The sequence below is a fragment of the Rhizobium sp. 01L419 genome, from assembly GCF_056400025.1.
Genome location: NZ_JBFTSM010000022.1, coordinates 55,998 through 111,344, shown reverse-complemented (window position 1 = coordinate 111,344; position 55,347 = coordinate 55,998). Strand labels below are relative to the sequence as shown.

Below are 55,347 nucleotides of genomic sequence, written 5' to 3'. Positions count from 1 at the left end.
GCATCCTCGGCACGACCAGCGGTACGATCGGCTCGGTCTACTCGCTCGACATCACGTCCTTCGGTCAGGCCGAACTCGGTCTCGCTCTGACCAACGTCGAAAACGCTCTGAAGGCGATGACCTCTGCCGGTGCAAAGCTCGGTTCGATCACCACCCGCATCACCATGCAGGACGACTTCGTCAACGCGCTCAGCGACTCGATCGACTCCGGTGTCGGTCGCCTGGTCGACGCCAACATGGAAGAAGAGTCCTCCAAGCTCTCTGCCCTGCAGACGCAGCAGCAGCTCGCGATCCAGTCGCTCTCGATCGCCAACTCCTCTTCGCAGAACATCCTGTCGCTCTTCCGCGGCTAATAGGATCCCCAAACATAACCCGCCGGGTAACCGGCGGGTTCTATCAAAATCGAGCCGCGCTTCCATGGAGCGCGGCTTTTTTAATTTCCGTTAACGATTGATTAACCATATTGCTGTCATCTGCGTCTCAACGAGACGGCGAGTTAACCAAATTTAAGAACGGGTTAACAGGCATGAAGGCTGATCGTCGTTCCCGGTCGCTATTCCGGAATGTCCCTTTTTTTAATGTCTGCCAGCAAGGGGCAATCATTTCATGACAAGCATTTTGACGAACGTCGCGGCTATGGCCGCTCTCCAGACCCTCCGGGGTATCAGCAACAATCTTCAGGATACTCAAGGTCGCGTATCTTCCGGCTATCGCGTTGAAAAGGCAGCAGATAACGCAGCCTATTGGTCCATCGCGACGACCATGCGTTCGGACAACAAGGCCCTCTCGGCCGTTTCCGACGCCCTAGGCCTCGGCGCTGCCAAGGTCGATACGGCCTACACCGCCATGGACAACGCCATCGACGTCGTCAGCGAGATCAAATCCAAGATCGTCGCAGCAACTGAAAAGGGTGTCGACAAGACCAAGGTCCAGGAAGAAATCGCCCAGCTCCAGGCTCAGCTCATGAGCATCTCCCAGTCGGCTTCCTTCTCCGGTGAGAACTGGGTTGCAGGCAACTCGACCAAGAGCGTCGTTTCCACCTTCGTCCGCGACGGCAACGGCAATGTCTCGGTCAAGACGACCGATTATGTCCTGAACGCGGCTTCCAACGGTAACGTGCTGTTCGGCATGACCACGACCGGAACCATCGATTCGAGCACCGGCGTTATCGGCAGCGCCAACGGCACGATCGGGTCGATCTACACCATGAACATCACCTCCTTTGGTCAGACGGAAATCGCTATGGCACTGACAGCAATCGAATCGGGCCTGGAGGCGATGACGAAGGCAGCTTCTCAGCTCGGCTCCATCTCCAACCGCATCGAGCTGCAGGAAACCTTCGTCGCCGCCCTCGGTGACTCGATCGACTCGGGTGTCGGCCGCCTCGTGGACGCCGACATGGAAGAGGAATCGAGCAGGCTCACGGCACTACAGACGCAACAGCAACTCGCGATCCAGTCGCTCTCGATTGCTAACTCCAGCGCTCAGAACGTCCTCACGCTCTTCCGCAGCTAAGCCAGCGGTTGAAGCTGGATCAAACCTTGTGTCGCCAATTTGTGGCAACCTGGAAACCGCGCCGAAACGGCGCGGTTTTTCTTTTATTTCAATTACTTCCAAGGACAGCGATGTTGCTGTTTTAATCCTGTTTGCGCTCTTGCGAAAATCGTTGATATCGGGTTAACCTTACCGGGAGTTGATTTGTTTGCGACGCACCGGTGTGGGGGACCTGCCGGCGGCATGAAGCCAGTTCAGTCGCTGCCGGCAAAACCGGCCTGATCCCATCACCTTTCCGAGACCATGTCGATGACCGTCAAGATTACCAACGCGGCCGCGGTGAGTGCGCTTGCAGTGCTGCGCAGCATCACTAAAGAATCAACCGACGTACAGCAGCAGATTTCTACGGCAAAGCGGGTCGCCACTGCCGCAGACGATGCGACCTATTGGTCGATCGCGAGCGTCATGCGCGCTGACAGTACCAATCTAGGCACCATTGGCGATGCCCTTGGCCTCGGCGCCGCAAAGGTTGATGCGACCTATACGGCGATGAATTCTGCCATCGATCTCCTCGGCGATCTCAGAGCCAAGCTGGTTGCTGCGCGTGAGCCCGGCGCCGACAAGGACAAGATCAATGCGGAAATCACCGAATACAAGAACCAGCTCCAGACGATGGTCGAGGGAACGTCGTTCGCTGGCGAAAACTGGCTGTTGAACGGCGAGCCTGCGGCACCCCCGCAGTGGAAGATCATCGGCAGCTTCGTGCGCGCCCCGACAGGCGAATATCAGGCGCAGACCATCGACTTTCCGTCGTCCCAGACCATCCTGATCGACAGGAATAATGCCAATGGCGGCCTGTTTACCAAGGCGGTCAATGGCAATGCTGACGGCACGCCGGTCCGCAATTATTATCTGCTGAACGTTAACTCCGCGACGCCCGCGACCGGCACGGAAATCTCCATCGGTAAGTCGACCACCGACTCGCAGCTCACGGATATGCTGACGGCCACGGACTCCATGCTCAAGCAGCTTACCAATTCGGCAGCAGGGATCGGTATCATGAAAGCCCGCATCGACGATCAGATCGACTATACCGCAGACCTGTCTGACGCTGTCGATAAGAGCGTTGGCGCCCTGGTCGACACCGATATGGACGAGGCCTCGACCCGCCAGAAGGCTATCGAAACCCAGAAACAGATGGCCGTTGAAGCGATCTCCATTCTGAACGCATCCGCCAGCAAGATTCTTATCCTGCTCGAATAATGATCGGTGCGAGGGCGGCGCCATTCATCCTCGCGCAAGTTTGGGTTTCTAGTTTCCGGCATGAAGGCAACGTCCGAATCCATGCCGGCGACAGGCTCTGGGCCTCTCCCGAATCGGAACGGCATGCCGACAAGGACGATGGTCATTTTTCAAGCGGGGGCATGCCGCGTGCCTCCCGAATACTGGACGGTTTTTTATGAGCATTATGCTTTCCCGGTATTTGAAGGATTTCGGTGAGCCGGGTCCCTCGGCACCGATCATCGATGTTGATGATTTCGCCGCAGAAACCACCTCCACATTTGCGGAACTGCCGCCGGAACCCGAAATCGACGTCGAGGCGGAGCGGCGCGAGGCTTATTCCGAAGGCTTTGCGGCTGCGACCGTGGAACTGACCGAAAAATACGAAGGCGAAGCCCAAACGGCGGCCGAAGCTCATGTCCGTGAGATCGAGGAGCTGAAACTTCGCTACGAGATCGAAGCGGCTGCGGTAATTGCTTCCCGTATCCGTGACATGGCCGAAGAGATTGCCACGCTCGTCAGCGAAATGACCGCTTCAGCCATCACACCGATCATGACTGAAGCGCTCTCGAAAAAAGCAACGGAAAATCTCGCCGTCCTGCTGCGCGAGGCGATCCTCGACGGCGCGGCCGCCCCAATCATCGTGCGCGGTCCGGCCAAGCTTTTCGATATCCTCAAGGATGAACTCGCAGAGCATGCGGCATTGGTCCGCCATCATGAGGCTGATGACATCGACCTTGCTGCCGAGATTGGCGAAACTGTGCTCGTTACCCGCATCTCCGCCTGGGCGGCCAGCTTGAAGAAAGTGTCCGAATGAGCGACGGCGAAAACCATCACCACGGTAAGAACGAGATCATCATCGTCAAGAAACATGGCGGTGGAGATCACGATGGCGCCCATGGCGGTGCATGGAAAATTGCCTATGCCGACTTTATGACGGCAATGATGGCCTTCTTCCTCGTCATGTGGCTCGTCAACGCCGCCAACGAAGAAACCAAGGCCTCGATCGCGACCTATTTCAATCCGATCAAACTGTCAGATGAAAAGCCGACCGAAAAAGGCTTGAAGAAGCCCGTCGACCAAGCCGAGGGCGAGCAGAACCAGGAAAAGTCGAAGAATAAGGAAGAGAATCCGAACCAGGGCAAGTCGGCCGCTGACGGTGAGGACCAGACCTCGACCTCCGGTGACAAGACCAATTATTCGGAAGCCGATTTCTTCGAGAACCCCTATTCGGTTCTCGCCGAGATCGCCCAGGAAGTTGGCCAGCAGGCAAATGTCAGCGCCAAGGGTGACGGCGGTGCGGCGGATTCAGGCCCGGCTACTGGTGCCGATGGCGGCGAAGCCTACCGCGACCCCTTCGATCCGGATTTCTGGACCAAGCAGGTCGAAGTTACCACCGCCGGCAAGCCGCAGCAGCCTTCGCCGCTCGAATCGCAGGCCAAACCGGATGAGATCGCCAAGGCCGAAAATACCCAGCCCTCCACTCTGCTGAGCAAGGACCCCAACAGTGCTGCCGTCGCCGCGTCGGCAGAGAAGCAGGCGGACAAGAAGGCGGATAAGACCAAAGACAAGCAGGCGGACAAGACCAAGGACGCCGACAAAAAGGAAGAGGCTAAGCAAGCCGAAGAGAAGCAACAGGCCGAGGAACTGCAGCAAGAGATTGCCCAGCAGATCGCGGGCGTTGCCGGCAAGCTCGCTGAGGGCCTGACGGTTACGGCGTCCGAGGGCGGTCTGCTGGTGAGCATTTCCGACCAGAACGATGACTCCATGTTCAACATCGGCTCTGCGGTGCCGCGTCAGGAAATGGTCCTCGCGATGCAGAAGATCGGTGCGATCCTGAAACAGAGGGGCGGAGCAGTCGCCATCCGCGGCCATACGGACGGCCGGCAGTTCAAGGGCGATCTCAACGAGAACTGGCGTCTCTCGATGGACCGTGCCCAGAGCGCTTACTACATGCTCGTTCACGGCGGTCTTGATGAGAAGCGTATTTCCCAGGTTTCCGGCTTCGCCGACCGTCGCCTGAAGCTGCCCGAGGAGCCCTTCAACGCGTCAAACCGCCGGATCGAGATTCTCGTACAGGCAGATCAAGGATAGTCGTATGACGCGCAGGCAGCATCGCTATTTCAGATATGCGATCTTCGGTCTGGCGCTGATGTCGCCCGCCGTCGGTCATGCCGCAGATGCGGACGATCTCGCGCCGTACAAAATGCTGCGCTCTCTGCAGTTCGTTCAGGACTCGGTTGTAGCAGGCGATCATTCCGCCGGTGAAATGCAGCGGTTCATGCTTGGAAAGATCGATCAGCGCCTGCGCAACGTCGATCCGTCGATCTACGATGACGACCGCAATGTCGATGCCGCGCTGATCTATGTGATGAGCGGCGGCAATCCTCAGACACTCGAATATCTCGTCGCCCATGACGTCAATGGCTATTTCGATAATCGCGTTACCGACGTGTTGCGGAAATATCTAAGCGGCAAGGGCCTGCTTGTCTCCAAGACGCTGGAAGAAACGGCCAAGGAATATGAAGGCAAGAAGATCGGCCCCTATCTGGCGCTGATCGGCGGCAATGTACTGATCGCCACGAAACCAGTGGATGCCCTTACGCTGTATGACAGGGCGCGGCTCAATGCACCCGGCACCATCGTGGAGGAGGCGGCGTTGCGCCGCTCGGTCGCCATTTGCGTCGAAACCGGGCAGGTCGACAAGGGGCTTGCCTATTCGCAGCGCTATGTCCGCCGTTTTCTTCATTCGCCCTATGCCAGCCAGTTTGCCGATCTCTTCGTGAAGCTGATCGTCAGCCATGATCATGATGTCAATCCGCAGACGGTGGTCGATATCCTGTCCTTCATGGATGCGCCGCGGCAGCGAGAGGTCTATCTGCGCGTCGCGCGCGCCGCCGCGATTGCCGGAAAGCCCGATCTCGCGCGCATGGCCGCCCAGCGCGTCCAATCGTTGGGCGAGGGGACGGAAAATCCCTTCGGACCGCTCGCCGATTTTTACAACGGCATGGCGAACGTCCCCACCGACAATATCGACCAGGCTGCCAAATACATCGCCAATATATCCGGCGCGTCGCTCTCGCCGCAGGACCAGGCGCTGCAAGCCGCCGCAAGATCCGTCGCCGAGCAGATATTGCGGGCTCCGGATCCGGCAAGCCTGACACAAGGCTCCACCCCTAATAATACTAATCAAGAAATCACTTCTGAACAGGCTGCAGCCGCCACGGCTGCGCAACCGGAAGGAGCGCTGGCCGCTGCTCCGGAACCTGTTATCGAAGGCGCGGCTGCTGGCAAGGGAAGCCAGGATGTCGACCCTTCATTCACCTCGTTCGTGACGACCAATCGATCCAAGCTCGACGAAATCGACGGTCTCCTGGCCCAGGAAGGCAAGTAAGATGATGATGGATATCAGCGTCTCGGGCGGAGCGCCCGGCACGGATGCGTCTGCGTCCGTAAAGACCGGTCGGGGGGCCGGCAAGGGCGAGGCTGCGGATCAGAAGGGCGGCTTTTCAGATGCCCTCTCCAAGGCAGCCAATGCAGATCAGGATACGGATGCCGTCGATACGTCCGACGAGCATGCCGCGGGTGGCAGCGCGGAAACCGCGGCACGCAACCTGCGCAACCGCAATTCGAAGCCGCTGATCGATTTGAACGACGCATCGCTCAAAGGACAGACGGACGTGCAGCCCGAGACGATCGCAGACGCCGGCAAGATGCCTGCGAAGTCCGAAAAAGGCCAGGGCAAGAACACGGCTGTCTTCGGGCTTGGCAAGCCGGACGCCAAGGATCTGGCGGCCGAAACCGCAGCGCAAGCAGTGGGCAAGCCGGGCAAGCACACCAAGACCAGCGCGCTTGATGGCGATATCGATGCGGGCACCGATGCTGAAGCCGGCGACGGCGATATCACCGATGTCCTCGGCCTTCTGAAGAAGGAGCCAGGGGACGCCGCGGCTATGCTCCAGGCATCCGCGCATCACGCAGCGGCGAAGGCTGATGATGCGACGGCTGGAAAAAAGGACGCGAAAACTGAAGGCGTAAATGGCGCCAAGGGCGATGCGCATGTATCGGATGCGCTGGCAGCCGTTGCCACGCATCACGATGACACGCGCGTGCCGGGAACGGAGAATGCCGAAGGCGTCGAGGGCAAGACCTTCAGGATCAGCCGGGCCGATGGCCGCGGTCAGTCGATGGACATGCATATCGGCACTGAACAGCCTGGCTCGGAGAAGTCGGCAAAGTCGAACGTTGAAAATGTTTCCGTCCTGGACTCCCGCCGCTATCTCGGCCTCGTGCAGAATCCGAATTCCGCAAACGTGACAGCGGCACTTTCGGGCGACAGCGAATGGGCGCGTGCCATGCAGCCGAGTTCCGCTTTGTCGAACGCCGCCGAATGGACGAGTACCGGCAAGGTGGTGAACACCCTCAAGATCCAGATGAGCCCGATCGATCTTGGCCCCGTCACCGCCACGATGCGCCTGTCAGGTGATGCGCTGAGCGTCGACCTCAAGGTCGAGACCGGTGCGGCCTATCGCCAGCTCAAGGAAGATCACGGCAAGATTCTCGAGGCGCTGCGCAGCCAGGGCTATGCGGTCGATAACGTGACCATCAGCATGGCGCCTGTGGAGCGAGCCGATACCGGTAGCCAGGCAAACGGCCAGGGACAGGCTTCCCAGCAGCAATCGCTTGCCCAGCAGGGACAAGGCCAGGGCGGCGAGGCGCGCGAGCGCCAGAACCAGACAGCGCAGCAGACGGATGGAGGCTTCAATGGTGCGGGCGGCAACGGTGTTGAGAACGCTTCTGCTGTCGACGCTGGCGGCAGCCGCTCTGGCAGCGTTTACCTCTAGCGCATCGGCCTCTACCGGCGCCTGTGAGCGTGAAATCCAGTCAGCAGCGGCCAAATACGGCATTCCGGAAGGAATTCTCTATTCAGTCGGGCTGACGGAAACCGGCCGCAAGGGATCGCTCTATCCATATGCGATGAACGTCGAAGGGAAGGCCCTGTTTCCATCCTCCGAGCAGGCCGCATTGCGGCAATTCGACACCTCCAGCAGAGGCGGCGCGAAGCTCATCGATATCGGATGTATGCAGATCAATCACTATTTCCACGGCGAGAACTTCAGCTCCGTAGAGGAAATGTTCGATCCCCATCGCAACGTGGAATATGCTGCGAAGTTCCTGCGCAACCTTCACGACCGTCACGAGACGTGGACCATGGCGGTAGCCAGATACCACGCGGGGCCGAACAACAACCCCGCTCAGAAGCAGTATGTCTGCCGCGTCATCGCAAATCTCGTTGCCACCGGCTACGGCAAGTGGACTCCCAATGCGAGCAATTTCTGCGCAAATTAATTCAATTAATAATTGAATTGCCGAATTATGACCAAACTGTGTCAGAGTGTGGCAGGAATCCGGCATGAATCCCGCTTGCAAGCCACAATTAACCGGGCGTTAACTTTTCCACGAAATTTTTGTGTGCATAACAAGCTCGGCATACTATATGTAGATCAAATCGGCACCCAATTCTTAATCAATTATTAATTTCCGCCATTAACTTTCACGAGTAGCCGCTGATTCGCGCGATTCGTATCCATAGATCATCGATGTGCCACACTGATTCGGAGGCGGACGAATGATCGTAGTGGTTGATGAGCGTGAGCTCGTGAAGGATGGTTACACTTCTCTTTTTGGCCGTGAGGGCATTCCCTCAACCGGCTTTGATCCCAGTGAATTCGGCGAATGGGTGCAGACGGCGGCTGATTCGGACATCGCCGCGGTAGAGGCATTCCTGATTGGTCAGGGGCAGCGCACCATGGAGTTGCCGCGTGCCATACGCGATCGCTCGATGGCGCCTGTGATTGCCGTCAGCGACCAGCCGTCGCTCGAAAACACACTTGCGCTTTTCGACTGCGGCGTCGACGACGTTGTACGCAAGCCGGTGCATCCTCGCGAGATTCTCGCGCGTGCTGCTGCAATCCGTCGCCGCCTGAAGGCGATCACAAACTACACCGACATCGGCGGGATCCGCGTCTTCTCGGATGGTCGCGATCCGGAAATCCACGGCGAGGTCTTTGCTTTGCCGCGTCGCGAGCGTCGCATCCTGGAATACTTGATCGCCAATCGCGGTCGTCGTGTCACCAAGACGCAGATCTTCAATGCGATCTACGGCATTTTCGACGAGGAAGTCGAAGAAAACGTCGTTGAAAGCCACATCTCCAAGCTGCGCAAGAAGCTGCGCAAGAAGCTCGGTGTCGACCCGGTCGATTCCAAGCGTTTCCTTGGCTATTGCATTGATTGGAATTGATTTTTCGGCGCGGGCCATGCCGCGCGGGAAAGCCGGAATATTTCGATCGGCGACCCGGCGCAACAGACAGCTTCACGCAAGGCCCGCCAAATACTGTTGTATTTAACAGGTAAAACGAGGTTTTCAGATGAGCATTTTCGGCAGCATGAAGACGGCAGTCTCGGGGATGAACGCGCAGGCAAACCGCCTCAGCACCGTCTCCGATAATATCGCCAACGTGAACACCAGCGGTTACAAGGCTGTTTCGACCGCGTTCTCGTCGCTGGTCCTGCCATCGGGCTCCGGCAACTACAACTCGGGCGGCGTGACGACGACGGTTCGTCAGGCTGTCTCCGACCAGGGCGATATTTCCTACACGACCTCCGGTTACGACCTCGCAATTTCCGGCGACGGCTTCTTCATCGTCCAGGGCGCTGACGGCGTTCCTGTCCTGACCCGCGCCGGCGACTTTACGAAGGACGACAGCGGCAACCTCGTCAACTCGGCCGGCTTCACGCTCATGGGTTATCCATGGGGCGCCTCGGCTCCGGCCGTCGTCGTCAACGGTTTCGATGGCCTCGTTCCGATCAACGTACTCGGCGACCAGAAGCTGCAAGCCGTTCCGACCGCAAACGGTACATGGAACGGCAATCTGAAGCCCGGTGCGAAGATTGTAACTGTTCCGGCCAATCTGCCGAGCGCAAACGCCGCTACGGCGACCACGGACACGCAGAAGTACTCGATGGTCACCTACGACAAGCTCGGCAGTAAGGTGATGTACGACATCTACTACACCAAGGTTCCAAACCCGGCATCTCCGCCGGCAGCGGCTGGTACGACGCAGTGGGAAATGGCGGTCTACCGCAATGCTGACAAGGCAGCGACCGGCACGAGTTCCTTCCCCTATACGTCGGGTCCGGTGAACACCACCACTATCCAGTTCAACGACAAGGGCGAGATGACGGTGCCGGTGGCTCCGTCGACGACAAACATCGTCGACCCCAAGACGGGCCTCACCATCAAGATGACGCTCGACCTCTCCCAGGTTGGCGACAACTTCTCGGGCACTGGCAACGTCGACGGTCAGGGCGCGAATTCGCCGGTCGATATCACCATCGACTCCGACGGTATCGTCTACTCGAAGTACGATGACGGCAGCACCAAGCCCGTCTTCCAGATCCCGCTCGCCAATGTGCCGAGCCCGGACCTGCTGACGCTGATGTCCGGCAACGTCTACTCGGCCAACGGCAAGTCGGGCGTGACTGTTACCGGCTTCCCGCAGACCAGCGGCTTGGGCAAGATCCAGTCGGGCGCCCTCGAAGGCTCGAACGTCGACCTCGCCGGCGAGCTGACGGAAATGATCGAATCCCAGCGCAGCTACACCGCCAACTCCAAGGTGTTCCAGACGGGTTCCGATCTCATGGACGTTCTCGTCAACCTCAAGCGTTAATAAGGGTAACGGGTAAGCCATGTCGCTCACTTCAGCACTTAACACCGCGCAGAGCATATTCAACAATACGGGCGCACAGAGCAGCATCGTATCGAACAATATCTCGAACGCCGGCAACAAGGACTATGTGCGCCGGCAGGCGATGCTCTCCACCTCGCTGAACGGCGCCCAGGTGGTCAAGATCAGCCGCGCACAGGAAGATGCACTGCTGAAACAATATCTCAAGGCCTCCTCACAGGATAGCTCCCAGCAGACCCTGCTGAGCGGCCTTGAAGATCTGAAGTCGATCATGGGTGGCAACAACAACGAGACGTCTCCGGAAGTGGCGCTGCGCGCCTTCCGCGACAAGCTCGGCACGTTCCGCGCCACCCCTGGCGACCTGATCGCCGCACAAGGCGCGATCACTGCGGCACAGGATGTCGTCACCTCGCTGAACAATGCCTCCAAGGCCGTCCAGCAGCAGCGTTCCGATGCCGACAAGCAGGTCAAGAACCAGGTCGACTCGCTGAACAGCCTCCTGAAGCAGTTCGAAACGGCAAACAACGCCGTCAAGAAGGCGACGGCGGGTAATGAGGATCCTTCGAGCGCACTCGACGAGCGTGAAAAGGTTCTCAAGCAGATCAATCAGATCGTTGGCGTACAGACGGTTCAGCGCCCCAACAATGATATGGTGCTCTATACGGCCGATGGCACCACCCTGTTCGAGACGATCCCGCGCTCGGTCAGCTTCGAGCCGACGCAGTCCTATGCGGCGAGCACGAAAGGCAACAAGGTCTATATCGACGGCGTTGCCGTCAATATGGGGACGGGCGCATCGACCAATGCCCAGGGCAGCCTCGCTTCGCTCCTGCAAGTCCGCGACGATATCGCGCCGAAGTTCCAGAGCCAGCTCGACGAGGTCGCCCGTGGTCTTGTCAATCTCTATCAGGAAGCTGGCGCACCCGGTCTTTTCGTCTGGTCAGACCCGCAAACGGGCACGGCTGGCGGAGTTCCGCCAGTTCCGCCAGGTGGCGGCATCATCGATGGCATCGCTGGAACGATTGCTATCAATAAGGGTGTCATAACGAGCGGCACTCCGGCCGGCGATCCCATGCGCCTGCGCGATGGCAACATCAACGGTGGGCCGCCGAAGAACACGACGGGTTCGAGTGGCTACTCCGCAGAACTCGACCGCCTCTATACGGCGATGGACAGTGGCATTCCGTTCGACACCGATTCGGGCCTGGACACCAATGTCAGCATCATGAGCTACGCCACCAATTCGATTGGCTGGCTCGAGCAGAACCGCAGCGATGCGACCACGGCTGCGGAAAACACCCAGGCTGCCGCCGCACGAACCGATGAAGCTTATTCCAATGAAACGGGCGTCAATCTCGATGAGGAACTGACGCTCCTTCTCGACATCGAACAGTCCTACAAGGCGGCGACCAAGATTTTGAACGCCGTTGATGAAATGTTGAAAGCATTGCTGGATATTGCGAGTTAAGCCATGAAAAGCTCATTTATTTCAAGTTCGGCCATCCAAAACGCCATGCGATTGACGATCCGTCAGGCGCAGAACCAGATGACGAAGGCGACGATGGAAGCGACCACCGGCACCTACGCCGATATCGGTGTGTCGCTTGGGGGTTACGCAGCCAAGAGCATCGACTTTACCCGCGAAGTCGACCGCATCAAATCGATCAAGCTGAGCAACGCTCTCGTCGACGCCCGCATGGAATCGGCTCAAACCGGGCTCGATAAAATGAAGAAGGCCGGCGACAGCTTCCTGTCCAAGCTGACCGCGCTTCAGAGCAGCCACGATCCGGGCAGCATCACGGTCGCAATCCAGTCGGCCACGAGCGCGCTTTCCACGATGATGGACACGTCGAACTCGATGGTGAACGGCGAATATCTTTTTGCCGGCATCAACACCGACATCCAGCCGCTAACGGATAAAACCACTGCGACTTCGGCGGCGATCGTTGCAGCTCTGAATACCTATGCGGCAGGCCTGCCGACACCGAAGCCGGTCAACCAGCTCACCGGCGACGAGATGAAGACCTTCATCGAGACCAAGGTCGAGCCGATGTTCAGCGAAGCGGCCTGGACGGATCCGACCACCGGCTGGTCGAAGGCGTCCAGCCAGAACATGACGAGCCGTATCAGCAATTCGGAAGTTGTTCAGTCCTCGACCAATGCCAATTCCGAAGGCATGCGTTACTTCGCTCTGGCGACGGTGGTGACCTCTGCCCTGATGGGGCAGAGCCTTAGCACAGACGCAATGAGCGCAGTCTCTTCAAAGGCGATCACCTATACGACCAGAGCCACTACCGGCATCGTTACCCAGGCGAGCCAGCTCGGTCTGTCACAGGAGCGTGTCGAGAAGGCGAATGACGCGCTCGATGCCCAGTCGAACATCATGCAGACCAAGCTCGTCGATATTCAGGGCGTTGATCCCTATGAGGCCTCGACCCTTGTCAAGACTTTGGAAACCCAGCTCGAAACCGCCTACACGATCGTATCGAAGATCCAGCAGTTGAGTCTTGTAAACTACCTTTGATGAGCAAAGGCGCGCAATATAAAGAAGGATGCATGAATGTATCAGTTCTCTTATGCCGAGGTCATGCAAGACTCGGTTGCCGACGCGAAGGAGCGAGAATGGCAGGTTCTCGAACGTTCGATAGAACTGCTTTCGGTGGCGCGCGACAAAGAGAAGTACAGCCGGGAGTCCATTGAAGCTCTCTTCTATACGCGAAGGGTGTGGATCAGCTTTATCGAGGATTTGAAACATCCCGATAACCAGTTGGAAATCGAGCTCAGGGCGAACCTCATCTCGATTGCGATCTGGATATTGAAGGAATGCGACAGAATTAGAAAACGTCAGTCGAATAACTACCAGGGCATCATCGACGTTACCACCATCATCAGGGATGGACTTAAATGAAAAGTACACTTCGCATTTCTCTGAAAGCCGGAGAAAGAATCTTCATCAACGGCGCCGTCCTGCGTGTCGACCGCAAGGTCGCACTGGAATTCCTGAATGATGTGACGTTCCTTCTCGAAAACCACGTGCTGCAGCCGGAAGCCGCGACCACGCCGCTTCGCCAGCTCTACTTCATTGCCCAGATGATCCTCATCAATCCCGAGGGCAAGGAACATTCGACGGCGATGTTCCGCAAGTCGATCACGATGCTGCTCACATGCTTCAAGAACGAGGAAATCCTCGCCGAGCTGAAGCGTATCGATGCACTCGTTTCGACGGGCCGCGCCTTCGACGCGCTGAAGGCGATCCGCGGTCTCTACGCGATCGAAGACGGCATTCTCAACAATCACGAGCTGCCCCCGACAATGGTCGAGCAGATTCGCAGGGAGATCGCACCATGGCGGTAGATGGAACCCAGGGCGTAGGCGGTGGCAGCAGCACGTATGGCTCGTCCAATGCCGCGCAGAAAAAGGCCACGCTGAACTACGACAACTTCCTTCAGTTGCTTGTCGCGCAGATGAAAAACCAGGATCCGACCGATCCGATGGATGCCAGCGAGCAGATGTCACAGCTCGCGAGCTTCTCGCAGGTCGAGCAGACGATCCAGACGAACTCGAAGCTGGACACACTGCTGACCAGTTCCAGCCTTACCCAGGCGAGCAGCTATGTCGGCAAATATATGACAAGCGCTGACGGCAAGACCACAGGTCAGGTCGAATCCGTCAAGGTTTATTCGGACGGCCTTGTTGCAACGCTCAAGAATGGGGATAAGGTTCTCGTCCAGGCGGGAATCAGCATCTCGGATACGGCGCCGACCAACGCACCGAGCGACGATACCGACGAATCCTAGTCCGGCTAAGGCCGGACTGACTGCTTTCAAGGCGATATGAGGTTGCCTGGCGATGAATGAAGCTGATGCACTCGATCTGTTCCAGGCTGCGATCTGGACCGTTCTCATTGGCGCGGGTCCTGCGGTTGCTGCAGCGATGATTGTCGGTCTCGTGATCGCGCTCATTCAGGCGCTTACACAGGTGCAGGAAGCGACACTCACCTTCGTCCCGAAGATCGTTGCCGTTCTGGTCACCGTCGGCATTACCGCACCCTTCGTGGGCTCGCAGGTTTCCATCTTCACCAATCTGGTCTTCTCGCGCATCCAGTCCGGCTTCTGAGCCAACTTCGCGCAAGCTTCGCCATTTAACTGTCGATCCGAATTGGGCGGACTCTGATGTCCGCCTCCTCTCATGAAGAGACGGAATCGCCATGGCGCAACCACCTGCACTACCCCTTCCGAAAGTCGCTCCCAACATCCGTGATATCGGTTTTGCCTTGGGCATCATCGGTATCATCTGCATCCTCTTCCTGCCGATCCCGCCGTTCCTGATCGACATGGGGCTGGCATTCTCGATCGCCTTCTCGGTGCTGATCCTCATGGTCGCACTATGGATCCAGAAGCCTCTCGATTTCTCGTCCTTCCCAACCATCCTTCTGATCGCGACGATGACGCGATTGGCGCTGAACATCGCGACCACGCGAGTCATCCTTTCGCACGGCAACGAAGGGCACGACGCGGCAGGCGGCGTCATCGCCGGCTTCGCAAGCCTGGTCATGTCCGGCGACTTCGTCATCGGTCTGATCGTCTTCCTGATCCTCATCACCATCAACTTCATCGTCATCACCAAGGGTGCGACGCGTATCGCGGAAGTCGGCGCACGTTTCACCCTTGATGCCATCCCCGGCAAACAGATGTCGATCGATGCCGACCTCTCGGCCGGTATCATCGACGAGAAGGAAGCCCAGCGCCGCCGCAAGGAGCTGGAAGAAGAAAGCTCCTTCTTCGGTGCGATGGACGGTGCGTCGAAATTCGTTCGCGGTGACGCGGTCGCGGGTCTTCTCATTACCGGTATCAACGTCTTCGGCGGCATCATCATCGGTTATTTCCGCCACGGCATGCCGATCGGCGAAGCGGCCGATGTCTTCGTCAAGCTGTCGGTCGGTGACGGCCTCGTCTCGCAGATGCCGGCCCTCATCGTCTCGCTTGCCGCCGGCCTGCTCGTCTCGCGCGGCGGCACCACCGGCTCCACCGACCAGGCGGTCGTCAATCAGCTGAGCGGCTATCCCCGTGCGCTCTCCGTCTCGGCCGTGCTGATGTTCGTCCTGGCCCTGATGCCGGGCCTGCCGTTTGTCCCCTTCGTGATCCTCGGCAGTCTTCTCGCCTTCGGCGCCTGGTTCATTCCGCGTCAGGTCGAAGCGGAAAACAAGATCCGCCGTGATGCCGAGGAAAAGAAGGTTGTCCAGAGCAAGGAGCTCGAAAAGGACTCGGTCAAGTCGGTTCTCCGCACTTCTGAGATCGAGCTTGCTCTCGGCAAGATGGTCTCGACCCGCCTGCTTGGCGCCCATCAGGAACTCGCCTTCCGCGTCGGCAAGATGCGCAAGAAGTTTGCGACCCAGTACGGCTTCGTCGTGCCGGAAATCAAGGTTACGGATGATATCGGCATCCCCGAAAAGTCGTACCAGATCCGTATTCACGGCACGACCGTCGCCTCGAACCTGCTGCGTGTCGGCGAAGTCCTCGTCGTCACCGGGGCCGGCCGCAAGCCGAGTATTCCGGGTGACGAAATCCGCGAACCAGCTTTCGGCATGCCGGCAGTTTCAATTCTCGAAAACTTCGCCGAGGATCTGAAGCGGGAAGGCTTCCAGCCGATCGACAACGTCTCGGTCGTACTGACGCATATGAGCGAGGTTATCCGCAACAACCTGCCGCAGCTTCTGTCCTACAAGGACGTGAAGATCCTGATCGATCGTCTCGACCCTGAATATAAGAAGCTGGCCGATGAGATCTGCTCGTCCCACATGTCCTATTCGGGCCTGCAGGCGGTGCTGAAACTGCTTCTTGCCGAGCGCGTCTCGATCCGCAACCTGCACCTCATTCTGGAAGCGGTTGCCGAACTTGCCCCGCATGTCCGCAAGACGGAACAGATCGTCGAGCACGTCCGCATCCGCATGGCCCAGCAGCTCTGCGGAGACCTGGCGGACAACGGCGTGCTGCGCGTCCTGCGGCTCGGCAGCAAATGGGATCTCGCTTTCCACCAGGCTCTCAAGCGCGATGCAAAAGGCGAAGTCGTCGAATTCGACATCGATCCCCGCACGCTGGAAGAGTTCAGCGAGCAGGCGACGAAGGTTATCCGTGAATTCATGGATAGAGGCCTGCCTTTCGCCCTTGTCACGTCACCCGAAACGCGCTCCTATGTTCGCATGATCATCGAGCGACTCTTCGCAACGCTTCCCGTCCTCTCGCATGTGGAACTGGCAAAGGGCATCGAAATCAAGATTTTGGGCTCGATTTCATGATTTCAGACCCGCAAGGGACAGTTCTGGCGCTGTTTCTGGTTTTTTGCCGGATCGGTGGCTGCGTGCTGACCCTTCCGGGTTTTTCTTCCGCCCGTGTGCCGGAGCAGTTGCGCGTCTTCATCGCAGGCGGACTTTCGCTTGCGGTGCTGCCGGTGCTCTGGGACACCGTCTATCCGTCCGTTCACACCAGTTCCGGCACCTATATCGGCCTGATTTTCAGCGAATCGCTGATCGGAGTGATGTACGGCATGCTCGCCCGGCTCTATACGCTCGGCCTGCAATTTGCCGCTTCGATCGTCTCCATGATGGTTGGTTACACGCAGCCGAGCACGACTGATGTCGTCGAAGATTCGGCGGAAATCACCCTGACCGCCTTCATCACGATGACCGGCCTGATGGTTCTCTTCATCATGGACTTCCATCATATCGTGTTCCGGGCGCTGATCGATTCCTACACGACCATGCCCTTCGGCGGCTTGATGGAGATGCGCTCAACGCTCATCACCTTCACTGATACGCTGGAGCAGACCACCTACATCATGCTGCGGCTGGCGAGCCCCTATCTGATTTATGGACTGATCTTCAACATCTCGATCGGCTTCATCAACAAGCTCGCGCCACAGATCCCGGTCTACTTCATCTCCACGCCCTATCTGCTGATGGGCGGCCTTTTCCTGCTCTATTTCTCGATCGCAGCCCTGATCAGCCAGTTCGGCCAATCCTTCGCCGCTATATATGTCGGAAGGTGAGGGGCGATGATCGAGAAGAAGCGTTCCGACAAGCTCAAGCGTCTGGTCGCGGTGCAGCGGCATCTTGAAAAGATGGCGGAATATGATCTCGCAGAAACCAGCCGCCAGCGCGCCGACGTCAATGTAGCCATGGATGTCGCCATTCTCGCGCTCGGGTCGCTGGATCCTGTCCATCGCGCTTTTTCGCAGAGCTATGCCGACCGATTCGGCAGGCTGAGCATTAAGGACCAGCAGTTGACCGGTATGCAGCAGGTGCACGAAATGCGCCTGACGCGCGAGCGAGCCAAGGGCGACCGGCTTGAAGAAAACATGCTCGATGCCCTCCAGGCAGAGCGTCGCGAGGCAGATGACAATGCCGTCTACGACGTAATCGATCAGCAATTCGCAACGCCAGCCTCCAGCAAGCTTCAAAAATAATAATCGCCACGATCTTACATTAGAGGATTGTAACGTGGCTATTTCACCCCCCAGCGATCTGGTGATGGACGTCGTCAAGGCGGCCGACCCCATGGAGGTTCAGGCTGCCCAGGAAAAGCTCAAGGCCAACCGCGCAGCCTTTGCTGCAACGAGCCTCGCCGACAGCGGTAACGGCTTTTCTTCCGCAGTCGACATTCTCGACCACGTCAAGCAGAGGAGCGGCCTGAACAACATTCAGAACCGTACCAAGACCGAAGAAGTGCCGGAAACCTACCGGAAGTTCGAGGCCATGGTTCTGCAGAACTTCGTGAAGTCCATGCTGCCGAGCGATGCCGAGAATGTCTTCGGCAAGGGCGCCACGGGCGACATCTGGAAGGGCATGATGGCCGAGCAACTCGGCAACGTCATGGCCAAGGGCGACGGCATCGGTATTGCCAAGCAGATGTATTCCGAACAGCTGCATCGCCAGGAGGGCAAGATCGTCAACGCCTCCACGAATGAAGACGACCGCAAGACTGCGATGAGCATGATCGACGAATTTCAGCGCAAGACCTTCGGTACTCCGACTGCCGACAATAAGTCCGCAACAAGCGACGCATAATCGAGGATAAAATGGAAATAGTTTCGAACGAATACAGGATCAAATCCGTTCTCGGGCGCCTCGAAATGATAATCGACAATGAGAACACCCGGATCGGCAGCGATCCGCAGTTCGATCTCAAGGTCTCCAATGCGCATAAGAGCCGGTGCCTGTACGAGCTCTCGATGCTCTTCCGCGATACCGATCCGGCCGAACTTGCCGCTTCGCATCTGGATCAGCTTCACGGCCTCAAGAAGAAGCTTACGCTGAACGCCCGTCGCGTCGAAGCGCATCTCGAAGCGGTTCGCGCGGTTGCCGATCTTTTGAAGAATGCCGTACAGGATGCCGACGCTGACGGCACCTATTCCCAGGAACAGTTTGTCGCGCGGGACGCCTGATGATCAAGCTCGTCCTTACCGGTGTCTGGGTCTGCGCCGTCACGTTGGCATCGGTCTATTTCTCGGTGACCACGGCGACTGCGCCGGCGCCGGTTGAATCGGCTACCAAGCAAAGCGCGCTCGAGCTGGTGAAGGGCGAGACGATCACCGTGCCTGTCATCGGCAACGGTGCGGTCAACGGTTATTTCCTCGGCCGCATCTCGTTCATGATGCACAAGGACATGATCGCGGGCCTTAACCTGCCAATCACGGAGATGACGACCGACGAACTGTTCAGCCTGCTCGTCGGCAACAAGATGGTCGATGTCTCCAACATCAAGACCTTCGATCCAGGGGCTTTTCGCGAGGAGATCAAGAAGGGCATGAACGAGCGTCTCGGTGGCGAATATGTGGCCGAAGTCATGCTCGAACAGCTCGACTATCTGCCGAAGGAAGACGTGAAGGAAAATTCCGGCAACAAGCCGCAGAAGGTCGGCGCACCGGTCAAGATCGTCGAGACTGCGCCTGCGACCGAAACGCCGGCTCCGTCCTCCGGTCACTGATCTTCATCTACCGGTCAGTTGAAAACGGCGCCGAAAGGCGCCGTTTCTGCTTTCTCGCCTTGGTTAATAAACCACTTATACGCGAATGAAAATCCAATACTCTTTCCTAAGGGTTGTTTGAAACCGACCTGATACAAACACGGCACAAGCTTGGGAGGACGCCGCCACGAGTTGGGGGAGGTCGCCTCAGGCAGGACGCTGCTGGTCACAAGACCTCCGCTGCGGAAACGTGGGCTTATTTTCCGGGATGTCGGGCGTATGACGCACCCTCGGCAGGAGGTTGGAATGAATCTGATTGCAAACTTCGCGGTGCTTGCATCGCGGCGGACGATTTTCGATCTGCCGGTCTGCGATCTCGGCTGGGACGACGCGCTGGTTTTCATCAACGAACTGGCTTCCATCCCCGTCGGGCAGACCGTGGTTTGCTTCGTCAACGCCCACAACATGCTGACGGCCCTGCGTGACGATGATTACTATCAGATCATGTCGCACAACCTTGTGCTGCCTGACGGCATCGGCCTGAATATCGCCTCCCAGGTCACGCATGGTTCGCCCTTCCCCGCCAATCTGAACGGCACCGATTTCGTGCCGGCCTTCCTGACCTTCATGGAAACGCCGCGCCGTATCGGCCTTATCGGTGGCGCGCGTGCGGTCGTGGAGAAGGCGGCTGAGAACTTTTCCAAGCACGCACCTTGGCACGAGTTCTTCGTCATCTCCGACGGCTTTTTCGACCAGACCGATCCCGAACCCGTTATCGCCGAGGTGGAGCGCCAGAAACTCGATATCCTCATCGTCGGCATGGGCACGCCGCTGCAGGAAAAATGGGTTCACCAGAATATCCGCGCCGATCACGCACGTCTCGTTCTGACGGTTGGCGCGCTTTTCGATTTCGTCTCGGGCACTGTGCCACGTGCACCGAAGACGGTACGCATGATGCGTCTGGAATGGGCCTACCGCCTGGTTCAGGAGCCGGGACGCCTCTGGCGCCGCTATATTCTCGGTATTCCGGTCTTCCTCTTCCGGGTCTTCCAGTACCGCTTCAACCGCCGTGCGCGTATTCTCAGTCAGCCGGATGAACGGGTGGCCGCGACGCACACCGTAGGCGAACAAAAGAGAATCGAGCAGATAAAGAAAGTCGGCTGATTACAGATTTCTGCAGGCTCCGGTTAACCATTTCTTTGCCATGTATATTTAGAGTAGCTTAATCATCCGCGTCAGCGCGGTTGAGCGAACTCGGCCACCATGCGCATGAGATGTGACGCCAATGCACGATTCCAGGGCGAAAAACAGTTTCCATGATCGCGCAACCGCCCCGTCGCGCGGCCAGCGGCAAAGTCATGCCGAAAAGAGCCCATTTCCGCCGGAGATCCATCCTTCTGAAGCCGAACTGCTGCGCGCCATAGGCCGGCTGCTCGACGAACAGCGCACGAAAGCGCGGCAGACTGAACCGCTGGTGGACCGGATCGAAACGATCCTCGGTTCGCGCCTGCAGGCTGCAAACGATATAACCTCGGCTCCCGTTTCTGAACCCTCTCGCCCTGCGCCGGAGCCGACGACGCAGCTCGCCCAGCTTCATCATGTTGCTCCTGTCGAAAAAGCGCCCATTTCGACTGTTTCGCGCGAAGCGCGGCGCCTGGACTGGAAAAGAAGCGCTCTCATTGTGGCTGCCCTCTCGTTTGGCGGCGCTGCCACTCCCATCCTGACGCCATCCTCACCGGCGCTTTACACCGCAGAAGCGACGCTTGCCGTGGATGCAGGCGCAGGCAACCGCGCAGCGCTCGTTGGGGATACGGTCAAAAGGCTCTCGTCGGTACCGGTCATTACCTCTGCTGTTGCGGTATTGAAGCTGGACCGCGATCCGGAATTTGCCGGTAGCAGCGCCAATGCGCTTGGCGTCGCCTTCGATCTTCTTTCCGGCAGCGGTGCAGCCGCCGATCCGGCATCGCGCGCAGAGGCCGCGCTGAAATCTGCCGTGGCGGTTATTCCCGACGACCGAACTGGCACGATCCGCCTGATGGTAACGACAGGGGATGCCGACAAGTCGACGCGCATCGCCATGCGCCTGTCCGATGCAGTGACCGGCGGAAGCGCCGCAGGCAAGGCGGCCGAGGCGGCCACTGCCTTGAAGAAGGAAAATGATCAGGCTCAGGCAGAGCTCACGGCCTTCAACCAGAAGAACGGCGAGGGCAACGTCAAGGTCGCGACGCAACTGCAGCGCCAGATCGCCGGGCTCGATGCCGATCTGAAGAATGCCGACGACAATATCCTGGCCGCCAAGGAGCAGGCCGACAGGCTGAAGGCCGCCAAGCTCGCGGACGTATTGGAAGGCTCGCTCGCTCCGGATATGATCTCGCCCGCCCTGCAGGACCTGCGCGACAAATACGCGCTCGCCAAGACCGCGATGGCGCAGCTTTCGGCGGACCTCGGGCCGCGCCATCCGCGCCTGCTGCAGCAGCAGTCCGAGATCGATGGTCTGAAGGACAGCATCGGCAAGGAACTGGCGCGCCTCGCCCAGAACGCAAATGCGGCAGCCAAGACTGCCGTGGATGCGCGCAAGCAACTCAGCGATCGTCGCAACGCGCTGATTGCCCAGAGCCGCGATACCGGCGTCGATCTCGCCAAGCTGACCCAACTGCGCGAAAAGGCGTCTGCCGCCCGCTCGCGCCTGGAAGAGGAGGTTTCCGCGACGGGTGCCATCGGTGATGGCCGGGTGACGGTGCGCAAGCCCGTCCTTGCGCTGCCGGCGTCCGGTAACGATGGCTTCGGTGTCCATTCGCTGATCGGGGCCCTTGCCGGTCTGGCGCTCGGCCTCGGTATGGCTTTCTTGCTGCGTCTCTTCCGCCGGCAACCCGAATACGTGCCGGTCCAAGTTCCTGTCGAGGCTCCAGTCTTTGCCCCCGCGCCTGAACTTGCGCAGGTTCCGGCGTTGGTGCTGGTCCCGCAGGCGGCTGACGAAGTCGATGTGCTGCGTTCGCAGATCGCCAGCCTGCGCGATCGTTTTCACGCCTACCAGGCCTCGCTTTAAGCGAGAGCCTGTCCGTAGGATTGCTCTTGCATTTGCCGCTTTTAAACGGGATAGGGCGTTATCGGGAAATCATTCCCGCCGCGGGCGAATAGACTGGCGCGAAACTAGGCGGAGAAGACGCGTGACGACTGTAATCGATGGCAAGCAGGTTGCCGCTTCCGTAATCGAAACCGTGAAATCGGCAAATACCGCACTTGAAGCCGCCAAAGGCATCAAGGCCGGGCTTGCAGTCATCATCGTCGGCGACGATCCGGCGAGCCATACCTATGTCAGCTCGAAGAGCCGCATGGCCAAGGAATGCGGGTTCAAATCCATCCAGCACACGTTGCCGGTGGAGACGAAGCAGGAAGAACTTGCAGCGCTCGTCGCCTCGCTCAACGCCGATCCCTCGATCCATGGCATTCTCGTGCAGCTGCCATTGCCGAAACATCTCGACAGCGAGTCGATCATCCAGTCGATCCTGGCGGAAAAGGATGTCGACGGCTTGAGTGTCGTCAATGCCGGCAAGCTCGCGACCGGCGACCTGAAGACGGGCCTCGTCTCCTGCACGCCGGCCGGCGCCATGGTTTTCGTCCGTCGCACCCACGGTGAGGATCTTTCGGGCCTTAACGCGGTCGTCATCGGCCGCTCCAACCTGTTCGGCAAGCCGATGGCACAGCTTCTGCTCAATGCCAATGCGACGGTCACCATCGCTCATTCGCGCACGAAGAACCTCGCCGAAATCTGCCGCAACGCCGATATCCTGGTGGCCGCCGTCGGCCGTGCGGAAATGGTCAGGGCCGATTGGGTCAAGCCCGGCGCCACCGTCATCGACGTCGGCATCAACCGCATCGCAGCACCCGAGCGCGGCGAGGGCAAGACCCGCCTCGTCGGCGATGTCGCCTTTGCGGAGGTTTCTCCGGTTGCCGCAGTCATCACGCCGGTTCCGGGTGGCGTCGGTCCCATGACGATCGCCATGCTGATGGCCAATACGGTGATTGCTGCCCATCGCTCGGTTGGGCTTACGCCGCCGAGTTTCTGATCGTCTTACGGGGCAGGGCCTGTCGAGGCCCTGACGATCAGTTCGGTCTTCCAGAGTTCCTGTTCGGGGAAGGGACCGGCCTGCTTGACCGTGCCGATGAGCCTCTGTGCAATGCGCACGCCCGCAGCGCGCAGCGACGAGCGGGTCGTCGTCAGCGGCACGGAGAAGTTTTCCGGCTTCAGTAGCGGCAACACGTCGTCATGGGCGATCAGCGAAATATCCTCGCCAAGCTTGAGCCCGGCCTGATTGACGGCCCGGATCGCGCCGAGTGCCAGAACCGTACTGGAGCATAGGATGGCAGTCGGCCGATCCGGAAGCTGCAGAAAGCGCTCCATGGCAATCAGCCCTTCCTCATCCGTCATGACCGTGTGGCTCGTGCAGTCCTCCGGGAGCTCCAGCCCGCGTTCGGCGAGTGCTGCGATGAGGCCGTTCCTGCGGCGAATGGCGAAATCGAGATGCGCCGGCCCGTTCATCATTGCAAAGCGCGTATGGCCGAGCTGCAAGAGAAGTCTCGCAGCATCGTAGAAGGCACCCTCGTTGTCGATGTCGAGATAGGGATAATCCGGTTCAGAACCGAAGGAGCGACCATGCACGACGAAGGGCATGGAAAGCGATTTCAGCATGGCGAGCCGCGGATCGTGGCCGCGCATATAGGCGACGAAGAGTGCATCCACATTGCCGCTGATCGCCAGCCGGCGCAATGCTGCAACCTCGTCGTCGGGATCGGCGGGCATGATGACGAAGTGGAAGTCGTGGCGCACCGCTTCCTCGCCGAGGCCGGTCAGGAACTCGCCGAAATGAACGTCGGACTGATGGCCGGGTGCTGTCGGCATGACGAGGCCGATCGAGCCGGCCTTGCCGGTCGCAAGCCGCTGGGCGGCCTTGTTCGGCCGGTATCCGGTTTCCTTGACGGCCCGAAGCACGCGTTCCCGAGTCGCTTCGTTGACCTCGGGGTAACCGTTGAGCGCGCGGCTCACAGTCGTCTGCGAAAGCCCCAGCAATTCCGATAGCTGTTTAAGATTCACCTGCTATGCTTCCTCCCGGCCTGCCCTGTGGCCGCAAACGCCCTCCGCCTCCCATGGCACCCAAAGCGCTTTTAATTATGTAGCATCTACAGCGCTTGACTCAAGAAAAATCGCTCCATATTTCCCATCAGGTCTCGCTGCGGCGCGATAATCAGGCTGTATTCGAGGGCTTTTCGCGAAATGGCTTGACTTCATTCCACCGAAAGTGAATCAGTTAGCGTGTCAAAGCGCTTTGAGATTTCCTTTGAATGAAATTCGGCGTGGTTGGGATTGTGATGGGAGGTTGATCACATGAAAAAGACATTCTTGATGGGCGTTGCACTCGTGGCGCTTTTTGCCGGCGCTGCATCGGCCGCGGATCTGAAATTCGCGCCGGGCCAGGACGCCAAGTTCAACTGGAAGAGCTATGATGACTTCAAGGCTGCTCATGCCGACCTGAAGGGTCAGCAGCTGACGATCTTCGGCCCTTGGCGCGGCGAAGACGAAGCTTTCTTCCAGAGCATTCTCGCTTATTTCGTCGAGGCGACCGGCGTCGACGCCAAGTATTCCTCGTCCGAAAATTATGAGCAGCAGATCGTCATCGATACGCAGGCAGGCTCCCCGCCGAACATTGCGGTCCTGCCGCAGCCGGGCCTTTTGGCCGATCTCGCCGGCAAGGGCTACCTGACGCCGCTCGGCGACGATACCTCCAAGTGGATCAAGGATAACTACGGCGCCGGCGACAGCTGGGTCGGCTACGGCACCTATAAGGGTAAGGACGGCAAGGAAGCCTTCTACGCCTTCCCATACAAGGCCGACGTAAAGTCGCTCGTCTGGTATGTTCCCGAGAACTTCGAAGAAGCAGGCTACAAGGTCCCGACGACCATGGAAGAACTGCACGCCCTGACAGACCAGATCGTCAAGGACGGTGGCGTCCCCTGGTGCATCGGTCTCGGTTCTGGCGGCGCGACCGGTTGGCCGGCGACCGACTGGGTCGAAGATATCATGCTGCGCACGCAGAAGCCTGACGTCTACGACAAATGGACCACCAACGAAGTGAAGTTCACCGACCCGGCTGTCGTTGCCGCCATCGATGAATTCGGCAAGTTCGCCAAGAACGAGAAGTATGTCGACGGCGGCGTTGCAGCCGTTGCTTCGACCGACTTCCGCGACAGCCCGAAGGGCCTCTTCGCCGTTCCGCCGAAGTGCTACCTGCACCACCAGGCTTCGTTCATTCCGTCCTTCTTCCCTGAGGGTACGAAGCTCGGCACGGATGCCGACTTCTTCTACATGCCGACTTATGCTGCCCATGCCGATCTCGGCAAGCCGGTTCTCGGTGCAGGCACGCTGGTCTCCATCGCCAAGGACTCTCCGACGGCACGCGCCTTCATCGACTTCCTGAAGACGCCAGTCGCGCATGAACTCTGGATGGCGCAATCGAGCTTCCTGACCCCGTATAAGGGCGTCAATGTCGACGCCTATGCCAACGAGCAGATGAAGAAGGAAGGCGAGATCCTGACCTCGGCCACCACCTTCCGCTTCGACGGTTCGGACCTGATGCCCGGCAAGATCGGCGCCGGCGCGTTCTGGACCGGCATGGTCGATTTCGTCGGCGGCAAATCCGCTCAGGACGCCGCAGCCGAAATCCAGAGTGCTTGGGACGGCATCAAGTAATTTCCCATCAGTCCATGCCGCCGGGTGACCGGCGGCATCACGGAATGAGCGGCCGGGTTCCAGAGGGGGAGCCCGGTCGTGCTGGATCCTGTGGTCAAACACCTAAGCTATATTGACGGTATCCGGCATTAACCCTTCAAAATAAGACAGGGAAGCAGGGGAGGGACGAAATGCTGTCGCAGTTAGTGTCCGCTTTGGGCGTCGTGGTCGTAGCCGTTTTTGCTTGCTCGGCCTATTTCTTTTTCTCGAACAAGATCCTCGATCTCGCACTGCCGGTGAAGGACGGTGATATCCGTCGGGCCTCAACCAATCTGAACCGGCGCGCTATGATCCGCCCCTGGCTGTTTCTCGGCCCGGCGCTCTTCCTGCTGATCGTCTATCTCGTCTATCCCGTCGTTGCGACCTTCATCCTGTCCTTCTATGACCGGACTGGCGAGCAGTTCGTCGGCGCGCAGAACTACCTGTGGGCGTTTAACGACCGCGAATTCCGCCAGTCGATCTTCAACAACATCCTGTGGCTCGCCGTGGTACCCGCCGCCTGCACGTTCTTCGGCCTCGTCATCGCGGTCATGACCGACCGCATCTGGTGGGGCAATATCGCAAAAAGCATCGTCTTCATGCCGATGGCGATCTCCTTCGTCGGCGCTTCCGTCATCTGGAAGTTCATCTATGAATACCGCGGCGGCAACGATGTGCAGATCGGCCTCCTGAACGCCATCGTGCAGACATTCGGCGGCACGCCGGAGGTCTGGATTTCCGTTCCCTTCTGGAACAATTTCTTCTTGATGGTGATCCTGGTTTGGATTCAGACAGGCTTTGCCATGGTCATCCTCTCTGCCGCACTGCGCGGCATCCCGGAAGAGACGATCGAGGCTGCCGTCATCGATGGCGCCAATGGCTGGCAGATCTTCTGGCGCATCATGGTGCCGCAGATCTGGGGCACGATCGCCGTCGTCTGGACGACGATCACCATCCTTGTTCTCAAGGTCTTCGATATCGTACTCACCATGACCAACGGCCAGTGGCAGACCATGGTGCTGGCGAACCTGATGTTCAACTGGTTGTTCCGCGGCGGCGGCGATTCCGGCCGAAGCGCCGTCATCGCCATCATCATCATGCTGGCGGTGACACCGATCATGGTGTGGAACGTGCGTCGCGCCAATGCCGAACTGAAGGGACGCTGAGATGACCACAGCTGCAAGCTACTTCAAGATCGGCCCGGCCCGTCTCTTCGTTCACTTCTGCGTTCTCGTCATCGTCATCATCTGGCTGGTGCCGACGCTCGGCATCTTCGTCAGCGCGCTGCGCGACAAGGATCAGATCACCGTCTCCGGCTGGTGGACCGCCTTTGCCGGCTCGACCCAGACCGTGGCCGCGCGTCTCGGCACGCCCGATCAGGCCAAGCAGGAAGGCGATATCTACGTCATCACCGGCAATGTCCTGGCCGACCAGCCCGGCCGCTCGGTCAAGGCCTTCGGCGTGCGCGTCCAGCAGCCTTCGGCCTTCGAGGCCGGCCAGACCGCCGATCTCGGCGACGGCGAAAGCATCGTCATCAACAGCGACGGCAGCTATCGCTATATGAAGAACGCCGCCTTCGCTCCCGACGAGCGTCCGCGCCGCATCTATGTCGCGGCATCTGCCCCGCCCGAATTCACCCTGCGCAACTACCAGACGGTTCTCGCCGGCGAGGGCATCGGCCAGTCCTTCATCAACTCGCTGACGGTGACCATACCGGCCACCATCATCCCGATCCTGATTGCCGCCTTCGCAGCCTATGCACTGAGCTGGATGGAATTCCCAGGCCGGGCGCTGCTGATCGCACTCGTCGTCGGCCTCATCGTCGTGCCGCTGCAGATGTCGCTCATCCCGCTGCTGCGCCTCTATAATGAGATCGGCTCCCTGATCGGCCAGCCGTCGAAGACCTATCCCGGCATCTGGCTGGCGCATACGGCCTTCGGCATGCCGCTCGCCATCTATCTCTTGCGGGCCTATATTTCCGGCCTGCCCAAGGAGATCATCGAATCCGCCCGCGTCGATGGCGCCAGCGACTTCGAGATCTTCACCCGCATCGTATTGCCTCTCTCCTTCCCCGCGCTCGCGTCCTTCGCGATCTTCCAGTTCCTGTGGGTGTGGAACGACCTGCTTGTGGCCATGGTCTTCCTCGGCACCGACAAGGATCACCTCGTGCTGACCGGAGCGCTGAATGCGCTGCTCGGTTCGCGCGGCGGCAACTGGGAAATCCTGACGGCATCCGCCTTCATCACCATCATCATACCGCTGCTCGTCTTCTTCTCGCTGCAGCGTTATCTGGTGCGCGGCCTGCTGGCGGGGTCGGTCAAGGGGGGCTGATCCATCCCAAGACGCAATTTCAAACAGGATATTCCATGAGTGTGGCTTCCCAATCCCTTCTGACCGCCGACAAGGACTGGTGGCGCGGCGCGGTGATCTATCAGATCTATCCGCGCTCCTACCAGGATTCGAACGGCGACGGCATCGGCGACCTGAAGGGCATCACGGCCCGCCTGCCGCATGTTGCAAGCCTCGGCGCTGACGCGATCTGGATTTCGCCCTTCTTCACCTCGCCGATGCGCGACTTCGGCTATGACGTCTCGGACTATGAAAATGTCGATGCGATCTTCGGCACACTGATCGATTTCGACACCTTGATTTCCGAAGCTCATCGTCTCGGCATCAAGGTGATGATCGATCTCGTCGTCTCGCATTCCTCCGACCAGCATCCCTGGTTCGTCGAAAGCCGCACGAGCAAGACCAATGCCAAGGCCGACTGGTATGTCTGGGCTGATGCCAAGCCTGATGGTACGCCGCCCAATAACTGGCTGTCGATCTTCGGCGGTTCGGCATGGGCGTGGGATCCGACGCGCATGCAATATTACATGCACAACTTCCTGACCTCGCAGCCGGATATGAACCTGCACAATCCAGAGGTTCAGGATCGCCTGCTCGATGTCGTCCGCTTCTGGCTGAAGCGCGGTGTCGATGGGTTTCGCCTCGACACGATCAACTTCTACTTCCACGACAAGCTGTTGCGCGACAATCCGGCGCTCGCCCCGGAACGCCGCAATGCGTCGACGGCTCCCGCCGTGAACCCCTATAACTTCCAGGAACATCTCTACGACAAGAACCGTCCGGAAAATCTCGAATTCCTGAAGCGCTTCCGCGCGGTTCTCGAAGAGTTTCCGGCCATCGCCGCTGTCGGCGAAGTCGGCGACAGCCAGCGGGGTCTGGAAATCGTCGGTGAATACACCTCCGGCAACGACAAGATGCACATGTGCTATGCCTTCGAATTCCTGGCGCCCGATCCGCTTACGCCTGAGCGCGTCGAGGAAGTTATGAAGGATTTCGGTGCCGCGGCTCCCGATGGCTGGGCCTGCTGGGCCTTCTCGAACCATGACGTCATGCGCCATGTCAGCCGTTGGGGTTCCTTGGTCGCCGACCACGACGCCTTCGCCAAACTTTACGCCTCGCTGTTGATGACGCTCCGCGGTTCGGTCTGCCTCTATCAGGGCGAGGAACTGGCGCTGACCGAAGCCGATCTGGCCTATCAGGATCTTCAGGATCCCTACGGCATCCAGTTCTGGCCGGAATTCAAGGGGCGTGACGGCTGTCGCACGCCGATGGTGTGGGACAGCCAGGTCGCCCAGGGTGGTTTCTCGACGGTCACGCCCTGGCTGCCGGTGCCGGTCGAGCACATCCTGCGTGCCGTCAGTGTCCAGCAGGGTGACGACAATTCCGTGCTGGAGCACTACCGCCGCTTCATCGCTTTCCGTAAGCAGTACCCGGCTTTCGCCAAGGGCGAGATCGAGTTCGAGGATCCGCAGGGCGACGCGCTGGTCTTCACCCGTGAATTCGGCAACGAGACGCTGCTCTGCGTCTTCAACATGGGGCCGACGGAAACCAATGTGACCCTGCCGGCGGGCGACTGGCAGGCTTTGCCGGGCCACGGCTTTACGAGCAACAACTACGGCGACAAGATCGATATTCCGGCCTGGGGGGCGTATTTCGCCCGTCTCGCTTAAGGATCAGGAGGGGAGAGGAAAATGACTGGACTGACGCTTAAGGATATCCGCAAATCCTATGGATCGGTGGACGTGCTTCACGGCATCGACCTGGAAATCAAGCAGGGTGAATTCATCGTTTTCGTCGGCCCCTCCGGCTGTGGCAAATCCACGCTTCTCAGAATGATCGCCGGCCTTGAGAACATCACCGGCGGCGAGATGTATATTGACGGCATGCTCGTCAATGAAGTGCCGCCTTCCAGGCGCGGCATCGCCATGGTGTTCCAGTCCTATGCGCTCTATCCGCATATGACTGTTTTCGACAACATGGCCTTCGGCATGAAGATCGCCCGCGAAAACAAGCAGGAGATCGACCGCCGCGTGCGGGCGGCGGCCGAGACGCTGCAGCTTACGAAATATCTAGACCGCCTGCCGAAGGCACTCTCGGGCGGCCAGCGCCAACGTGTGGCCATCGGCCGTGCCATCTGCCGCAACCCGAAGGTATTCCTCTTCGACGAGCCGCTCTCCAACCTCGATGCTGCGCTGCGCGTGGCAACCCGCATCGAGATTGCCCGCCTGAACGAGCAGATGGCCGATACGACGATGATCTATGTCACGCACGACCAGGTCGAGGCGATGACGCTGGCGGACCGCATCGTCGTGCTCTCGGCCGGCAATATCGAACAGGTGGGGCCTCCGCTGGAGCTCTACGAGCGCCCGGCGAACCTGTTCGTGGCCAAGTTCATCGGCTCCCCGGCCATGAACATCATCCCGGCAACGATCACCGACGTCGGCGAGACGACGACGGTGACGCTGACGGGCGGCAAGTCCGTGACGCTCGATATCACCACTGCTGCACCCGAGAAGGGCAAGCAGGCAAGCTTCGGCGTTCGCCCCGAAGATCTGCGCGTTGCAAGCCCCGATGAGGACTATCTGTTTGAAGGCGAAGTCTCGATCGTCGAGCAGCTCGGTGAAGTGACGCTGCTCTATATCGAGGGCCTGGTTCAGGGTGAGCCGATCATCGTCAAGCTGCCCGGCATCTATGATGTGAAGAGGGGCCAGAAGATGCATTTCGCCGCCGATCGGCAGAAGCTGCATCTCTTCGATGCGGCAGGTCACACCTACAGGAAGTGACCATCCATTTTTGGTGGAATCCTTCTTCCTGAGGCTGTGGAGGGGAAGGATTCTTACTTTCTGTTAAATATGCGGTGCTAGCCTTTTCCCAATCAAGACTGAGGGAACCAGGGCCGTGGCCGCATCGAATCCAACACCTCCGAAATCGCACTTCCTGGCGAAGGAAGAATCTTTCATGTACGACCGCGAAGCGCGGTTCAAGATGGAAGACACGATGAACGCCGCGCGCATCGAATATACGGAAAAGGGCGTTATGCATGCCGCTTCGCGTCGATGCGACATCGTCCGTATATCGATGAGTAGCGCGATCCTCGCGATCCTCACGCAGTACACGCTGCCGAAGCAGTTCTATCTGGATATTCCCGATGCCCGCATCACCAAGGTGGGCTGCCTGCTGATGAAGACCTTTCCGAACAACACGATCGAGGTTCGCTTCCTGCGCCTGCTGACGCAGAAGGAGCTGAACAAGATCTTCGTCTACAGCACCCACCCGGCTCACAAGGATTACGTCCTCGATATTCGCGCGTAACAGTCTCGCGTCTCGCTGGATATGAAAAACCCGCGGTTCTTGCCGCGGGTTTTTCTGTTCTCAAGCAATTCCAGCAAAAGTGTGCAGCGGTTGCGTTCGGAATTGCGCGAAACAAAGAGAAATCAGTGATGGGTCTGGAAGAGCACGCTCGCACCCTGGTCTGACGGACCGACCGCATGGCGGAACGGCGCGAAGAGCTCGCGGCCCATGCCAAATTCGTTGTCCGAGAGGTCGATCATGACAGGCTCGCGCTCTGCCATGTCGGCCGCATCGACAAGAACTTCGAGTGTGCCCCTGATGGCATCGAGGCGGATGATGTCACCATCCCTGATGCGAGCGATCGGGCCGCCATCGACCGCCTCGGGCGTGACGTGGATCGCCGCCGGCACCTTGCCGGACGCTCCGGACATGCGTCCGTCGGTCAAGAGTGCCACGCGGAAACCGCGGTCCTGCAACACGCCGAGCGGTGGCGTCAGCTTGTGCAATTCAGGCATGCCGTTGGCCTTGGGCCCCTGGAAGCGCACGACGGCGACGAAATCTCGGTTGAGCTTGCCCTCCTTGAAGGCGTCCTGCAGTTCCTGCTGGCTGTGGAAGATAATCGCCGGCGCCTCGATGATGTGGCGCTCTGCCTTGACGGCGGAGATCTTGATGACCGCCTTGCCGAGATTGCCGCGCAGCATCTTCAGGCCGCCGTTTGCCTGGAAAGGCGTTTCGATGCTGGCAAGCACTTTCGGATCATGACTCTTCTCCGGCGAGGCCTGGCGCAGGACACCACCGTTTTCGCCGAGTTGCGCATCGACCGTGTAGGCTTGGAGACCATGACCGAAGACCGTGCGCACATCGTCATGCACCAGGCCCTGCTTCAGCAATTCCTTGATGAGGAAGCCCATGCCGCCGGCCGCCTGGAAGTGGTTCACGTCAGCTAGCCCGTTCGGGTAGACGCGGGCAAGCAGCGGGATCAGTTCCGAAAGCTCGGCAATATCCTGCCAGGTGAGCAGGATGCCTCCGGCGCGTGCCATGGCGACGAGGTGCATCGTATGGTTCGTCGAGCCGCCGGTCGCATGCAGGCCGACCACGCCGTTGACAATAGAGCGTTCGTCGATCATCTCGCCGGCCGGCGTGAACTCGTTGCCGAGCGCGGTGATGGCGAGCGCCCGCTTGGCAGCCTCGCGGGTCAGCGCTTCGCGCAGCGGCGTGCCGGGATTGATGAAGGAGGAGCCCGGCATATGGAAGCCCATGATCTCCATCAGCATCTGGTTGGAGTTGGCCGTGCCGTAGAAGGTGCAGGTGCCGGGGCCGTGATAGGACTTGGATTCGGCTTCCAGCAACTCGGCGCGGCCAACCTTGCCTTCGGCAAAGAGCTGGCGGACGCGCGACTTCTCGTCGTTCGGCAAGCCTGTGGTCATCGGTCCGGCCGGAACGAAGATCGCCGGCAGGTGGCCGAAGGAAAGGGCTGCGATGACGAGGCCGGGCACGATCTTGTCGCAGACGCCGAGGAAGAGCGCGGCGTCGAACATGTTGTGCGACAGGCCGACACCGGCGGCCATCGCGATCAGGTCGCGCGAAAAGAGCGAAAGCTCCATGCCGGGCTGGCCCTGGGTGACGCCGTCGCACATGGCCGGCACGCCACCGGCAACCTGGGCAATACCGCCGGCCTGCGCCGCCGCCTCGCGGATAATAGCAGGATAGGTCTCGAACGGCTGGTGGGCCGAGAGCATGTCATTATAGGCGGTGATGATGCCGAGATTAGGCACGCGGTCGCCCGCAAGCGCATCCTTCTCGGCGGGGGAACAGATGGCGAAGCCGTGAGCAAGGTTGGCGCAGCCGAGAACGGAGCGGTTGACGCCCTTTGAGGCGGCAGCGCGCAGGCGCTCCAGATAGCGCTCGCGGGTCGGCTTCGAGCGTTCGACAATGCGATTCGTAATCGCAGCAATACGTGCGTGAGCGGACATGGAAAATCCCTGCCTTGTTCTGGTTCGTCTGTATCTGTTCGCCGACTTCGGCGGCTGTGAGGCCCTGTCAGGGAGCCCAGTAGATCTCGACCGGGGAAGTAGCCCGGCGCAGAATGGCGCGGATAGGCATTTCTGCCTCTTTGCCGTCACCCTCTGCCTTGGCGAGAACGTCTTTTTTGCCTTCGCCCTCAATATGGAGAATGAGCAGTTTGGCATCTTCAAGAGCGGAGAAGGTGAAAGTGAGGCGTGGTTCGCCAGCCCCTTCCGCCTCCATGGTGATGATGCCGCGCGGCGTCTGGGCATCGAGCGCTACGCTCAGATTGCTGCCGCCGGGGAAGAATGAAGCCGTATGGCCATCGCCGCCCATGCCGAGGATCACAACGTCGAAGGGGATGCCGATCTCGGCGCTCTTTACCGTTGCAAGCTTTGCAGCCTCCTCGACGGAGTTCGCTGGCTGGTAAAGCGGCACGAAACGTGCCGCCTTCGCCTTGTTCTGAAGGAGATTGGCATCAACCAGCAGATGGTTCGAGCGCGGGTTGTCGGACGGCACGAAGCGTTCGTCGACAAGTGTGATCGTCACCTTGGCCCAGTCGATATCGTGCGCCGAAAGCGCCTGGAAGAAGGCCTTCGGCGTGGAACCGCCGGAAACGGCAATGCTTGCCGCCCCGCGGGCTGCGATGGCTGCCGAGAGGGCGCCGGAAACCTTGTCTGCAAGGTTGGTGGCGAGTTCTGCGGCGTTTGCGAAGGAATGCAGTGTCGATGCCATATCCTAAAACCTCGGACTAGATGTCGTCGTGCCAGGTGCGGCCGTCGCGTTCGATCAGCGCGATGGCCTGGCTCGGGCCCCAGGTGCCGGCCGTGTAGCCCTGCACCTGCTGACCGGTCGATTCCCAACCCTTGAGGATCGGGTCGACCCACTGCCATGCGGCTTCGACCTCGTCGCGGCGCATGAACAGCGTCTGGTTGGAACGGATGACGTCCATCAGCAAGCGCTCGTAGGCATCAGGGTTGCGGACGTTGAAGGCCTGGGCGAAGCTCATGTCGAGCGAGACATTACGCAGACGCATGCCGCCCGGACCCGGATCCTTGATCATCAGCGACTGCTTGACGCCTTCATCCGGCTGCAGGCGGATGATCAACTGGTTCTGGCTGATGCGGCCGGCGGCCTGATCGAAGACCGAGTGCGGGATCGGCTTGAAGGTGATGACGATTTCCGAAACGCGGCCGGCCAGACGCTTGCCGGTTCTGATATAGAAGGGAACGCCTGCCCAGCGCCAGTTGTTGATCTCGGCCTTGATGGCGACGAAGGTCTCCGTGTTGGAAACGCCGCCTTCAAGCTCCTCCAGATAGCCCTTGACCGGGCCGCTGCCGGAAGCGCCGGCGCGGTACTGGCCGCGAACCGTCGCCTGCTCGACGTTGGAGGCGTTGATCGGTTTAAGCGCGCGCAGCACTTTCAGCTTTTCGTCGCGCACGGCTTCCGAATCCATGGAGGAGGGGACTTCCATCGCAGTCAGGCAGAGCAACTGCAGGATGTGATTCTGCACCATGTCGCGCAACGCGCCCGCTGTGTCATAGTATCCGGCGCGGCCTTCGAGGCCGACGGACTCGGCAACGGTGATCTGCACGTGGTCGATGTAGTTGGCATTCCACAGCGGCTCATAGAGCGCATTGGCAAAGCGCAGCGCCATCAGGTTCTGCACTGTCTCCTTGCCGAGATAGTGGTCGATGCGGAAGATCTGCTCTTCCTTAAAGACGCGGCCGATATTGTCGTTGAGCTGCAAGGCCGAAGCAAGGTCGCGGCCGATCGGCTTTTCGACGACGATACGGGTCGACTTGGTGATCAGCTTGTGTTCGTAGATCTTCTGCGCGATGTCGCCGAAGATGCCCGGAGCGACGGCGAGATAGAAGGCGCGAACGCGTTCCTTGCCCTCATCGAGCAGCTTCTTGAGATGATCCCAGCCGGTGTCGGTGCGGGCGTCGACGGAAACGTAGAAGAGACGGGCACAGAACTTTTCGACTTCCGCCTCGTCATATTCGCCTTTCTTCAGGTGCTCCTTGAGCGCGTCCTTGGCGAACTTGCGGTATTCCTCATGCGAAAGCGGGCTGCGCGAAGCGCCGATGACACGGGTCGGTTCGGAGAACTGGCCCTCGATCTGGCGGTGATAAAGCGCGGGCAGAAGCTTGCGCTCTGCAAGGTCGCCGCTGCCGCCGAAGACGACATAATCAAAAGGCTCAACGGGGATGATCTGGCTGCTCATGAGCTTGTCTCTCAATCAGGCTTGGTTGGTGGCCGTTTTAATCTAATCGATTTAAAAAAGCCAGTGTGCGGTGCAATGAATCTGTCGGACATCGGTTTTAGAGCGAATCGTCCGGAGAGGAAATCCGCAATCGAACTAAAACTTGTCGCGGAGGGCGAACCACGACAAGGCAAGGAAAAGCAGAGGCGTGCGCATGCGTGCGCCGCCCGGAAATGCGGGGATATCGAGCGCCTTGAAGAGATCGAGATCGGCCGATTTGCCCAACACCATTTCTGCGTAAAGCTTGCCACAGTAATTTGACAGCATGACGCCATGGCCGGAATAACCGCCGATTGAGGTAACGCCCGGCATGACCTCCCGCACGAAAGGTTCGCGCGGCATGGTGATGCCGACCGAACCGCCCCAGGCATGGGTGATCTCAATATCCTTCAGCGCCGGATAGATCTCGGCGATCTGCCGGCGAATATGCTCGGAAATGTCGCGCGGATTGTCCGCCGTATAAGCCTCGCGCCCGCCGAAAAGCAGCCGCCCATCCTTTGATTTTCGGAAATAGCGCACGACGAAACGCGAATCGGCCACCGCCTCGCCACCCGGTATCACATCAGGAAACCGGTCGAGCGGAACGGTCGCGCCGATGAAGGAGCGGATCGGCATCACATGGCTTTCCGTCACCGGCTCCAGATTGCCGATATGCCCATCGCAGGCAATCAGCACCCGGTTGGCGGTAATCGTGCCCCTTTCGGTCTCGATCGCGACCAGGCCGCCGGCCTGGCTGATCGATGTAGCCCTGGTCATTTCGAAAATATCGGCGCCCGCATTGGCCGCCACCCGGCCGAGGCCTATGAGCAGCTTCAATGGATGTATATGGCCGGTGCCGATATCGCGGACGCCGCAATAGAAGCGCTTGGAGCCGAGCCGCTCCTGCGTCTCCTCGCGGTCCATGAAACGGATATGCGGATAGTCGTAGCGAAAGGCCGCGATCTCTGCATTCTCGTAGTATTCCCGCTTGTAGCTTTCCTTATGCGCGACATTGAGCTGGCCGGGCACGTATTCCATATCGATCTGGTGCTCGGTCGCAAAATCCATCAGATGCCGCTTGGCATCCTCGGCAAGATCGAAGAGCGCCTTCGAGCGCTCGTAGCCGATCTTCTTTTCGAGCTCCTCCGGCCACCAGCGCTGGCCGGTGCCGAGCTGCCCGCCATTGCGTCCGGAGGCGCCGTCGCCGAGCCTCACGGCCTCGATCAGCGTGACCGAGACGCCGGCTTTGGCGAGATTATAGGCGGCCTGCAGACCTGTATAACCGCCGCCGATGATGGCGACATCACACTGCCTGGAGCCGTCGAGCGCCGGATAATCAGGGCGCTCGCCGACTGTTGCCTGATACCAGGATAGGCCGGGTGCGATGGGGCTTTGCCATATCTTCTCAGTCATCGCGCCCCCTTATACGTTCAGAAGGAGGAATTCCCGCTCCCAGGGGCTGATCACCTGCATGAAGGTTTCGAATTCGCCACGCTTCACGCCGGCATAAAGCCCGATGAACTCGGCGCCGAAGACTTCCTCAAAGGCCGGTTCGTCTTCAAGCAGAGCCACGGCTTCCAGCAGGCCGCGCGGCAGGTCGATCGAGCCTTCATTGGCGGCATCCTCGGTCGGCGCCGTCGGCTCGATTTCCTTCATGATGCCAAGCAGGCCGGAGGCGAGCGAAGCGGCGAGCGCAAGATACGGATTGGCATCCGAACTCGGCAGACGGTTTTCCACGCGCCGCGCCTGCGGATCGGAAACCGGCACGCGGAAGGCCGTCGTGCGGTTGTCGTAGCCCCAGGCATTGTTGACAGGGCAGGACATGTCAGGCTGCAGGCGGCGGTAGGAATTCACATAGGGCGCCAGCATGGCGAGCGCGCTCGGGACGTATTTCTGCATGCCGCCGATGAAGTGGAAGAACTCCTTCGAGGCCGAGCCGTCGGCATTCGAGAAGACGTTCTTGCCCGTCTCGATATTCACCACCGACTGGTGGATATGCATCGCCGAGCCCGCCTGGCCCTGCATCGGCTTGGCCATGAAAGTCGCATAAATATTGTGCTTTAGCGCCGCCTCGCGGATCGTGCGCTTGAACAGGAAGACCTGGTCGGCAAGCTCGATCGGATTGCCGTGGCGGAGGTTGATTTCGAGCTGCGCAGGTCCTTCTTCGTGGATCAGCGTATCGATCTCGAGGCCTTGCTTTTCCGAGAAGTGATAGATGTCGTCGATCAGTTCGTCGAACTCGTTGATGCCGGCGATCGAATAGCCCTGTCCGCCGAGGATCGAACGGCCCGAACGTCCCTTGGGTGGGTGCAGCGGATAGTCCGGGTCGTCATTCTTGGCGACGAGATAGAATTCGATTTCCGGCGCCACGATCGGCTTCCAGCCACGCTCGGCATAGAGGCCGATAATACGCTTCAATACGTTGCGAGGCGTATAGGGAACTTCCTCTCCATCGGAATTGACGATGTCGCAGATGACCTGCGCAGTCGGGTCCGTTTCCCAGGGTACCACGGACAGGGTGGAAAGATCCGGCACCAGCTTCAGGTCGCTGTCACGCGGCTCGTAGCGGAAGCTCTCGGTTTCCTCCGGATATTCGCCTGAGATCGTGTGGCGGTAAATAGCGGAGGGCAGTGCAAGCGATGTGTTGGAGGTGAACTTCGACGTCGGCATCATCTTGCCGCGCGGCACGCCGGCAAGGTCAGGGGTGATACATTCGATATCTTCGATCCCGCGGTCCCGCAGCCAGCGCGCCGCTTCCTTCCAGTTCGCAACACCGCGCAGAGATCCGGGATCAGGGGGGGATTTCTTGGAGGCGGGTACGTTTCTGGCAGGCTTCAGCGTCRTCTTTTTTGGGGACATGACACACCGGGTTGCGTTGATCGTGACGCCATCATAACCAGAGTTTGGCAATTGGCGAGGGGGGCAAAGGCGTTGACATCGGCCCCTTGATGGAAAAAGAAGACGCGATTTTGATAAGGAAAACGGATTTTGCAGCGCAAGAGCGATGTGATCGTCATCGGTGCCGGTGCCGCGGGTATGATGTGCGCCATTCGCGCCGGACAGCGCGGTCGCACCGTGACGCTACTTGATCATGCCCGCGCGCCGGGCGAGAAGATCCGCATTTCCGGCGGCGGTCGCTGCAACTTCACCAATATCGATGCCGGCCCGAAGCATTTTCTCTCCACCAATCCGCATTTCTGCAAGTCGGCGCTTGCCCGTTTCACTCCGACGGATTTCATCGCCATGGTCGATCGTCATGGGATCGCCTGGCATGAAAAGACGCTTGGCCAGCTGTTCTGCGACAATAGCGCCAAGGACATCATCTTCATGCTGCTCGACGAGATGCGTGCGGCAGGTGCCGCATGCCATCTCGGTGTCGAAATAACAGGCGTTGAAAAGACCGAAAGCGGCTTTCGTGTCTCGACATCGGAAGGTTTCTTCGAGGCGGCTTCGCTCGTTATCGCAACGGGCGGAAAATCCATTCCGAAGATGGGAGCGACCGGCTTTGCCTATCGTGTTGCCGAGCAGTTCGGACTTGATGTCACCGAAACGCGCCCAGGTCTTGTCCCTCTGACGCTCGATCCCGTTTTGCTCGAAAGCATCGCGCCGCTGTCCGGCATCTCTGCACCTGCCGAGATCCGCCACGGCAAGACCGCCTTTCGCGAAGCGCTGCTCTTCACCCACCGGGGCCTCAGCGGCCCTGCCATCCTGCAGATATCATCCTGCTGGCGGGAAGGCGACACCATCACCATCGATATCGAACCGGATGTCGATATCGCCGCGCATCTGAAGAAGGCAAAACAGATGAACGGGCGCCAGTCGGCGCAGACCGCACTCGGTGAAATCCTGCCGAAGCGTCTGGCGCAATACATCGTCGAACGCGAGGCGGTCGCCGGCAACATGGCCGACCTCTCGGACAAGCTGCTGACCCGACTTGCCGACGCCGCGCAGAACTGGTCCGTCAGGCCCTCCGGCTCCGAAGGTTACCGCACGGCGGAAGTCACACTCGGCGGCATCGATACATCAGCGCTCGATTCTCGCAGCATGCAGGCCAAGACTGTTCCCGGCCTTTATTTCATTGGCGAATGCGTAGACGTCACTGGCTGGCTCGGCGGCTATAATTTCCAGTGGGCGTGGGCCTCCGGTTTTGCGGCTGGTGAGGCATTGTAAACGCTAATATTTGTAGACGTGAAACCTTTTCGGCGATTCAAGACTTCTTAAGATTGCCTGCGCCATCCTGTCTCAATGGCAAGTCGGCAAAGCCGTTCCTAAATTAAGCTTTACCGGCAAGCTGTTTTGTTGGATTGTTGTCTTTGAATAGATGTGAGGTTTCGCAATGAACAGAAACACTCGACGCGCCCGCGCCATCGCAATTGCCCAGGCAAAGCCTGATGCAAAGCTCACTGCCCTGCACTATCTGATGCTCGCCGCCGGCGCGACTGCCGCCAGCATTGCGGTTCTTCTGTCCCACTTCATCTGATCCCTTCGCAGCTTGAAATGGAAGTTTCCGATATCGCGACTGCAGTGTCGCGGTTTTGCGGCGCGCAATTTGCAACTATTGTGCGATCTTCGGTAATGCGCTCTTACCGCTTATCCGAAAATTAATATCTAATCTGACACATTGTAGACGAATATTTGGGTGTTTCCGGTCTCGCCGGAAATGAACTGGCAATGATTGCCGCCCGCATCAGGGTCTCCCAGTTGTTTAGTAGATCAGCTCGATATGCACCCGGCTGGCGCCAGAAGGCTGCCTGCGGGAGGAGTGGTGTATGAAAGGCACGGCGCGCCATGTTCATTGATAAGATTCTTTCTCGTTTCAAGATTCAGACCAAGGTTCTGATCTTCGTTCTGCCATTCGTCATCACCATTTCCGCCGTCGGTCTGACCGGTCTTTATGCCTCCGGGCTGCTGCAAGGCCGCATGGAGATTTCCAACAGCGTTCTCCAGTCGCTGAGCGGGTTCAAGGATCTCTACGCCTCGATGGACGACTTCCTGCAGACAACCAACGAGGAGGCGCGCGATAAGCTGTATGCTGATATCAAGACCCAGGGGCAGACGCTGAACGCCACTATGGCGCAGATCGGCGACAATTCCGGTCATGACAACCTGCAGGCCGCCATCGAGGGCACGAACGGCATTTCGGATACCGTCGGCAAGCTCTGGACCCTTCACAAACAGGAGATGGCCGTTCGCAAGTCGATCGACGATGCCCAGAAAGTGATGATCACCAACCGCTTCAACGTCAGCTACGACGCCAAGCAGTTGGAAGAGAACGTCCGCACCGATGAAGGCAATGCGACCGCGACGCTGCGCGCAGCCGACCGTCTGCTGAAGGGCGGCGATACGCTGGCAACCGCCATGAATGATTTCAGTAAGGCGCAGACTTCGGCCGACAAGCTGAAAGTCGTGACCGATACGCTTCCTGCGATCGTCAAGGCGCAGCGCATGATCGAAATCTCCGTGCCGCAGAACCAGAAGAGCATGACCCAGTCGATGGCGCAGACCGTCAGCGATCTGAAGGCTCAGGCTGCAGCGCCGGAAGCGGGCACGGATGAGGGCGTTGCCAATCTCGGCCGTCTCGTTTCCCGTTTCCGCCAGATGTCGACTTACACCCAGCTCACCGCCACGCAGATGATGCGCGAGGCGACGACGACCTTCGTGGAGCTCGACAGCCGCATCGCGCAGACCAACTCGGTGCTGGAAGATACGCGGCGCCTTGAAAGCTCCATCTATTCGCTGCAGCTCGTGCTTGCCGATTTCAACGCCAAGCCGAGCAAGGAAAATCGCGTCCGTCTCAACCAGGAAATCGCGACGCTCAACACCATGCTGAACACCCTCCAGGCAAGTGCCAAGGGTATGAATTTCGCCGGTGACATTGTCGACGCGATTTCGCCTGCTCTCGTCTCGATGGAAAAGGGCGCGCAATCCCTCGTCGATGTGATCAATCAGCGCACGACCGATTATGTCGCCGCGCGGCAGCAGCTCGACGGCGTCTGGGGACAGTTGACCAGCTTCGCGGAAGAGCAGAAGCAGACCGCCGGCACCGAGCGGGACCAGGCCAACAGTATCTCCGTCGGCACCACTGCGCTCGGCATCCTGGTGTCCATCGTCGGCGGCATTGCCCTCGTGCTGACGCTGCAGCGGCCGATCGCCCAGATCACCGCAGCCATGCGCCGCATCGCCGAAGGTGCGCTCGACACAAACATCTCCGGCGAGAAGCGTTCCGATGAAATCGGCGACATTGCCCGCGCACTCGGCATCTTCAAGGAAAATGCCATCTCCAAGATCCGTATCGAGGAGCAGAGCGACGAAGAGCGTCAGGCCGCCGAGCACGAGCGTCAGCGCAACGATGCCGAAAAGCAGGAGATGGATCGCCAGATCGAATATGCCGTCAACCAGCTTGCTGCCGGTCTCGAGCGCATGTCGCAGGGCGATATCTCGACGACGATCGAGACGCCGTTCATCGGCCGTCTCGAACAGCTCCGTCAGGATTTCAACGGCTCGATGATGCGCCTGCAGGCAACGATGAGCCAGATCCGCGACAACGTCGAGATGATCCAGGGCAACGGCAATCAGATGGCTCAGTCCGCCGAGGATCTTGCCAAACGCACCGAACAACAGGCCGCATCGCTGGAAGAAACTGCCGCCGCCGTCGATGAGATCACCGTCACTGTCCGCTCGTCCGCCGAGCGCGCCAAGGATGCCGACCAGATCGTTCGCCAGGCCAAGCGCAGCGCCGATGACTCCGCCGTAGTCGTCAACAATGCGATCGACGCCATGGGCCGCATCGAGGATGCGTCGCGCCAGATCGAGCAGATCATCGGCGTCATCGACGAGATCGCTTTCCAGACCAACCTCCTGGCGCTCAACGCCGGCATCGAAGCCGCCCGCGCTGGTGAAGCCGGCAAGGGTTTTGCCGTCGTTGCCATGGAAGTCCGCGAGCTTGCCCAGCGCTCTGCCGCTGCCGCGCAGGAAATCAAGGGCCTCATCAACAAGTCGACGAACGAGGTCAATTCCGGTTCGCAGTTCGTACAGGAAACCGGCACGGTTCTCGCCAAGATCAGCGCCCAGATCGTCACGATCAGCCAGCATGTCGAAATGATCGCCCGCGCCAGCCACGACCAGTCGAGTGCGCTGCAGGGAGTCAATTCCACCGTCAACCAGATGGACCAGATGACCCAGCAGAACGCCGCGATGGTGGAAGAGACCACCGCCGCAAGCCGCGAACTGGCAAACGAGGCGGACGCGCTGTTGCATCTTGTGCAGCAGTTCAAGATCGACGGCGACAGCGACATGCACGTCTACCGCGCCGCCTGAGCACGGTTTTCGCGGATCTTAAATGGCCCCGTTTCGGGGCCATTTGTCTTTCCGAGAAAATCACGCGATGATTGTGTAAGAATTCGGCAGATTGAAAGTTTTTCGCGTCGATACCAGAAAACCGCCTTCCAATGGCGGCGCGTTAACAGCGGCAGAAGAAGTGGAATCCCACGGCCGAAGAAGGTTAAGAGAAAATTTTCCTTAACGTTTATCAATTAACTTGGCGCTGGTTGTACCCGCCAGGAGTTGTTGATGCCGCGTTTCTTTTCCACGTCCATTGTGCGCCAGATCGTTGCGATCACACTGCTTCTGCTTGCGGTCAGCACCGCGGCGATTGTCGGCGTGACCTATTACAATCTCGGCAGCTATGTCATGGAGAGTGCGGTATCCGACGCAAAGGATGCAAGCCGCTCGATGGCGGTCCTCTACGGAGCAAGCGATAGCAATGTCCGCATCGACGTGAAGGATAATATGCTTTCCGGCGTCGCCGAAGACAAGGTGCCTGCCTTTGCGGATTACTCACTCGTCGACCGTACGGCGCAGTCGATTGCCGGCGTCGCCACCATCTTCGAAAAGCAGGAAAACGATTACGTCCGCGTCTCCACCAACGTAAAGAAGGAAAACGGCGACCGCGCCGTCGGCACCAAGCTCGCCGCGGATCACCCCGCCCAGCCTGTGCTCGCACAAGGTAACGCCTATTATGGTCCGGCGGACCTCTTCGGCCGCAAGTTCATGACGGGGTACTTCCCGATCAAGAATCCGTCCGGTGCGACGATCGGCATCCTCTTCATCGGCATACCCATGGAAGTCTACTACGAGCGGATGAACCATCTGCAGATGCTGGTTCTCAGCGTCGGCCTCGTGGTGATGCTGCTCGTCGGTGTGTTCGCATCCTATGCAATCCGCCGCTCCATCAAGCCGATGCTGGCACTGACATCGAGCGTCCACGCCATTTCGTCGGGCGATCTCGTCAGTGCCATCCCCTGCGTCGAAAAGAAGAACGAATTCGGCGAGATCGGCCGTGCGCTCGCTCTCTTCCGCGACAGCGCGATGGCGCGCCAGGAACTGGAAACGCAGGCCGCCGAACAGCGCGCCCTGAACGATTCCGAGCGCAGCCGCAACGACGCGGAGAAGCGCACGCTCGACGGCCAGATCGATTTTGCCGTCAATCAGCTTGCCGCCGGTCTCGGCCGCCTGTCACAGGGCGATGTCTCACAGACCATCGAAACGCCCTTCGTCGGCCGGCTCGAACAGCTCCGCATGGACTTCAACAGCTCGCTTTTGCGCCTTCAGGATACGCTTACGCGCATTCGAGCGAGCGCCGCTTCCATCCAGCGCAACAGTGGCTCGGTTTCGGCTTCGGCTGACGAACTCTCCAGGCGCACGGAATCCCAGGCCGCAAGCCTGGAGGAAACGGCCGCCGCCGTCGAGGAGATCACCGTCACGGTTCGCTCTTCCGCCGAGCGCGCGCATGAGGCAAACAACGTTGTTGCAGCGACCAAGCGGACGGCCGACAGTTCCGGAGCCGTCGTCAGTGACGCGGTCGCTGCCATGGGCCGCATCGAGAACGCCTCGCAGCGTATCGAGCAGATCATCGTCGTCATCGACGACATCGCCTTCCAGACAAACCTGCTCGCATTGAACGCCGGCGTCGAAGCGGCGCGCGCCGGTGAGGCCGGAAAGGGCTTTGCCGTCGTTGCTCAGGAAGTACGTGAACTTGCCCAGCGCTCCGCAACTGCCGCCAAGGAGATCAAGACGCTGATCGACCAGTCGACGCGCGAGGTCAATGCCGGTTCCGAGCTCGTGCAGAAGACCGGCAGCGTGCTCGCTTCGATCAGCCATGAGATCATCGCGATCAGCGGTCACGTCGAGACCATCGCTACCGCGAGCCGCGACCAGTCGGCCGCCCTCCAGGACGTCAACAGCTCTGTCAACGCCATGGACCAGATGACCCAGAAGAATGCGTCCATGGTCGCGGAAGCCACCCAGGCAAGCCGTATGCTAGCCGAAGAGGCTGATATGCTGATGGCGCTCATCGAGCAGTTCCGCCTTGCCGAAAGCGCAGCAGGTCATGGCCGCGCGAGACAGGCGGCCTGACATCCGCATTCGTCTTCCACCGGCCGCACCTTTGTGCGACCGGTGGCCTTGTCTGCCGGCAGCGTCAGCCAGGCTGCAATTTGCACCAGGAAGCTGCTCCCGGCTTTGTTGTAAAAGGCGTCCTCTTCCCTTATCCGATCGCGTCTTGTTTGCTGCAGCAATGTTGCTCGCTGCATTCGGCCGGCAATGTCTGCGATTATGAGATTATCGATCATCGTGATGCCCTCTCGTTTATGGACATCAATTGATCTACACATCAAAATTCGCTTCTTGAACAAGTAGATTCCCATTATGTTTTTCATTCATGAAAAACAGCAATTGGGACTCCTATCAGCTTTTCCTGCAGGTCGCCCGCACCGGTGGCCTGACGGGCGCAAGCGCTGCCACAGCTCTCAGCCCAGCGACGATCGGCCGGCGCATGCTCGATCTCGAACAGGAACTCGGCCGCGCCCTGTTCCACCGCAGCCAGACCGGCTACCGCCTGACATCAGATGGGCAGACTCTCGTCGATCATCTGCTGGAGATGGAAGCGGCCGCCCGCAAGGTGGAGGTTTGGCGGCAATCGGCTGACGGCGGCGCCACCGTCAGGATTGCTGCCGGCACCTGGATATCCTGGCTGCTCACGGAGAATTTTGCGGCAATCCGCACGCCGGGCGATGCGTTCTCAATCTCTTTGACGATCGGCGAAGCGCGGGCGAACCTGAACTACCGTGAAAGTGATATCGGTATCCGGGCTTTCGAGCCGGAGGAAAGCAATCTCGCCGCCCGTCTGCTGGGCGAGGTCGCCTATGCCATCTATATCAGGCGCAATGCCAACCAGGACGATATCAGATGGATCGCCGTAGGCGAGGAGGATGCGATCTCCGCCTATCTGCGCTGGCCATACCGGAATGCTCGATCCGCGATCGTCGCAACGCTCAACCGTCCGCGCTCCCTGCCGGATCTGGTGCGTGCCGGCGTCGGCAAGGCAGTGCTGCCCTGTTTCGTCGGCGATCTCGATCCAGAGCTCGAACGTTGCGGCGGCGAGTTGCCGGAACTGCGCCATCGCCAATGGATCGTCATGAATGCCGAGGATCGCCACCGTCCGGAAATCCGCACGGTCGCCGACCGGATGACGAAGCTTTTGAAAAGTTACACGGATCTCTTCGCCGGCAAGCGCGCCAGCCGCGGGTAGCTGGACATGTTCTACGGCATCAGCCAGCGCACGAGCCCCACCTGGCTGTTTACGCCGAGCTTCGAATAGATGTTCTTCAGATGCGAGCGTGCAGTCTCGTAGCTGACATCGTTCGTCCGCGCGACTTCGCGCAGCGACAGGCCCGCAGCGATACCGGCAGCGATCCGCATTTCCGCCGCGGTCAGCTGGTCGATGCGGGGCAGCGCATCTTTGAAATCAGGGCGCAGTGGCAGGTTCATCCGCTCGATGATCAGCGCCGCTGTCGGTCCCTCGAGAAATTCGGTGATGAAATCCGACTGCATTTTCACCAGCGTGCATTTGAAGCTGGTATTTTTCATCCTGATCACCGTGCTCGCGGGCGGCAATGCGTGGAGATGGTGGCGCAACAGGGCCGACAGGCGGGAGGCAAGCGTATTGTCGTTGATGATGATCCGTCCGGTCGTGTTCACGCCGATCGCCTCACCCTCGGCGATCATCTGTTCGGCCGCGCTGTTGATGGAACGGATGGTCTGATCCTCGCCGATATAGACGATGCCGACACCGATCGCGTCGAAGAGCGACAGCCCGTTTTCGTTATGGTGGGGGTCGCTATGCTCGCGGCGGATGAAGTCGAAGGCGCGCCGCAGATGCGGAGCGAGATCGCTGAGAAGCTCGGCATTGCTGCGATTGAAGTCCGGATCGGAAGAGGAGGTCAGTGTCGATAGATTGAAGGAGCGGCCACGCTCCCGCATGATCGTCACGCCGACACTGCTCTCACAGCCGATCCAGCGGATGTAGTCATTGTAGAATTCCGTCTTCAGAAGCTGCTCCCGCGGCAGCATCTGATCGGCGATCACGCCAAGGCCGATTGGCCGGGTGGCAGCGCGCGGCATCCACGGGTTAATGGCGGCGTAATAGCGGTTATAGGCCTCGGTTTCTGCGTTTTCGAGGCCCGAGGACAGGGAAAGCCCACCGGTTCGCGCGACGGCATCGTGAAAAAACAGCGTGGACTTGGCGTCCGGCATTGTCGCGGTGAGGGCGTCGAGAAAGGCTTGCCACGACGTCTCGCCAAAGAGCGCGCCGTAGATCAGATCGGTCAGAACTTCGAGTTTTGCGTGCGGCGAACCGGGCATATGCAGTTCCGTGCGAAGAGATACTCAATTATGCCGCGACTCCGCTGTGCTGACAATTGCGCCAAATAGCGTAGGTCCGGCGCTAGGACGCCGGACCCTATTCTCAGTTTCTTTTTGCGACGATGACCGGGATCAACAGATCCCCCCAGTTGCCGTCGCCGCCGTGATGCCGGGCGGAGCGCACCAGCTCGACCGAAACGCCAGCCTCGACGGCCTTCATCACCGATTGATTCAGCCTGTGCAGATCATTGGCGAGCATGCGGGTCACCGTCTGCTGGTCGTCCGTCATGCTGCTTGCCTGTTCTTCCGTCCGTTCGCGGACGCGCGCAATGGATGCCATGTCGTTTCCTCCTCTACTCGGCAGCCGGTTTGAACTGGGCGTGTTCGGTCGATTCCCCCATGGCCGTCGTTGAAGCCCGGCCGCCTGATATCGCCAGCGATACCGCGTCGAAATAGCCCGTACCGACTTCACGCTGATGCTTGGTGGCGGTGTAGCCGCGCACTTCGGCCGCGAATTCCGCCTGCTGCAGCTCGCAATAGGCTTCCATCTGCCGCTCGCGATAGCCGCTGGCGAGTTCATACATGCCGTAATTCAGCTGGTGGAAGCCGGCCAGCGTGATGAACTGGAACTTGTAGCCCATGGCCCCGAGCTCGCGCTGGAATTTGGCGATGGTCGCATCGTCGAGATTTTTCTTCCAGTTGAAGGATGGTGAGCAATTATAGGCGAGCAGCTTGCCGGGGTTCACCTTGTGTACGCCTTCGGCAAAGCGACGCGCCTGCTCCAGATCCGGCTTCGACGTTTCGCACCAGATGAGGTCGCAATGCGGCGCGTAGGCGATAGCGCGCGCGATGCAGGGCGTGAGCCCGTTTCGCACCTGGTAGAAACCCTCGACCGTGCGGCCAGCATCATAGTCGACGAAGGGCTGGTCGCGCTCATCGATATCGGATGTCAGGAGCTTGGCAGCCTCCGCGTCGGTGCGGGCAATGACGAGTGTCGCAACACCCATGACATCGGCTGCAAGCCGTGCGGCATCGAGGTTGCGGATATGGGCGGCGGTCGGGATCAATACCTTGCCGCCGAGATGGCCGCATTTCTTCTCCGACGCCAGCTGATCCTCGAAGTGAACGCCGGCAGCCCCTGCCTCGATATAGGCCTTCATGATCTCGAAGGCGTTGAGCGGCCCGCCGAAGCCGGCCTCTGCATCGGCGACGATGGGCGCAAACCACGTTTCGACCGAAAGCCCGTTGGCTTCAGCCGTTTCGATCTGGTCGGCGCGCTGCAGCGTGCGGTTGATGCGCTTTGCAAGCTCCGGCCCCGCATTGGCCGGATAGAGCGATTGATCCGGATACATCGCCGATGCCGTGTTGGCGTCTGCCGCGACCTGCCAGCCCGAGAGGTAGATCGCCTTCAGTCCGGCGCGCACCATCTGCATGGCCTGATTGCCGGAGAGTGCGCCGAGCGCATTGACGAAATTCTCTTCATGCAAAAGGTGCCAGAGGCGGGCCGCGCCCATCTCGGCCAGCGTATGGCGCAGCGCTAGCGAGCCGCGCAACCGCTCTACATCATCAGGCGAATAAGGCCTCTCGATACCGTCGAAGCGTCCCTTGGGTATATTGCGGATGAGCTTGTTAAAATCTGTCATGCCAGTCTCCTCTTTAATTTCCAACGATTGAGCGCTGATGACAGGATTTACAAAATTGGTCGAACTATCCAGAAAAACCTTTGATTCCAAGCTGAGAAAGAGGTTAGAATGAGAAGGATTTACAGAGAAGTTTGAAATTTTGTAAAAATTTGTAAATCCAGAGTGTAAAGGATGTGACATGGCGGAACGGAAGGTATTTGCGGGGCCGAAAGTCAGGCGCATCCGCAATGCGCTGGCGCTGACACAGACCGCGATGGCCGAAGCTCTGGAAATCTCGCCTTCCTATCTGAACCTCATCGAACGCAACCAGCGCCCTCTGACGGTGCAGCTGCTGCTGAAGCTCTCTGCCGTCTACCGCGTCGACCTTGAAGAACTGCGGGGCGAAACTGCCGGTGGCCTCGGTCAGTTGAAAGAGGTTTTCGCCGATCCGTTGCTGGCTGGTGAACTGCCGGGCGATCAGGAGCTTGTCGAGGTAGCGGATGTCGCGCCCAATGCGGCGGGTGGCATGATCAAACTCTATCGCGCCTATCGCGAGCAGGCTGCCCGGCTTTCTGACCTGACTGCTTTGATGGCGGGCGACGGCCACGCGGCAGTCGCTCCGGGTCGGCTGCCCCTGGACGAGGTGAAGGAGGTGCTGGAGCGCCGCTCCGCCTATTTCGCCGGGATCGAGGAGGCGGCAGAAAATTTTGCGAATGGGCTCGCTGCAGGCAGCAGCCTGAAGGACTGGTTGAAGAACGAGCGCGGCATCAGCGTTCGCATCCTTCCCGTCCATGTCATGCCGGATCTTCGCCGCCGGTTCGACCGTCATTCGATGCGCCTGTTCCTGTCCGAGCGTCTTTCGGCAGCCGATCAGGCGCAGGAAATAGCGATCGAGGTGGCAAGGCTGGTTCTGCGGCCCCAGATCGAAGCCGAGCTTGGGGATCTGCCACTGTCGTCCGACGAGGGCCGGCGCATCGCCCGCTTCGAGCTGACCCGCAGCGCTGCTCTGGCCTTGATGATGCCCTACGGCGCCTACCTTCTTGCCGCGCAGAGCACCCGATATGACATCGATCTCATCCGCGCCCGCTTTGGTATGTCCTTCGCCCAAGCTGTATCGCGTCTCGTCATGCTGCAGCGTGCCGGCGCTGGAGGCATTCCCTTTTTCCTCATGGAGATCGATGCGGCTGGCCATGTCATCCGCAGGGCTGGAGCGCAGGGCTTTCCGCACGCGCGCTTCGGCGGCAACTGTCCGAAGCTTAATGTTCACATGGCCTTTCTGGAGCCGGGTAGAGTACTGGCCGAGACGGTCGCCATGCCTGACGGTTCGACTTTTCTGACGGTGGCGCGCACGCTCGAAGGGCCGGTTGTGGAATTCGGCGAACGGGTGCGGCGCACGGCAGTGCTGCTCGGCTGCGACACTGCTTTGCGCGACAGTCTGGTTTACGGCCGAAGTGATGCTTCGCCGGTCGCGATCGGTCCCGCCTGTCGCCTCTGCGAGAGACGCGGCTGCCTTTCGCGCGCCGAACCGCCGGTCACGCGTCCACTCGCCCTGGACGAGACTGCTGCTGGCTTCGGTGCCTTCGATTTTCAGTGATTGTGAAATCATTGACACTGCAGGATTTTACGCTTGTCGGCTCCGAAAATCCTTTCTAGTCTGCAGCAAAACCAGAGGGAATAAGAGGTGTCCGGGGGCGCGATACCTTTACAAACAGGAGATATCATGAGGTCGAGAATCGCCAACCTGACGGCAGTTGCCGTTGTCGCTCTCCTTGCCGCCGCTCCCGCCTTCGCCCAGGAGCGTGTGGTCAACGTCTACAACTGGTCCGATTATATCGACAGTTCGATCCTTGAGGATTTCACCAAGGAAACCGGCATCAAGGTCGTATACGACACTTTCGATTCCAACGAGACCGTGGAAACCAAGCTGCTGGCCGGCGGCACGGGTTATGACGTCGTCGTTCCGACTGCAGACTTCCTGCAGCGCCAGATCCAGGCAGGTGTCTTCCAGAAGCTCGACAAGTCCAAGCTGACGAACCTTTCCAACATGTGGGACGTCATCCAGCAGCGTACCGCCGAATATGATCCCGGCAATGAATACGCGGTCGACTACATGTGGGGCACCGACGGTATCGGTTACAATGTCAAGAAAGTCGCCGAAATCCTTGGACCTGATGTCAAGCCCGGCCTCGAAGTGATCTTCGATCCGAAGGTCGCCGAAAAGTTCAAGGACTGCGGCATTTACGTGCTCGACACGCCGAAAGACGTGATGACGACGGCACTGCGTTATCTCGGCCTCGACCCGAACTCCACCAAACCGGAGGATTTCAAGAAAGTCGAGGAACTGCTGACGGCAGTTCGCCCCTACATCCGCAAGTTCCACTCGTCAGAATATATCAATGCGCTTGCCAATGGCGACATCTGCATTGCCTTCGGCTATTCCGGCGACATGTTGCAGGCCCGCGACCGTGCGGCCGAAGCCAACAATGGCGTCGAGGTCAACTACTCGATTCCTGGGCAGGGCGCCCAGATGTGGTTCGATATGATGGCGATCCCCGCCGATGCCAAGCATGTGGCTGAAGCGCATGAGTTCCTGAACTACATGATGAAGCCGGAAGTCATCGCCAAGGCGAGCGACTACACCTTCTATGCCAACGGCAACAAGGCCTCCCAGCAGTTCGTCAGCAAGGGCGTGCTGGAAGATCCGGCCGTTTATCCGACTGATGATGTGATGAAAGGCCTCTTCACCGTCAGGCCGTGGGATCCGAAGACCCAGCGCTCGGCGACGCGAATCTGGACGAAGGTCGTTACCGGCCAGTGATTTTGGTCAGGCCCGGACGGAAACGTCCGGGCCTTTCAATTCCCGGCCCGGGTGGAGGCCGACTGAAACCTTGTATTTTCGGGGAATAATATGAAGTCTCTCGGCAATATCCGCCGCGCATTCGCGCCCTGGACCGATCCGTCTGCAAAACCCTTCATTGCTTTCAAGAATGTCACCAAGCGCTTCGGTGACTTTACCGCCGTCAACGATCTGTCGCTGAACATCTATCATCGCGAGTTTTTCGCGCTGCTCGGCGCGTCGGGATGCGGCAAGTCCACGCTGCTGCGCATGCTCGCCGGTTTCGAACAGCCGTCATCGGGCGAGATCGTTCTCGACGGCACCGACCTCTCGGGCACGCCGCCCTACAAGCGGCCGGTCAACATGATGTTCCAGTCCTACGCTCTTTTCCCGCATATGACGGTCGAGAAGAACATCGCCTTCGGCCTCAAGCAGGACGGCATGTCGAAGGACGAGATGGCCGAGCGCGTGTCGCAGATGCTGAAGATGGTGAAGCTCGAACAATTCGCGTCCCGCAAGCCGAACCAGCTGTCCGGCGGCCAGCGGCAGCGCGTGGCGCTCGCTCGCTCGCTTGCCAAGCGTCCGAAAGTGCTGTTGCTCGATGAGCCGCTCGGCGCGCTCGACAAGAAGCTGCGCGAGGAAACGCAGTTCGAACTGATGGACCTGCAGCAGAGCCTTGGCTTGACCTTCGTCGTCGTCACGCATGATCAGGAAGAGGCGATGACCATGGCCGACCGCATCGCCGTCATGAGCCATGGCAAGGTGGTGCAGGTCGCGACACCGGCCGAAATCTACGAGGCGCCGAATTCGCGCTTCGTTGCCGATTTCATCGGCGATGTGAATATTTTCGACGGCAAGGTGACGGCAGCGTCAAACGGCGCGGTCGAGATATCAGTCGAAAGCGGTTTTACGGTGCGCACGGCTTCGGCCGAGACGCCCGCCGCAGGGGCAGCACTCGGCTTTGCCATCCGCCCGGAGAAGATCCGCGTAACACGCGCCGCACCGGCAAATGCCGCGGTCAATGCAGCCAGGGGCGAACTCTGGGACATCGCCTATCTCGGTGACATGACGGTCTTCCACGTGCGGCTTCCGAGCGGCAAGACTGTCAAGGCTTCCTCTCTCAATGCGCAGCGCTCCGTCGAGGACCCCTTCACCTACGATCAGGAAGTCTGGGTTTCCTTCGCTGAAGATGGCGGCGTGCTGCTGAAGGATTGAGACCATGGGAATATTCGCTTCTCGCTTTTACAGCCGGCTCGTCATCATCATTCCCTATGCTTGGTTGCTGCTCTTCTTCCTGGCGCCGTTCTTCATCGTCTTCCGCATCTCGCTCTCGACGACGGCGATCGCCATCCCGCCTTACGAGCCGGTCTTTTCGCTTGCCGACGGCTGGAGCGGTTTCTGGGAAAAGGCTTCAACCTTTTCCTTCGACAATTATGGCTACCTCACGGACGACCCGCTCTATTTCAACGCGTACCTCTCGAGCGTCGTGATTGCAGGGATTTCGACCTTCCTGATGCTGCTGATCGCCTATCCGATCGCCTATGGAATGGCGCAGGCGCCGCGCACCATCCGCCCGACGCTGCTGATGCTCGTCATCCTGCCGTTCTGGACGAGCTTCCTGATCCGGGTCTATTCCTGGATCGCCATTCTGAAGCCTGAGGGCCTGCTCAACCAGCTTCTTCTGTCGCTGCACATCATCGACAGCCCGCTGATCATCCTCAACACCAGCACGGCCGTCTATATCGGCATCGTCTATTCCTATCTGCCCTTCATGGTCTTGCCGCTCTATTCGTCGCTCGAAAAGATGGATGGCACGCTGATCGAGGCGGCTCAGGATCTCGGCTGCACGCCGATCCGAGCCTTCTGGCGTGTCACATTTCCCTTGTCTCTCCCGGGCGTGATCGCCGGCTGCATGCTGGTCTTCATTCCGGCTGTCGGTGAATTCGTCATCCCCGATCTTCTCGGCGGCTCGCAGACGCTGATGATCGGCAAGACGCTCTGGAACGAGTTCAACGCCAACCGGGACTGGCCGGTCTCTTCGGCGGTGGCAACGATCCTGCTTCTTATCCTGGTGATCCCGATCGTGTTCTTCCAAAATGCACAGGCCAGAGCCGAAGAGCGGGGGAGATAAGTCATGCTGAGATGGACCCGCTTCAATATCATCTCCGTGGTGCTCGGTTTCGCCTTCCTCTACCTGCCGATCGTGCTTCTGGTGGTTTTCTCGTTCAATGAATCGAAGCTCGTCACCGTCTGGGGCGGCTTCTCCACCAAGTGGTATGTGTCTCTACTCTCGAACCAGGGCCTGCTCGATGCGGCCTGGGTAACGATCCGTGTCGGCCTATTGTCGGCAACGCTTGCCACCATCCTCGGCACCATGGCCGCGTTGACCCTGGTGCGCTTCACGCGCTTCCGCGGGCGCATGCTGTTTTCGGGCATGATCTATGCGCCGCTCGTCATGCCTGACGTCATCACCGGCCTCTCGCTACTGCTGCTCTTCGTGGCGATCGGTTTCGACCGCGGCTTCTGGACGATCACGCTGGCACACACGACACTGACCATGTGTTTCGTGGCCGTTGTCGTTCAGTCGCGGCTCCTGAGCTTCGATCAGTCGATCGAGGAAGCCGCCCAGGATCTTGGCGCGCCACCGGTGCGCACCTTCTTCGAGATCACGCTGCCGATCATTTCGCCGGCCGTGTTTTCCGGCTGGATCCTCGCCTTCACCCTGTCGCTGGACGATCTGGTGATCGCAAGCTTCACGTCGGGGCCAGGCGCAACTACGCTGCCGATGAAGATCTACAGTCAGGTTCGTCTCGGCGTGACCCCGGAAATCAATGCGGTCTGCACCATCCTAATCGCCATCGTGACGGTCGGCGTCATCTGCGCATCCATCATCACCAAGCGCCGCGAAGTGCAGCGCGAGCGCGATGAAAGGGCTGCGGCTGCGACTGCTTAAGGCTGGGTTTTCGCCGGTGCGCTGAGCAGCGGCACCGGCGAAATGACCGGGTTCGGCCACGAGCCGCCGATAAAGAAGGGCAGGAGCGGCAGATCGACCGC

The 55,347-nt window shown here is 59.5% G+C and carries 52 protein-coding genes (1 of these 52 cut by a window edge); 41 read left to right on the top strand and 11 right to left on the bottom strand.

All coding sequences use genetic code 11. The features are described from left to right. From AC1DUP_RS32005 to folD, 25 genes are all read left to right on the top strand, one after another. Positions 1–353 (top strand): flagellin (locus tag AC1DUP_RS32005; RefSeq protein WP_477836738.1); only part of this gene is annotated, 353 nt, incomplete at its 5' end. 253 nt (positions 354–606) lie between these two features. Next, the gene (locus tag AC1DUP_RS32000) at positions 607–1,515 is read left to right on the top strand and encodes a flagellin N-terminal helical domain-containing protein (RefSeq protein ID WP_113300745.1); all 909 of its coding nucleotides are present in this window, start codon (positions 607–609) and stop codon (positions 1,513–1,515) included. Positions 1,516–1,803: 288 nt separating this feature from the next. After that, on the top strand, positions 1,804–2,757 hold the full coding sequence (locus AC1DUP_RS31995; RefSeq protein ID WP_113300751.1) for a flagellin N-terminal helical domain-containing protein: 954 nt from the start codon (positions 1,804–1,806) through the stop codon (positions 2,755–2,757). Positions 2,758–2,953: 196 nt separating this feature from the next. Next, a complete protein-coding gene (locus AC1DUP_RS31990) occupies positions 2,954–3,592 on the top strand; it encodes a hypothetical protein (RefSeq protein ID WP_113311567.1) in 639 nt (212 codons plus the stop codon). Beyond that, the gene (locus AC1DUP_RS31985; protein ID WP_115035694.1) at positions 3,589–4,869 is read left to right on the top strand and encodes a MotB family protein; all 1,281 of its coding nucleotides are present in this window, start codon (positions 3,589–3,591) and stop codon (positions 4,867–4,869) included. Before AC1DUP_RS31990 ends, AC1DUP_RS31985 begins: the two co-directional genes overlap by 4 nt. 4 nt (positions 4,870–4,873) lie before the next feature. Beyond that, entirely contained in the window at positions 4,874–6,169 is a 1,296-nt protein-coding gene (motC, locus tag AC1DUP_RS31980; RefSeq protein WP_113300741.1) for a chemotaxis protein MotC, read from the top strand. 4 nt (positions 6,170–6,173) lie between these two features. Continuing rightward, the gene (gene fliK / locus AC1DUP_RS31975; RefSeq protein WP_115036596.1) at positions 6,174–7,619 is read left to right on the top strand and encodes a flagellar hook-length control protein FliK; all 1,446 of its coding nucleotides are present in this window, start codon (positions 6,174–6,176) and stop codon (positions 7,617–7,619) included. Beyond that, the gene (locus tag AC1DUP_RS31970) at positions 7,561–8,124 is read left to right on the top strand and encodes a lytic transglycosylase domain-containing protein (RefSeq protein WP_115036594.1); all 564 of its coding nucleotides are present in this window, start codon (positions 7,561–7,563) and stop codon (positions 8,122–8,124) included. Before fliK ends, AC1DUP_RS31970 begins: the two co-directional genes overlap by 59 nt. A gap of 280 nt (positions 8,125–8,404) precedes the next feature. Beyond that, positions 8,405–9,076 carry a transcriptional activator Rem gene (gene rem / locus AC1DUP_RS31965; protein WP_113300740.1) on the top strand — a complete coding sequence of 224 codons (672 nt, stop codon included), beginning with the start codon at positions 8,405–8,407 and terminating at the stop codon, positions 9,074–9,076. 127 nt (positions 9,077–9,203) lie between these two features. Continuing rightward, positions 9,204–10,505, top strand: coding sequence for a flagellar hook protein FlgE (locus tag AC1DUP_RS31960; RefSeq protein ID WP_113311564.1), 1,302 nt, complete (start codon positions 9,204–9,206; stop codon positions 10,503–10,505). A gap of 19 nt (positions 10,506–10,524) precedes the next feature. Then, entirely contained in the window at positions 10,525–11,991 is a 1,467-nt protein-coding gene (flgK, locus tag AC1DUP_RS31955) for a flagellar hook-associated protein FlgK (protein WP_113311563.1), read from the top strand. A gap of 3 nt (positions 11,992–11,994) precedes the next feature. Continuing rightward, entirely contained in the window at positions 11,995–13,047 is a 1,053-nt protein-coding gene (locus tag AC1DUP_RS31950; RefSeq protein WP_477836737.1) for a flagellar hook-associated family protein, read from the top strand. A 36-nt stretch (positions 13,048–13,083) separates the two neighbouring features. After that, a complete protein-coding gene (gene flaF / locus AC1DUP_RS31945) occupies positions 13,084–13,431 on the top strand; it encodes a flagellar biosynthesis regulator FlaF (protein ID WP_183748984.1) in 348 nt (115 codons plus the stop codon). After that, entirely contained in the window at positions 13,428–13,877 is a 450-nt protein-coding gene (flbT, locus tag AC1DUP_RS31940; protein WP_113300735.1) for a flagellar biosynthesis repressor FlbT, read from the top strand. The genes flaF and flbT overlap by 4 nt, the downstream gene beginning before the upstream one ends. Then, a complete protein-coding gene (gene flgD / locus AC1DUP_RS31935; RefSeq protein ID WP_113300734.1) occupies positions 13,868–14,320 on the top strand; it encodes a flagellar hook assembly protein FlgD in 453 nt (150 codons plus the stop codon). The genes flbT and flgD overlap by 10 nt, the downstream gene beginning before the upstream one ends. Positions 14,321–14,372: 52 nt before the next feature. Beyond that, the gene (gene fliQ / locus AC1DUP_RS31930) at positions 14,373–14,639 is read left to right on the top strand and encodes a flagellar biosynthesis protein FliQ (RefSeq protein ID WP_113300733.1); all 267 of its coding nucleotides are present in this window, start codon (positions 14,373–14,375) and stop codon (positions 14,637–14,639) included. A gap of 91 nt (positions 14,640–14,730) precedes the next feature. Beyond that, on the top strand, positions 14,731–16,818 hold the full coding sequence (gene flhA, locus AC1DUP_RS31925) for a flagellar biosynthesis protein FlhA (protein WP_477836736.1): 2,088 nt from the start codon (positions 14,731–14,733) through the stop codon (positions 16,816–16,818). Next, a complete protein-coding gene (fliR, locus tag AC1DUP_RS31920) occupies positions 16,815–17,567 on the top strand; it encodes a flagellar biosynthetic protein FliR (RefSeq protein ID WP_113300731.1) in 753 nt (250 codons plus the stop codon). Before flhA ends, fliR begins: the two co-directional genes overlap by 4 nt. 6 nt (positions 17,568–17,573) lie before the next feature. Then, positions 17,574–17,984 carry a hypothetical protein gene (locus AC1DUP_RS31915; RefSeq protein WP_113300730.1) on the top strand — a complete coding sequence of 137 codons (411 nt, stop codon included), beginning with the start codon at positions 17,574–17,576 and terminating at the stop codon, positions 17,982–17,984. Between the two features lie 34 nt (positions 17,985–18,018). After that, positions 18,019–18,585 (top strand): rod-binding protein, encoded by a 567-nt coding sequence (locus AC1DUP_RS31910; RefSeq protein ID WP_113300729.1) that lies wholly within the window; start codon positions 18,019–18,021, stop codon positions 18,583–18,585. An 11-nt stretch (positions 18,586–18,596) separates the two neighbouring features. After that, a complete protein-coding gene (locus tag AC1DUP_RS31905; protein WP_113300728.1) occupies positions 18,597–18,962 on the top strand; it encodes a hypothetical protein in 366 nt (121 codons plus the stop codon). Next, complete coding sequence (locus tag AC1DUP_RS31900; RefSeq protein ID WP_113311562.1) at positions 18,962–19,504, top strand: hypothetical protein; 543 nt, start codon at positions 18,962–18,964, stop codon at positions 19,502–19,504. Before AC1DUP_RS31905 ends, AC1DUP_RS31900 begins: the two co-directional genes overlap by 1 nt. A 285-nt stretch (positions 19,505–19,789) precedes the next feature. Next, positions 19,790–20,647 (top strand): WecB/TagA/CpsF family glycosyltransferase, encoded by an 858-nt coding sequence (locus tag AC1DUP_RS31895; RefSeq protein WP_477836735.1) that lies wholly within the window; start codon positions 19,790–19,792, stop codon positions 20,645–20,647. A 121-nt stretch (positions 20,648–20,768) separates the two neighbouring features. Then, positions 20,769–22,529: a GumC domain-containing protein gene (locus AC1DUP_RS31890; protein ID WP_477836734.1), complete on the top strand. Its 1,761-nt coding sequence runs from the start codon at positions 20,769–20,771 to the stop codon at positions 22,527–22,529. A gap of 121 nt (positions 22,530–22,650) precedes the next feature. Beyond that, on the top strand, positions 22,651–23,550 hold the full coding sequence (folD, locus tag AC1DUP_RS31885) for a bifunctional methylenetetrahydrofolate dehydrogenase/methenyltetrahydrofolate cyclohydrolase FolD (protein WP_477836733.1): 900 nt from the start codon (positions 22,651–22,653) through the stop codon (positions 23,548–23,550). Between the two features lie 5 nt (positions 23,551–23,555). Here folD and AC1DUP_RS31880 read toward each other — a convergent pair whose 3' ends face one another. Further along, complete coding sequence (locus AC1DUP_RS31880) at positions 23,556–24,575, bottom strand: LacI family DNA-binding transcriptional regulator (RefSeq protein ID WP_477836732.1); 1,020 nt, start codon at positions 24,573–24,575, stop codon at positions 23,556–23,558. Positions 24,576–24,866: 291 nt separating this feature from the next. Between AC1DUP_RS31880 and AC1DUP_RS31875 the strand changes: the two genes are divergently transcribed. From AC1DUP_RS31875 to AC1DUP_RS31850, 6 genes are all read left to right on the top strand, one after another. After that, the gene (locus AC1DUP_RS31875; protein ID WP_477836731.1) at positions 24,867–26,228 is read left to right on the top strand and encodes an ABC transporter substrate-binding protein; all 1,362 of its coding nucleotides are present in this window, start codon (positions 24,867–24,869) and stop codon (positions 26,226–26,228) included. A gap of 170 nt (positions 26,229–26,398) precedes the next feature. Continuing rightward, a complete protein-coding gene (locus AC1DUP_RS31870) occupies positions 26,399–27,412 on the top strand; it encodes a carbohydrate ABC transporter permease (protein ID WP_477836730.1) in 1,014 nt (337 codons plus the stop codon). 1 nt (position 27,413) lies between these two features. Continuing rightward, positions 27,414–28,577, top strand: a complete 1,164-nt coding sequence (locus tag AC1DUP_RS31865) for a carbohydrate ABC transporter permease (RefSeq protein WP_113510076.1) — start codon at positions 27,414–27,416, stop codon at positions 28,575–28,577. 35 nt (positions 28,578–28,612) lie between these two features. After that, the gene (bglA, locus tag AC1DUP_RS31860) at positions 28,613–30,265 is read left to right on the top strand and encodes a beta-galactosidase BglA (RefSeq protein WP_477836729.1); all 1,653 of its coding nucleotides are present in this window, start codon (positions 28,613–28,615) and stop codon (positions 30,263–30,265) included. A gap of 21 nt (positions 30,266–30,286) precedes the next feature. Beyond that, positions 30,287–31,378 (top strand): sn-glycerol-3-phosphate ABC transporter ATP-binding protein UgpC, encoded by a 1,092-nt coding sequence (locus tag AC1DUP_RS31855; protein WP_113311555.1) that lies wholly within the window; start codon positions 30,287–30,289, stop codon positions 31,376–31,378. Between the two features lie 175 nt (positions 31,379–31,553). Beyond that, a complete protein-coding gene (locus AC1DUP_RS31850) occupies positions 31,554–31,907 on the top strand; it encodes a hypothetical protein (protein WP_113300717.1) in 354 nt (117 codons plus the stop codon). A gap of 122 nt (positions 31,908–32,029) precedes the next feature. On the opposite strand, the gene edd is transcribed toward AC1DUP_RS31850, so the two are convergent. The 5 genes from edd to AC1DUP_RS31825 all read right to left on the bottom strand — a co-directional run bounded on the left by edd (position 32,030) and on the right by AC1DUP_RS31825 (position 38,994). Beyond that, positions 32,030–33,859, bottom strand: coding sequence for a phosphogluconate dehydratase (gene edd / locus AC1DUP_RS31845; protein ID WP_477836728.1), 1,830 nt, complete (start codon positions 33,857–33,859; stop codon positions 32,030–32,032). A 67-nt stretch (positions 33,860–33,926) separates the two neighbouring features. After that, positions 33,927–34,625, bottom strand: a complete 699-nt coding sequence (gene pgl / locus AC1DUP_RS31840; RefSeq protein ID WP_113311553.1) for a 6-phosphogluconolactonase — start codon at positions 34,623–34,625, stop codon at positions 33,927–33,929. A gap of 16 nt (positions 34,626–34,641) precedes the next feature. Continuing rightward, entirely contained in the window at positions 34,642–36,117 is a 1,476-nt protein-coding gene (gene zwf, locus AC1DUP_RS31835) for a glucose-6-phosphate dehydrogenase (protein WP_113300714.1), read from the bottom strand. Positions 36,118–36,252: 135 nt separating this feature from the next. Next, positions 36,253–37,548: an NAD(P)/FAD-dependent oxidoreductase gene (locus AC1DUP_RS31830; RefSeq protein ID WP_477836727.1), complete on the bottom strand. Its 1,296-nt coding sequence runs from the start codon at positions 37,546–37,548 to the stop codon at positions 36,253–36,255. A gap of 9 nt (positions 37,549–37,557) precedes the next feature. Then, on the bottom strand, positions 37,558–38,994 hold the full coding sequence (locus AC1DUP_RS31825; RefSeq protein ID WP_477836726.1) for a glutamine synthetase family protein: 1,437 nt from the start codon (positions 38,992–38,994) through the stop codon (positions 37,558–37,560). A gap of 129 nt (positions 38,995–39,123) precedes the next feature. Between AC1DUP_RS31825 and AC1DUP_RS31820 the strand changes: the two genes are divergently transcribed. From AC1DUP_RS31820 to AC1DUP_RS31805, 4 genes are all read left to right on the top strand, one after another. Further along, entirely contained in the window at positions 39,124–40,305 is a 1,182-nt protein-coding gene (locus AC1DUP_RS31820) for a BaiN/RdsA family NAD(P)/FAD-dependent oxidoreductase (protein WP_477836725.1), read from the top strand. Between the two features lie 166 nt (positions 40,306–40,471). Continuing rightward, positions 40,472–40,615, top strand: a complete 144-nt coding sequence (locus AC1DUP_RS31815) for a hypothetical protein (protein WP_477836724.1) — start codon at positions 40,472–40,474, stop codon at positions 40,613–40,615. Between the two features lie 308 nt (positions 40,616–40,923). Continuing rightward, positions 40,924–43,452, top strand: a complete 2,529-nt coding sequence (locus AC1DUP_RS31810; protein WP_477836723.1) for a methyl-accepting chemotaxis protein — start codon at positions 40,924–40,926, stop codon at positions 43,450–43,452. A 252-nt stretch (positions 43,453–43,704) separates the two neighbouring features. Then, positions 43,705–45,549, top strand: coding sequence for a methyl-accepting chemotaxis protein (locus tag AC1DUP_RS31805; RefSeq protein ID WP_477836722.1), 1,845 nt, complete (start codon positions 43,705–43,707; stop codon positions 45,547–45,549). Here the strand turns inward: AC1DUP_RS31805 and AC1DUP_RS31800 are convergent. Further along, a complete protein-coding gene (locus AC1DUP_RS31800) occupies positions 45,522–45,764 on the bottom strand; it encodes a hypothetical protein (RefSeq protein ID WP_113300748.1) in 243 nt (80 codons plus the stop codon). The two genes, AC1DUP_RS31805 and AC1DUP_RS31800, sit on opposite strands and share 28 nt — an antisense overlap. Positions 45,765–45,853: 89 nt before the next feature. Here AC1DUP_RS31800 and AC1DUP_RS31795 point away from each other — a divergent pair, with 89 nt between their 5' ends. After that, the gene (locus tag AC1DUP_RS31795; RefSeq protein ID WP_113300708.1) at positions 45,854–46,723 is read left to right on the top strand and encodes a LysR family transcriptional regulator; all 870 of its coding nucleotides are present in this window, start codon (positions 45,854–45,856) and stop codon (positions 46,721–46,723) included. Positions 46,724–46,734: 11 nt separating this feature from the next. On the opposite strand, the gene AC1DUP_RS31790 is transcribed toward AC1DUP_RS31795, so the two are convergent. The 3 genes from AC1DUP_RS31790 to aceA form a co-directional block, all read right to left on the bottom strand. Continuing rightward, positions 46,735–47,835: a helix-turn-helix domain-containing protein gene (locus AC1DUP_RS31790; protein ID WP_113510084.1), complete on the bottom strand. Its 1,101-nt coding sequence runs from the start codon at positions 47,833–47,835 to the stop codon at positions 46,735–46,737. 103 nt (positions 47,836–47,938) lie between these two features. Next, the gene (locus AC1DUP_RS31785) at positions 47,939–48,175 is read right to left on the bottom strand and encodes an SMc00767 family acetate metabolism repressor (protein ID WP_113300706.1); all 237 of its coding nucleotides are present in this window, start codon (positions 48,173–48,175) and stop codon (positions 47,939–47,941) included. Positions 48,176–48,188: 13 nt separating this feature from the next. Next, entirely contained in the window at positions 48,189–49,478 is a 1,290-nt protein-coding gene (aceA, locus tag AC1DUP_RS31780; protein WP_477836721.1) for an isocitrate lyase, read from the bottom strand. Between the two features lie 178 nt (positions 49,479–49,656). Between aceA and AC1DUP_RS31775 the strand changes: the two genes are divergently transcribed. The 5 genes from AC1DUP_RS31775 (at position 49,657) to AC1DUP_RS31755 (ending at position 55,246) form a co-directional block, all read left to right on the top strand. After that, entirely contained in the window at positions 49,657–51,051 is a 1,395-nt protein-coding gene (locus AC1DUP_RS31775) for a helix-turn-helix domain-containing protein (RefSeq protein ID WP_477836720.1), read from the top strand. A 126-nt stretch (positions 51,052–51,177) separates the two neighbouring features. Beyond that, complete coding sequence (locus tag AC1DUP_RS31770; RefSeq protein WP_113300703.1) at positions 51,178–52,275, top strand: polyamine ABC transporter substrate-binding protein; 1,098 nt, start codon at positions 51,178–51,180, stop codon at positions 52,273–52,275. 90 nt (positions 52,276–52,365) lie between these two features. Continuing rightward, positions 52,366–53,508, top strand: a complete 1,143-nt coding sequence (locus tag AC1DUP_RS31765; protein WP_113510086.1) for an ABC transporter ATP-binding protein — start codon at positions 52,366–52,368, stop codon at positions 53,506–53,508. A gap of 4 nt (positions 53,509–53,512) precedes the next feature. Then, entirely contained in the window at positions 53,513–54,424 is a 912-nt protein-coding gene (locus tag AC1DUP_RS31760) for an ABC transporter permease subunit (RefSeq protein ID WP_113311543.1), read from the top strand. 3 nt (positions 54,425–54,427) lie between these two features. After that, the gene (locus AC1DUP_RS31755; protein ID WP_113300700.1) at positions 54,428–55,246 is read left to right on the top strand and encodes an ABC transporter permease subunit; all 819 of its coding nucleotides are present in this window, start codon (positions 54,428–54,430) and stop codon (positions 55,244–55,246) included. Here AC1DUP_RS31755 and AC1DUP_RS31750 read toward each other — a convergent pair. Beyond that, positions 55,243–55,347, bottom strand: the end of a protein-coding gene (locus tag AC1DUP_RS31750) for an AsmA family protein (protein WP_477836719.1). It continues 1,794 nt past the right edge of the window; 105 of the gene's 1,899 nt are visible here — the last part of the coding sequence; the start codon falls outside the window, past its right edge; the stop codon is at positions 55,243–55,245. The two genes, AC1DUP_RS31755 and AC1DUP_RS31750, sit on opposite strands and share 4 nt — an antisense overlap.

Bases quoted from the DNA above. Each gene is read 5' to 3' on its own strand.
- pgl (WP_113311553.1), bottom strand. From the start codon at position 34,625: ATGGCATCGACACTGCATTCCTTCGCAAACGCCGCAGAACTCGCCACC.
- bglA (WP_477836729.1), top strand. From the start codon at position 28,613: ATGAGTGTGGCTTCCCAATCCCTTCTGACCGCCGACAAGGACTGGTGG.
- AC1DUP_RS31755 (WP_113300700.1), top strand. From the start codon at position 54,428: ATGCTGAGATGGACCCGCTTCAATATCATCTCCGTGGTGCTCGGTTTC.
- AC1DUP_RS31895 (WP_477836735.1), top strand. From the start codon at position 19,790: ATGAATCTGATTGCAAACTTCGCGGTGCTTGCATCGCGGCGGACGATT.
- AC1DUP_RS31850 (WP_113300717.1), top strand. From the start codon at position 31,554: ATGTACGACCGCGAAGCGCGGTTCAAGATGGAAGACACGATGAACGCC.
- AC1DUP_RS31760 (WP_113311543.1), top strand. From the start codon at position 53,513: ATGGGAATATTCGCTTCTCGCTTTTACAGCCGGCTCGTCATCATCATT.
- AC1DUP_RS31960 (WP_113311564.1), top strand. From the start codon at position 9,204: ATGAGCATTTTCGGCAGCATGAAGACGGCAGTCTCGGGGATGAACGCG.
- AC1DUP_RS31765 (WP_113510086.1), top strand. From the start codon at position 52,366: ATGAAGTCTCTCGGCAATATCCGCCGCGCATTCGCGCCCTGGACCGAT.
- AC1DUP_RS31990 (WP_113311567.1), top strand. From the start codon at position 2,954: ATGAGCATTATGCTTTCCCGGTATTTGAAGGATTTCGGTGAGCCGGGT.
- AC1DUP_RS31875 (WP_477836731.1), top strand. From the start codon at position 24,867: ATGAAAAAGACATTCTTGATGGGCGTTGCACTCGTGGCGCTTTTTGCC.
- AC1DUP_RS31830 (WP_477836727.1), bottom strand. From the start codon at position 37,548: ATGACTGAGAAGATATGGCAAAGCCCCATCGCACCCGGCCTATCCTGG.
- AC1DUP_RS31800 (WP_113300748.1), bottom strand. From the start codon at position 45,764: ATGATCGATAATCTCATAATCGCAGACATTGCCGGCCGAATGCAGCGA.
- AC1DUP_RS31915 (WP_113300730.1), top strand. From the start codon at position 17,574: ATGATCGAGAAGAAGCGTTCCGACAAGCTCAAGCGTCTGGTCGCGGTG.
- edd (WP_477836728.1), bottom strand. From the start codon at position 33,859: ATGTCCGCTCACGCACGTATTGCTGCGATTACGAATCGCATTGTCGAA.
- AC1DUP_RS31905 (WP_113300728.1), top strand. From the start codon at position 18,597: ATGGAAATAGTTTCGAACGAATACAGGATCAAATCCGTTCTCGGGCGC.
- aceA (WP_477836721.1), bottom strand. From the start codon at position 49,478: ATGACAGATTTTAACAAGCTCATCCGCAATATACCCAAGGGACGCTTC.
- flbT (WP_113300735.1), top strand. From the start codon at position 13,428: ATGAAAAGTACACTTCGCATTTCTCTGAAAGCCGGAGAAAGAATCTTC.
- zwf (WP_113300714.1), bottom strand. From the start codon at position 36,117: ATGAGCAGCCAGATCATCCCCGTTGAGCCTTTTGATTATGTCGTCTTC.
- AC1DUP_RS31855 (WP_113311555.1), top strand. From the start codon at position 30,287: ATGACTGGACTGACGCTTAAGGATATCCGCAAATCCTATGGATCGGTG.
- AC1DUP_RS31770 (WP_113300703.1), top strand. From the start codon at position 51,178: ATGAGGTCGAGAATCGCCAACCTGACGGCAGTTGCCGTTGTCGCTCTC.
- AC1DUP_RS31815 (WP_477836724.1), top strand. From the start codon at position 40,472: ATGAACAGAAACACTCGACGCGCCCGCGCCATCGCAATTGCCCAGGCA.
- AC1DUP_RS31950 (WP_477836737.1), top strand. From the start codon at position 11,995: ATGAAAAGCTCATTTATTTCAAGTTCGGCCATCCAAAACGCCATGCGA.
- AC1DUP_RS31795 (WP_113300708.1), top strand. From the start codon at position 45,854: ATGAAAAACAGCAATTGGGACTCCTATCAGCTTTTCCTGCAGGTCGCC.
- AC1DUP_RS31870 (WP_477836730.1), top strand. From the start codon at position 26,399: ATGCTGTCGCAGTTAGTGTCCGCTTTGGGCGTCGTGGTCGTAGCCGTT.
- fliQ (WP_113300733.1), top strand. From the start codon at position 14,373: ATGAATGAAGCTGATGCACTCGATCTGTTCCAGGCTGCGATCTGGACC.
- AC1DUP_RS31900 (WP_113311562.1), top strand. From the start codon at position 18,962: ATGATCAAGCTCGTCCTTACCGGTGTCTGGGTCTGCGCCGTCACGTTG.
- motC (WP_113300741.1), top strand. From the start codon at position 4,874: ATGACGCGCAGGCAGCATCGCTATTTCAGATATGCGATCTTCGGTCTG.
- flgD (WP_113300734.1), top strand. From the start codon at position 13,868: ATGGCGGTAGATGGAACCCAGGGCGTAGGCGGTGGCAGCAGCACGTAT.
- AC1DUP_RS31810 (WP_477836723.1), top strand. From the start codon at position 40,924: ATGTTCATTGATAAGATTCTTTCTCGTTTCAAGATTCAGACCAAGGTT.
- flhA (WP_477836736.1), top strand. From the start codon at position 14,731: ATGGCGCAACCACCTGCACTACCCCTTCCGAAAGTCGCTCCCAACATC.
- flaF (WP_183748984.1), top strand. From the start codon at position 13,084: ATGTATCAGTTCTCTTATGCCGAGGTCATGCAAGACTCGGTTGCCGAC.
- AC1DUP_RS31985 (WP_115035694.1), top strand. From the start codon at position 3,589: ATGAGCGACGGCGAAAACCATCACCACGGTAAGAACGAGATCATCATC.
- AC1DUP_RS31790 (WP_113510084.1), bottom strand. From the start codon at position 47,835: ATGCCCGGTTCGCCGCACGCAAAACTCGAAGTTCTGACCGATCTGATC.
- AC1DUP_RS31995 (WP_113300751.1), top strand. From the start codon at position 1,804: ATGACCGTCAAGATTACCAACGCGGCCGCGGTGAGTGCGCTTGCAGTG.
- AC1DUP_RS31785 (WP_113300706.1), bottom strand. From the start codon at position 48,175: ATGGCATCCATTGCGCGCGTCCGCGAACGGACGGAAGAACAGGCAAGC.
- fliR (WP_113300731.1), top strand. From the start codon at position 16,815: ATGATTTCAGACCCGCAAGGGACAGTTCTGGCGCTGTTTCTGGTTTTT.
- AC1DUP_RS31775 (WP_477836720.1), top strand. From the start codon at position 49,657: ATGGCGGAACGGAAGGTATTTGCGGGGCCGAAAGTCAGGCGCATCCGC.
- flgK (WP_113311563.1), top strand. From the start codon at position 10,525: ATGTCGCTCACTTCAGCACTTAACACCGCGCAGAGCATATTCAACAAT.
- AC1DUP_RS31805 (WP_477836722.1), top strand. From the start codon at position 43,705: ATGCCGCGTTTCTTTTCCACGTCCATTGTGCGCCAGATCGTTGCGATC.
- AC1DUP_RS31865 (WP_113510076.1), top strand. From the start codon at position 27,414: ATGACCACAGCTGCAAGCTACTTCAAGATCGGCCCGGCCCGTCTCTTC.
- AC1DUP_RS31890 (WP_477836734.1), top strand. From the start codon at position 20,769: ATGCACGATTCCAGGGCGAAAAACAGTTTCCATGATCGCGCAACCGCC.
- rem (WP_113300740.1), top strand. From the start codon at position 8,405: ATGATCGTAGTGGTTGATGAGCGTGAGCTCGTGAAGGATGGTTACACT.
- fliK (WP_115036596.1), top strand. From the start codon at position 6,174: ATGATGGATATCAGCGTCTCGGGCGGAGCGCCCGGCACGGATGCGTCT.
- AC1DUP_RS32000 (WP_113300745.1), top strand. From the start codon at position 607: ATGACAAGCATTTTGACGAACGTCGCGGCTATGGCCGCTCTCCAGACC.